Annotated in this window: 59 protein-coding genes, 1 pseudogene and 1 riboswitch (2 of these 61 running past the window's edge); of the genes and pseudogenes, 45 read left to right on the top strand and 15 right to left on the bottom strand. The window is 42.4% G+C overall.

Features of this window, described 5'->3' with window-relative positions; translation table 11 throughout:
• The 3 genes from mnmG to SORDD15_RS08095 form a co-directional block, all read left to right on the top strand.
• Positions 1–1,114, top strand: the 3' portion of a protein-coding gene (mnmG, locus tag SORDD15_RS08100) for a tRNA uridine-5-carboxymethylaminomethyl(34) synthesis enzyme MnmG (protein WP_061416203.1). 800 nt of this gene lie to the left of the window's left edge; the window shows 1,114 of its 1,914 coding nt (coding positions 801–1,914); the start codon falls outside the window, past its left edge; the stop codon is at positions 1,112–1,114.
• A 678-nt stretch (positions 1,115–1,792) separates the two neighbouring features.
• Complete coding sequence (locus tag SORDD15_RS10215; protein ID WP_155718784.1) at positions 1,793–2,128, top strand: hypothetical protein; 336 nt, start codon at positions 1,793–1,795, stop codon at positions 2,126–2,128.
• Position 2,129: 1 nt separating this feature from the next.
• Positions 2,130–2,375, top strand: a complete 246-nt coding sequence (locus SORDD15_RS08095) for a hypothetical protein (protein WP_142357881.1) — start codon at positions 2,130–2,132, stop codon at positions 2,373–2,375.
• Between the two features lie 197 nt (positions 2,376–2,572).
• Here the strand turns inward: SORDD15_RS08095 and rnjA are convergent, their stop codons facing one another.
• Complete coding sequence (gene rnjA, locus SORDD15_RS08090) at positions 2,573–4,255, bottom strand: ribonuclease J1 (protein ID WP_061416199.1); 1,683 nt, start codon at positions 4,253–4,255, stop codon at positions 2,573–2,575.
• Position 4,256: 1 nt separating this feature from the next.
• Positions 4,257–4,490 (bottom strand): DNA-dependent RNA polymerase subunit epsilon, encoded by a 234-nt coding sequence (locus tag SORDD15_RS08085; protein ID WP_061416197.1) that lies wholly within the window; start codon positions 4,488–4,490, stop codon positions 4,257–4,259.
• A 794-nt stretch (positions 4,491–5,284) separates the two neighbouring features.
• Between SORDD15_RS08085 and SORDD15_RS08080 the strand changes: the two genes are divergently transcribed.
• Positions 5,285–5,500 carry a hypothetical protein gene (locus SORDD15_RS08080; RefSeq protein WP_061416195.1) on the top strand — a complete coding sequence of 72 codons (216 nt, stop codon included), beginning with the start codon at positions 5,285–5,287 and terminating at the stop codon, positions 5,498–5,500.
• Between the two features lie 70 nt (positions 5,501–5,570).
• Here the strand turns inward: SORDD15_RS08080 and SORDD15_RS10115 are convergent, their stop codons facing one another.
• From SORDD15_RS10115 to cibA, 3 genes are read right to left on the bottom strand one after another with little or no spacing between them, the layout of a single operon-like run.
• Positions 5,571–5,771: a hypothetical protein gene (locus tag SORDD15_RS10115; RefSeq protein ID WP_081102402.1), complete on the bottom strand. Its 201-nt coding sequence runs from the start codon at positions 5,769–5,771 to the stop codon at positions 5,571–5,573.
• A 5-nt stretch (positions 5,772–5,776) separates the two neighbouring features.
• The gene (locus SORDD15_RS08075) at positions 5,777–5,920 is read right to left on the bottom strand and encodes a class IIb bacteriocin, lactobin A/cerein 7B family (protein WP_061416193.1); all 144 of its coding nucleotides are present in this window, start codon (positions 5,918–5,920) and stop codon (positions 5,777–5,779) included.
• Between the two features lies 1 nt (position 5,921).
• Entirely contained in the window at positions 5,922–6,104 is a 183-nt protein-coding gene (gene cibA / locus SORDD15_RS08070) for a fratricide two-peptide bacteriocin subunit CibA (RefSeq protein WP_061416191.1), read from the bottom strand.
• Positions 6,105–6,281: 177 nt separating this feature from the next.
• Between cibA and tsaB the strand changes: the two genes are divergently transcribed.
• The 15 genes from tsaB to SORDD15_RS07995 all read left to right on the top strand — a co-directional run bounded on the left by tsaB (position 6,282) and on the right by SORDD15_RS07995 (position 18,555).
• Positions 6,282–6,965, top strand: a complete 684-nt coding sequence (tsaB, locus tag SORDD15_RS08065; RefSeq protein ID WP_061416188.1) for a tRNA (adenosine(37)-N6)-threonylcarbamoyltransferase complex dimerization subunit type 1 TsaB — start codon at positions 6,282–6,284, stop codon at positions 6,963–6,965.
• Positions 6,962–7,399, top strand: a complete 438-nt coding sequence (rimI, locus tag SORDD15_RS08060; protein WP_061416186.1) for a ribosomal protein S18-alanine N-acetyltransferase — start codon at positions 6,962–6,964, stop codon at positions 7,397–7,399. Before tsaB ends, rimI begins: the two co-directional genes overlap by 4 nt.
• On the top strand, positions 7,389–8,399 hold the full coding sequence (tsaD, locus tag SORDD15_RS08055) for a tRNA (adenosine(37)-N6)-threonylcarbamoyltransferase complex transferase subunit TsaD (protein WP_061416184.1): 1,011 nt from the start codon (positions 7,389–7,391) through the stop codon (positions 8,397–8,399). Before rimI ends, tsaD begins: the two co-directional genes overlap by 11 nt.
• A gap of 110 nt (positions 8,400–8,509) precedes the next feature.
• On the top strand, positions 8,510–9,373 hold the full coding sequence (locus SORDD15_RS08050) for an XRE/MutR family transcriptional regulator (protein ID WP_061416182.1): 864 nt from the start codon (positions 8,510–8,512) through the stop codon (positions 9,371–9,373).
• Between the two features lie 284 nt (positions 9,374–9,657).
• Complete coding sequence (locus SORDD15_RS08045) at positions 9,658–9,858, top strand: peptide pheromone VP1 (protein ID WP_061416180.1); 201 nt, start codon at positions 9,658–9,660, stop codon at positions 9,856–9,858.
• 66 nt (positions 9,859–9,924) lie between these two features.
• Positions 9,925–10,593 carry a CPBP family intramembrane glutamic endopeptidase gene (locus SORDD15_RS08040; protein ID WP_061416178.1) on the top strand — a complete coding sequence of 223 codons (669 nt, stop codon included), beginning with the start codon at positions 9,925–9,927 and terminating at the stop codon, positions 10,591–10,593.
• A gap of 169 nt (positions 10,594–10,762) precedes the next feature.
• On the top strand, positions 10,763–11,437 hold the full coding sequence (locus SORDD15_RS08035) for a CPBP family intramembrane glutamic endopeptidase (protein WP_061416176.1): 675 nt from the start codon (positions 10,763–10,765) through the stop codon (positions 11,435–11,437).
• Positions 11,438–11,627: 190 nt separating this feature from the next.
• Entirely contained in the window at positions 11,628–12,236 is a 609-nt protein-coding gene (locus SORDD15_RS08030; RefSeq protein ID WP_061416174.1) for a hypothetical protein, read from the top strand.
• A gap of 137 nt (positions 12,237–12,373) precedes the next feature.
• The gene (locus SORDD15_RS08025; RefSeq protein ID WP_081102401.1) at positions 12,374–13,069 is read left to right on the top strand and encodes an AzlC family ABC transporter permease; all 696 of its coding nucleotides are present in this window, start codon (positions 12,374–12,376) and stop codon (positions 13,067–13,069) included.
• On the top strand, positions 13,059–13,382 hold the full coding sequence (locus SORDD15_RS08020; protein ID WP_061416172.1) for an AzlD domain-containing protein: 324 nt from the start codon (positions 13,059–13,061) through the stop codon (positions 13,380–13,382). Before SORDD15_RS08025 ends, SORDD15_RS08020 begins: the two co-directional genes overlap by 11 nt.
• Positions 13,383–13,483: 101 nt before the next feature.
• Positions 13,484–14,323, top strand: coding sequence for an amino acid ABC transporter substrate-binding protein (locus tag SORDD15_RS08015; RefSeq protein WP_061416170.1), 840 nt, complete (start codon positions 13,484–13,486; stop codon positions 14,321–14,323).
• Positions 14,324–14,477: 154 nt separating this feature from the next.
• Entirely contained in the window at positions 14,478–15,332 is an 855-nt protein-coding gene (locus SORDD15_RS08010) for a MetQ/NlpA family ABC transporter substrate-binding protein (RefSeq protein WP_061416168.1), read from the top strand.
• Positions 15,333–15,433: 101 nt separating this feature from the next.
• A complete protein-coding gene (locus SORDD15_RS08005; RefSeq protein WP_061416166.1) occupies positions 15,434–16,807 on the top strand; it encodes a M20 family metallopeptidase in 1,374 nt (457 codons plus the stop codon).
• Positions 16,800–17,861 carry a methionine ABC transporter ATP-binding protein gene (locus SORDD15_RS08000; protein ID WP_061416163.1) on the top strand — a complete coding sequence of 354 codons (1,062 nt, stop codon included), beginning with the start codon at positions 16,800–16,802 and terminating at the stop codon, positions 17,859–17,861. Before SORDD15_RS08005 ends, SORDD15_RS08000 begins: the two co-directional genes overlap by 8 nt.
• Before the next feature lies 1 nt (position 17,862).
• Positions 17,863–18,555, top strand: coding sequence for a methionine ABC transporter permease (locus tag SORDD15_RS07995; RefSeq protein WP_000444649.1), 693 nt, complete (start codon positions 17,863–17,865; stop codon positions 18,553–18,555).
• A gap of 29 nt (positions 18,556–18,584) precedes the next feature.
• On the opposite strand, the gene SORDD15_RS07990 is transcribed toward SORDD15_RS07995, so the two are convergent.
• Complete coding sequence (locus SORDD15_RS07990) at positions 18,585–19,154, bottom strand: MptD family putative ECF transporter S component (RefSeq protein WP_061416161.1); 570 nt, start codon at positions 19,152–19,154, stop codon at positions 18,585–18,587.
• A gap of 133 nt (positions 19,155–19,287) precedes the next feature.
• Here SORDD15_RS07990 and SORDD15_RS07985 point away from each other — a divergent pair, with 133 nt between their 5' ends.
• The 5 genes from SORDD15_RS07985 (at position 19,288) to nrdI (ending at position 23,988) form a co-directional block, all read left to right on the top strand.
• Positions 19,288–19,902: a YesL family protein gene (locus tag SORDD15_RS07985; RefSeq protein ID WP_061416159.1), complete on the top strand. Its 615-nt coding sequence runs from the start codon at positions 19,288–19,290 to the stop codon at positions 19,900–19,902.
• Complete coding sequence (locus SORDD15_RS07980; protein WP_081102412.1) at positions 19,880–21,550, top strand: sensor histidine kinase; 1,671 nt, start codon at positions 19,880–19,882, stop codon at positions 21,548–21,550. Before SORDD15_RS07985 ends, SORDD15_RS07980 begins: the two co-directional genes overlap by 23 nt.
• A gap of 11 nt (positions 21,551–21,561) precedes the next feature.
• Entirely contained in the window at positions 21,562–22,848 is a 1,287-nt protein-coding gene (locus SORDD15_RS07975; RefSeq protein WP_061416157.1) for a response regulator transcription factor, read from the top strand.
• 58 nt (positions 22,849–22,906) lie between these two features.
• Positions 22,907–23,440 carry an ABC transporter permease gene (locus SORDD15_RS07970; RefSeq protein WP_061416155.1) on the top strand — a complete coding sequence of 178 codons (534 nt, stop codon included), beginning with the start codon at positions 22,907–22,909 and terminating at the stop codon, positions 23,438–23,440.
• Between the two features lie 77 nt (positions 23,441–23,517).
• Positions 23,518–23,988: a class Ib ribonucleoside-diphosphate reductase assembly flavoprotein NrdI gene (gene nrdI, locus SORDD15_RS07965; protein ID WP_007520838.1), complete on the top strand. Its 471-nt coding sequence runs from the start codon at positions 23,518–23,520 to the stop codon at positions 23,986–23,988.
• Positions 23,989–24,069: 81 nt separating this feature from the next.
• Here the strand turns inward: nrdI and SORDD15_RS07960 are convergent, their stop codons facing one another.
• From SORDD15_RS07960 to argS, 3 genes are all read right to left on the bottom strand, one after another.
• The gene (locus tag SORDD15_RS07960) at positions 24,070–25,332 is read right to left on the bottom strand and encodes an NRAMP family divalent metal transporter (RefSeq protein ID WP_061416153.1); all 1,263 of its coding nucleotides are present in this window, start codon (positions 25,330–25,332) and stop codon (positions 24,070–24,072) included.
• A gap of 215 nt (positions 25,333–25,547) precedes the next feature.
• Complete coding sequence (locus tag SORDD15_RS07955) at positions 25,548–25,793, bottom strand: hypothetical protein (RefSeq protein ID WP_061416151.1); 246 nt, start codon at positions 25,791–25,793, stop codon at positions 25,548–25,550.
• A 426-nt stretch (positions 25,794–26,219) separates the two neighbouring features.
• Entirely contained in the window at positions 26,220–27,911 is a 1,692-nt protein-coding gene (gene argS, locus SORDD15_RS07950; protein WP_061416150.1) for an arginine--tRNA ligase, read from the bottom strand.
• Positions 27,912–28,067: 156 nt separating this feature from the next.
• Between argS and argR the strand changes: the two genes are divergently transcribed.
• Complete coding sequence (gene argR / locus SORDD15_RS07945; protein WP_061416148.1) at positions 28,068–28,514, top strand: arginine repressor; 447 nt, start codon at positions 28,068–28,070, stop codon at positions 28,512–28,514.
• A gap of 50 nt (positions 28,515–28,564) precedes the next feature.
• On the top strand, positions 28,565–31,099 hold the full coding sequence (gene mutS / locus SORDD15_RS07940; RefSeq protein ID WP_061416146.1) for a DNA mismatch repair protein MutS: 2,535 nt from the start codon (positions 28,565–28,567) through the stop codon (positions 31,097–31,099).
• Positions 31,100–31,141: 42 nt separating this feature from the next.
• Here mutS and SORDD15_RS07935 read toward each other — a convergent pair whose 3' ends face one another.
• Positions 31,142–31,600, bottom strand: a complete 459-nt coding sequence (locus SORDD15_RS07935) for a DUF3021 domain-containing protein (protein ID WP_061416144.1) — start codon at positions 31,598–31,600, stop codon at positions 31,142–31,144.
• Positions 31,597–32,037 (bottom strand): LytTR family DNA-binding domain-containing protein, encoded by a 441-nt coding sequence (locus tag SORDD15_RS07930; protein WP_061416142.1) that lies wholly within the window; start codon positions 32,035–32,037, stop codon positions 31,597–31,599. The genes SORDD15_RS07935 and SORDD15_RS07930 overlap by 4 nt, the downstream gene beginning before the upstream one ends.
• 313 nt (positions 32,038–32,350) lie before the next feature.
• Between SORDD15_RS07930 and mutL the strand changes: the two genes are divergently transcribed.
• The 4 genes and pseudogenes from mutL (at position 32,351) to SORDD15_RS07910 (ending at position 36,156) form a co-directional block, all read left to right on the top strand.
• Complete coding sequence (gene mutL / locus SORDD15_RS07925; protein ID WP_061416140.1) at positions 32,351–34,303, top strand: DNA mismatch repair endonuclease MutL; 1,953 nt, start codon at positions 32,351–32,353, stop codon at positions 34,301–34,303.
• 12 nt (positions 34,304–34,315) lie between these two features.
• Positions 34,316–34,909 carry a Holliday junction branch migration protein RuvA gene (gene ruvA, locus SORDD15_RS07920; RefSeq protein WP_061416138.1) on the top strand — a complete coding sequence of 198 codons (594 nt, stop codon included), beginning with the start codon at positions 34,316–34,318 and terminating at the stop codon, positions 34,907–34,909.
• 11 nt (positions 34,910–34,920) lie between these two features.
• Positions 34,921–35,493 (top strand): DNA-3-methyladenine glycosylase I, encoded by a 573-nt coding sequence (locus SORDD15_RS07915; protein WP_061416137.1) that lies wholly within the window; start codon positions 34,921–34,923, stop codon positions 35,491–35,493.
• Positions 35,483–36,156 (top strand): annotated as a pseudogene (locus SORDD15_RS07910) (CPBP family intramembrane glutamic endopeptidase). Before SORDD15_RS07915 ends, SORDD15_RS07910 begins: the two are co-directional and overlap by 11 nt.
• 42 nt (positions 36,157–36,198) lie before the next feature.
• Here SORDD15_RS07910 and SORDD15_RS07905 read toward each other — a convergent pair.
• From SORDD15_RS07905 to SORDD15_RS07890, 4 genes are all read right to left on the bottom strand, one after another.
• A complete protein-coding gene (locus SORDD15_RS07905; RefSeq protein WP_061416135.1) occupies positions 36,199–37,236 on the bottom strand; it encodes a S66 family peptidase in 1,038 nt (345 codons plus the stop codon).
• A 161-nt stretch (positions 37,237–37,397) separates the two neighbouring features.
• The gene (locus SORDD15_RS07900) at positions 37,398–37,745 is read right to left on the bottom strand and encodes a hypothetical protein (RefSeq protein WP_061416133.1); all 348 of its coding nucleotides are present in this window, start codon (positions 37,743–37,745) and stop codon (positions 37,398–37,400) included.
• Between the two features lie 15 nt (positions 37,746–37,760).
• Positions 37,761–38,438, bottom strand: coding sequence for a DUF1129 domain-containing protein (locus tag SORDD15_RS07895; RefSeq protein WP_061416132.1), 678 nt, complete (start codon positions 38,436–38,438; stop codon positions 37,761–37,763).
• Positions 38,439–38,449: 11 nt separating this feature from the next.
• Entirely contained in the window at positions 38,450–39,394 is a 945-nt protein-coding gene (locus SORDD15_RS07890; protein WP_061416130.1) for a magnesium transporter CorA family protein, read from the bottom strand.
• 131 nt (positions 39,395–39,525) lie between these two features.
• Between SORDD15_RS07890 and uvrA the strand changes: the two genes are divergently transcribed.
• The 15 genes from uvrA to SORDD15_RS07815 all read left to right on the top strand — a co-directional run.
• Positions 39,526–42,357 (top strand): excinuclease ABC subunit UvrA, encoded by a 2,832-nt coding sequence (gene uvrA / locus SORDD15_RS07885; RefSeq protein WP_061416128.1) that lies wholly within the window; start codon positions 39,526–39,528, stop codon positions 42,355–42,357.
• A complete protein-coding gene (locus tag SORDD15_RS07880) occupies positions 42,350–43,411 on the top strand; it encodes a M24 family metallopeptidase (RefSeq protein WP_061416127.1) in 1,062 nt (353 codons plus the stop codon). Before uvrA ends, SORDD15_RS07880 begins: the two co-directional genes overlap by 8 nt.
• A gap of 55 nt (positions 43,412–43,466) precedes the next feature.
• Positions 43,467–43,618: riboswitch (M-box (ykoK) riboswitch) on the top strand.
• A gap of 195 nt (positions 43,619–43,813) precedes the next feature.
• On the top strand, positions 43,814–46,474 hold the full coding sequence (gene mgtA, locus SORDD15_RS07875) for a magnesium-translocating P-type ATPase (RefSeq protein WP_061416126.1): 2,661 nt from the start codon (positions 43,814–43,816) through the stop codon (positions 46,472–46,474).
• A gap of 134 nt (positions 46,475–46,608) precedes the next feature.
• Complete coding sequence (gene spx / locus SORDD15_RS07870; RefSeq protein ID WP_000591165.1) at positions 46,609–47,007, top strand: transcriptional regulator Spx; 399 nt, start codon at positions 46,609–46,611, stop codon at positions 47,005–47,007.
• A gap of 66 nt (positions 47,008–47,073) precedes the next feature.
• Entirely contained in the window at positions 47,074–47,643 is a 570-nt protein-coding gene (locus SORDD15_RS07865) for an SP0191 family lipoprotein (protein ID WP_061416124.1), read from the top strand.
• An 86-nt stretch (positions 47,644–47,729) separates the two neighbouring features.
• Entirely contained in the window at positions 47,730–47,996 is a 267-nt protein-coding gene (locus tag SORDD15_RS07860; RefSeq protein WP_000507059.1) for an IreB family regulatory phosphoprotein, read from the top strand.
• 3 nt (positions 47,997–47,999) lie between these two features.
• Positions 48,000–48,419, top strand: a complete 420-nt coding sequence (gene ruvX, locus SORDD15_RS07855; protein ID WP_002876031.1) for a Holliday junction resolvase RuvX — start codon at positions 48,000–48,002, stop codon at positions 48,417–48,419.
• A gap of 15 nt (positions 48,420–48,434) precedes the next feature.
• On the top strand, positions 48,435–48,740 hold the full coding sequence (locus SORDD15_RS07850) for a DUF1292 domain-containing protein (RefSeq protein ID WP_000017624.1): 306 nt from the start codon (positions 48,435–48,437) through the stop codon (positions 48,738–48,740).
• A 206-nt stretch (positions 48,741–48,946) separates the two neighbouring features.
• Positions 48,947–50,197 carry a bifunctional folylpolyglutamate synthase/dihydrofolate synthase gene (locus SORDD15_RS07845; RefSeq protein ID WP_061416122.1) on the top strand — a complete coding sequence of 417 codons (1,251 nt, stop codon included), beginning with the start codon at positions 48,947–48,949 and terminating at the stop codon, positions 50,195–50,197.
• 87 nt (positions 50,198–50,284) lie between these two features.
• Positions 50,285–50,743 (top strand): SP_0198 family lipoprotein, encoded by a 459-nt coding sequence (locus tag SORDD15_RS07840; RefSeq protein ID WP_061416120.1) that lies wholly within the window; start codon positions 50,285–50,287, stop codon positions 50,741–50,743.
• Positions 50,744–50,928: 185 nt separating this feature from the next.
• Positions 50,929–52,080, top strand: a complete 1,152-nt coding sequence (locus tag SORDD15_RS07835; protein ID WP_061416119.1) for an iron-containing alcohol dehydrogenase — start codon at positions 50,929–50,931, stop codon at positions 52,078–52,080.
• A 104-nt stretch (positions 52,081–52,184) separates the two neighbouring features.
• On the top strand, positions 52,185–53,453 hold the full coding sequence (locus SORDD15_RS07830; RefSeq protein ID WP_061416430.1) for a glycosyltransferase: 1,269 nt from the start codon (positions 52,185–52,187) through the stop codon (positions 53,451–53,453).
• A 3-nt stretch (positions 53,454–53,456) separates the two neighbouring features.
• The gene (locus SORDD15_RS07825) at positions 53,457–54,437 is read left to right on the top strand and encodes an NAD-dependent epimerase/dehydratase family protein (RefSeq protein WP_061416117.1); all 981 of its coding nucleotides are present in this window, start codon (positions 53,457–53,459) and stop codon (positions 54,435–54,437) included.
• On the top strand, positions 54,412–55,227 hold the full coding sequence (locus tag SORDD15_RS07820; protein ID WP_061416115.1) for an MBL fold metallo-hydrolase: 816 nt from the start codon (positions 54,412–54,414) through the stop codon (positions 55,225–55,227). The genes SORDD15_RS07825 and SORDD15_RS07820 overlap by 26 nt, the downstream gene beginning before the upstream one ends.
• Positions 55,205–56,222, top strand: the 5' portion of a protein-coding gene (locus SORDD15_RS07815) for a F390 synthetase-related protein (protein ID WP_061416113.1). It continues 245 nt past the right edge of the window; 1,018 of the gene's 1,263 nt are visible here — the first part of the coding sequence; its start codon is at positions 55,205–55,207; its stop codon lies beyond the right edge, outside the window. Before SORDD15_RS07820 ends, SORDD15_RS07815 begins: the two co-directional genes overlap by 23 nt.

Below are 56,222 nucleotides of genomic sequence, written 5' to 3'. Positions count from 1 at the left end.
GTTTACAGGTGTGGTCAAGGGAGTGGGACCTCGTTACTGTCCATCTATTGAGGACAAGATTGTGCGCTTTGCGGACAAGGAACGCCACCAACTTTTCCTCGAGCCAGAAGGGCGTAATACAGAGGAAGTCTATGTCCAAGGTTTATCAACTAGTCTGCCTGAGGATGTCCAGCGTGAGTTGGTCCATTCCATCAAAGGGTTGGAAAATGCTGAGATGATGCGAACAGGTTATGCTATTGAGTATGATATGGTCTTGCCGCACCAGTTGCGTGCTACTCTGGAAACCAAGAAAATCTCAGGTCTTTTCACTGCTGGTCAGACCAATGGAACCTCCGGTTATGAAGAAGCTGCTGGTCAGGGGATTATCGCTGGGATCAATGCGGCGCTGAAAGTCCAAGGTAAGCCAGAATTGATCTTGAAGCGGAGCGACGGCTATATTGGAGTCATGATTGACGACTTGGTGACCAAGGGAACCATTGAACCTTACCGCCTCTTGACCAGTCGGGCAGAATACCGTCTCATCCTCCGTCATGACAATGCCGATATGCGTTTGACAGAGATGGGACGCGAGATTGGACTTGTGGATGATGAACGCTGGGCTCGATTTGAGATTAAGAAACACCAATTTGACAATGAGATGAAGCGTCTAGACAGTATCAAACTCAAGCCAGTCAAGGAAACCAACGCTAAGGTTGAGGAGATGGGCTTCAAGCCGTTGACAGATGCGGTGACAGCCAAAGAATTCCTTCGCCGTCCAGAAGTGACCTACCAGGATGTGGTGGCCTTTATCGGCCCTGCTGCAGAAGAGCTGGATGATAAGATTATCGAATTGATTGAAACAGAAATCAAGTACGAAGGCTATATTTCCAAAGCTATGGATCAGGTTGCCAAGATGAAACGCATGGAAGAAAAACGCATTCCAGCCAATATTGACTGGGATGATATTGATTCTATCGCGACTGAAGCCCGTCAGAAGTTCAAACTTATCAATCCAGAAACCATCGGCCAAGCTAGCCGGATCTCTGGGGTAAACCCAGCTGATATTTCGATTCTGATGGTTTACCTCGAAGGTAAAAACCGCAGTATCGCCAAGAGTCAAGAAAAGAAAGCATAGAGAAAAACAGCTCCGAAGACGGGGCTGTTTTGTTGATGGACTCTAGTTTTTTATTGCATATTTAAATATTTGATTAAAAGAAATCTTTTATGCTACCGATAAATTATTATTAAAACATTTAAAATAATGAGTAAATATACTTTCTATAGAAGAAATGTTAACTTGAGATTGATAGTTGTAAAAGTAATGATAGTGATGGGGAATATTGACTATAGGAGAATCTGTTACTTATTATTATTTATAGAGATATATTCATAAATAAATTTGACATTAAAATTATTTTATGATAAAATGAAACCGTTAACAAAAGTATTTAGCTAATCTAGAAAGGAGGAGTTTGTCAGTAGTTGTTTTGCTGAATACTCTACTCGTCTTTTTGTTTTAAAATAAAGTATTGTGGAAGGAGCTGATTAAAATTAGAAAAATAAATCCAGATATCTTATTTCTATGTGGTGTTTTGGTCATATGTTGCTCTTTTTTGCTTTTCCATATAAATCCTTACCATGCAGTTGATGACGAGCTAATGTTAAAAATACAATCTATATTTTGGAGTTTGTTGTGGCGTCCAGTTCCGTCTTTAGGAATGGTGGTAGGGGTGATTATGATTTTTAAGAGTTTGAAAAAATAATATCATTTTATTTTTAGTCTTCGATTTTCTAGTTAGAATGGAAATTGGATATGAACAGACTTAAGTCGATATTCTTATTGTTGTTTAGCTTGCTCACTTTTGGAATATTTTTAGACGTCAAAGCAGATACTATTCCAAGTCCTGATTTTGAAGTGATATCAGAGTTGGTATTAAAAGAAAATAAAACTGGAGTAATTTATGAGTTTGAAAATTTAGAAACTAGAGAACAATTTTTAAAATCTAGAAATATAACGCCTTCTAATGCAAGCTTATTCCGTTCTTATGGAGTAAGTAGTGTTCGTAGAACATACCTCAGCTCTTACCGTGATACAGCGGTTTCTGGAAGAGTTTCTTATACTGTTTATGGGGGGGAGCTCAGGAGCTAGTGTGTCAATATCATCAGGACAAAGTTTTTCTTCTTCTGAGTATGGAATAGGTTTTACTTATGGAAGCGCAGCTACTCATTTTGTTCCGCCTTATAAATATGGTTATATAGTTTTGAAAGCTTCTTTTACAGTTAATATTTATAAATTGGAGGTTAAATATCAAGGAACTAATGAATGGCGTCCAGCTGGACGGATTAAGACATTTAGTAACACAAATGTTTGGACCGAGTTGAGAACTTACAGTTAACTACTTTATAAAAATAAAAGAAAAAATATAACAGACTAGAATAACGAAGATGTGGTGCATAAGCACATCAAATTCCTGAGGAACTGACAGTCCTCAGGAATTTTTACTTAAATAAAGCTCACACAATAATGAAGCACACCCCAAAAAGTAAGAGCAAAATCCAACTTTTGGGGTGTGCTTCATGGGTGAGGGATGGTTTATTCTTCTTCATCTGGTGTGAGGATCATAGGGATGATAATCGGTTCACGTTCTGTATTTTCATAGAGGAAAGGACGAATAGCGTTGACAATGGCACCATTGACAGATTGCACGCTGGCATCTTTGTTCTTCAGTGCGATACGAATAGCATTGAAGAGGATCCGTTGGCTTTGGCGAATCAAGTCTCCAGATTCTCTCATGTAGACAAATCCTCGACTGAGGATATCTGGTCCAGACAAGATCATTTTAGACTTGAAGTCAACAGTTGCGACTGCTAGAACGACACCATCTTCAGATAGATCTCTACGGTCTTTGAGGACAGCAGCGCCGATTTCACCGATACGATTTCCATCAACATAGATGTCTTGAGCGTTGAAATGGCCTGCGATACGAGCAGAATTTGCAGTGAGGGCCAGCACATCGCCATTGCTCATGATAAAGATATTGTCCTTCTCGACACCCGTATCCACCGCTAGTCCAGCGTGGACTTTCTGCATACGGTATTCACCGTGTACAGGCATGAAGTATTTGGGTTTGATCAAGCGGAGCATGAGTTTTTGCTCTTGCTGACCACCGTGTCCAGATGTATGGATATTGTTAACCTTACCGTGGATAACTTCGACACCAGCTTCTGAGATAATGTTAATCAATTTGTTGACGCTAGTAGTGTTTCCAGGGATTGGGCTAGAAGAGAAGATAACAGTATCACCGGGTTGGAGTTGCACCTGACGGTGGGTTCCGTTGGCGATACGAGAGAGGGCTGCCATGGGCTCCCCTTGACTACCTGTACAGAGGATGAGAATCTCGCCTGCAGGGTAGTCTTTGATTTCATTTGGCTCAATAAAGGTTCCCTTAGGAGCTTTGATGTAGCCAAGTTCGATACCATTGACAATGGCCTTTTCCATAGAACGACCAAAGACTGCAATCTTGCGTCCAGTCTTAACAGCGGCATCCGTTGCTTGCTGGAGACGGAAGATATTTGAGGCAAAGGATGCAAAGATGATGCGTCCTTCAATGCCTTGGATAATCTTCATGATAGACTGCCCAACGACTTTTTCAGAGTTGGTAAAGGTTGGGACTTCTGCATTTGTCGAGTCAGACAGGAGACAGAGCACGCCTTCTTCACCAAGAGCAGCCATACGGTGCAAGTCCGCTGGTTCACCAACTGGTGTAAAGTCGAACTTGAAGTCACCCGTACAGACGATTTTCCCTTGAGGAGTATGAATGACAATCCCCAAAGGCTCTGGAATAGAGTGAGTCGTTCTAAAGAAAGTTGCCTTGAGATTTTTAAAGGTCAACTCAGTGTTGTGGTTGATTTCGTAAAGTTTGGCGTTGCGCAAGAGACCGTGTTCTTCCAGTTTTCCACGGATCAAAGCTAAGGCAAGTGGCCCAGCGTAGATAGGGACATTGGCTTGCTTGAGCAGGAAGGGAATCCCACCGATGTGGTCCTCGTGTCCGTGTGTAATCAAAACAGCCTTAACGCGGTCGATATTGTCCACAATGTAAGAGTAGTCGGGGATAACGTAGTCGATACCCAGCAAGTCATCTTCTGGGAATTTAATCCCAGCATCGACGATGATAATCTCGTCTTGGTATTCAATTCCGTATGTGTTTTTCCCGATTTCTCCCAGACCACCGATGGCAAAAACGCCGACTTCTTCAGGTTTAAGAGTGTAGGCCATATTAGAACTCCGTAATCTCGAAAGCGCCAGTTTCTTTTTCGTAATCTAGCAATTTGTCAGACAAGAGTTCGATGAATTCGATGTTGTACTCTGGGCGGTTTTCTTCGACAAGTTGGCGAGTAGCGATACGGCCCTCAAGTTCTGAGTTGGCATCGATGTCTAGGTAAAGTGAGCGTGTTGTTTCACGACGTGGGCTACGTTCTTTTGTTTCTTGATAAAAAACTTTGTAAATCATATAGTTCCTTTCTATTTACAGGTCAGCTTATTCCAAACTTTTAGCAGAGATTTGCTTGATTTCATTCCATTTTGTGTCTAGATTGACCTTGATTCGTTACAATTATTTCAATTATACCACAAAATGAAAAATTAGTAAAAGACGGAAATGGAGGAAGTCGGGAGGGGGAGAAGGAACAAAAAGACAGGTAGGATTTGGTCGGAGAGCACTTAGGTGTTATAATTAAAGGGGGAATCTAAAGAGATAGTAGATTTAAGGAAGAATACAGTTCTAGTTTCATTAATCGTTGGAGTGGATGGTTGGGACAGAATGATATCTTTGAAAAAAGAAAAAGCTCTTGAGAAATCTCGAGAGCAACCAAAAAGGCTGAGACAAAATTAAGGGATCTTTTTGAGCAAGCTCAAGGGGCAACACCATTACCTGAAGTGATTGAATCACAACCTTTGAAAGACTTGTCACCAAGTCAGACCAAATCTTAACCTTTACCCTATTTTATCATCTATGAGGCTAAGAAGTCAATCTATAAGTAGAAATAGCAAGATGGAGTGGAGTGCTTACTGAACAGGCAAGGAAAAGCCCTTGACCGAAGTCAAGAGCAGTCAAACACTGGGGGCGAATTGTTCAATCGCAATTTCAGTTCTTTAGAAACCAAAGTTTCAGGGATAGCACTGCAACCCGAAGAGTCAACGACTCAACCTGATTTTCCAACCAGTGTTGAATTACATTTTAACATTGATAGACCAACATTGTCAACAGTTTATATAAAAATAGGAATACCAAAAGGAGGATTAAGAATGTTTAGTTTGTTTGAATTTGCAGTAGGGATTCGCCTCTTGATGTTTGTAGTCTTTGTAGCTTGTGTCTATGGGGGGAATGCCCTGTTTGTGCATCTGGAACACCGCAAAACAAAGTTCCTTTGGAAGCTTGCTTTTGTGACGCTCTATTCAATTTTTCTCCTCCTGGTCACCTATGTTGTCTGGCTCGTTTTCTACTTTGGTTTAAATGCCTAAAGTCAATTATTCATCTAAATATACAGAAAATCCACCTCATCTTGATAGGTGGGATGGACTTTTTCTGTTTTTAGATGATATCCTTATTTTTACGTTGCTGATTTCTCTCATCAAAAATAGAGTTAAAACATAAAAATAAAACAATGCAAACAGATAAATCAACTGGTAACGGGATAGTGGTAATTTTTAAATCATTAAGAATGCTGAGTAAACTATAAGAGAAGAAGAGAATAAAATTTACTCTTCTAAAAATGTGTTTTTTATCTAGCATAACACTTATCCAAATTTCTTGCGGAGATCTTTCCCAATGGTGTAAGCTGCCATAAATAAAGCTATTCCAGCACCTAACCCAAAACCACCGTTAATTTCTTGCAACTCTTCATTAGAAATTGCGCGATACTTGTCCAAATCTTTGATCATACTAACCTCCTAAAAAATAACCAGCAGCCAAACCAGAACCTACAAGTGCTGTTCCACCTGCAATAGCTTTCCAAGATACTGCTACTCCAAAGATAACCAAGGGAGCGATACCGCCGTCAATATCTGATAATTCGTTTTCAGATAAGGATAAAAATTGATTGTCAAGAACGTCAAAATTTGTCATTGAACTTTCCTCCTTTTTTCTTGTTCACCTTTATATTCGGAAAAGAAAAGGAAAAGTGAACATTTTTTTAAATTATTTTTAGTTAAGTGAGGGCACTATTGTTTGGGGATAAAGAAAATTCCCATGCGCGGGCTTTTGTAGTATAATAGTAAACAGACAAAAAGATAGGAATGTGTTATGAAAGTATTAGCTTTTGATACGTCCAGCAAGGCTCTTTCTCTCGCTATTTTAGAGGACAAGCAGGTTCTTGCCGAGACGACGATTAATATTAAGAAGAATCACAGTATTACCCTCATGCCTGCCATTGATTTTTTGATGGCAAGTTTGGATTGGACGCCCAAGGATTTGGATCGAATCGTGGTAGCTGAAGGACCAGGTAGTTATACTGGCTTACGAATCGCGGTAGCAACTGCCAAGACACTTGCTCATACCCTGAACATTGAGTTGGTTGGTATGTCTAGCCTCTTGGCTCTGGTTCCATACCAACAAGAAGGCTTGATTGTACCCCTGATGGATGCGCGTCGCAACAATGTTTATGCAGGGATTTATGAAAATGCTCAGCCTGTATTTTCAGAAGCACACCTATCCTTTGCGGAAGTGCTAGAAAAAGTCAAGGATGCTGAGCAGGTGACCTTTGTCGGAGAAGTTGGAGCCTTTGAGGAACAAATCCAAGAACAACTACCACAAGCCAGCTACCAAGAAACTTTGCCAAATGCAGCTAATCTAGCTCTTTGGGCCTGGGACAAGGAAGCAGACTCCTTGCACGACTTTGTGCCAAATTACCTCAAACGTGTTGAAGCCGAGGAAAATTGGCTCAAGAACCACACCGAGTCTGGTGAGTCCTACATTAAACGCCTATGATAGAAATCAAACGAATCCAACAGCAACCTGACCTAGCTCAATCTATCTATGCTGTCATGGCAGCTGTTTACCCAGTCAGTCCTTGGACGCTGGAACAAATCCAAGCAGACCTGTCCCAAGACCAGACATGGTATGCTATGGCTTATGATGGGGCAGAAGTGATTGGCTTTCTAGCTGTTCAGGAGAATCTCTTTGAGGCAGAAGTCCTGCAAATCGCTGTCAAAGGAGCCTATCAGGGTCAGGGAATTGCGTCAGCCTTGTTTGCTCAATTGCCAACGGATAAGGAGATTTTCCTCGAAGTCAGAAAGTCAAACCAACGAGCGCAAGCATTTTACAAGAAAGAAAAGATGGCGATCATCGCTGAGCGAAAGGCTTACTATCATGACCCAGTCGAGGACGCCATCATCATGAAGAGAGAAATAGATGAAGGATAGATATATTTTAGCATTTGAGACATCCTGTGATGAGACCAGTGTCGCCGTACTGAAAAACGATGATGAGCTCTTGTCCAATGTCATTGCGAGTCAAATTGAGAGTCACAAACGTTTTGGGGGCGTAGTGCCAGAAGTAGCCAGTCGTCACCATGTCGAGGTTATTACAGCCTGCATCGAGGAGGCGCTAGCAGAAGCAGGAATTACCGAAGAGGATGTAACGGCTGTGGCTGTTACCTACGGACCAGGCTTGGTCGGAGCACTGCTAGTTGGTTTGTCAGCTGCCAAGGCCTTTGCTTGGGCTCATGGACTTCCGTTGATCCCCGTGAATCACATGGCTGGTCACCTTATGGCGGCTCAGAGCGTTGAGCCTTTGGAGTTTCCCTCGCTAGCTCTCTTGGTCAGCGGTGGGCACACGGAGTTGGTCTATGTTTCTGAGGCTGGGGATTATAAGATTGTTGGGGAAACGCGGGACGATGCAGTTGGTGAGGCTTATGATAAGGTCGGCCGTGTCATGGGCTTGACCTATCCTGCAGGTCGCGAAATTGATGAGCTGGCTCATCAAGGTCAGGATGTTTATTCTTTCCCACGTGCTATGATTAAGGAAGACAATCTGGAGTTTTCATTTTCAGGTTTGAAGTCTGCCTTTATCAATCTTCACCATAATGCCGAGCAAAAGGGAGAAAGCTTGTCTAAGGAAGATTTATCAGCTTCCTTCCAAGCAGCAGTCATGGATATTCTTATGGCCAAAACCAAGAAGGCCATAGAAAAATACCCTGTTAAAACCCTCGTTGTGGCTGGTGGCGTCGCTGCCAATAAAGGCCTCAGAGAACGCCTAGCAGCTGAAATCACAGATGTCAAGGTCATCATCCCACCCCTGCGCCTTTGTGGAGACAATGCAGGTATGATTGCCTATGCCAGCGTCAGCGAGTGGAACAAAGAAAACTTTGCAGACTTGGACCTCAATGCCAAACCGAGTCTCGCCTTTGATACCATAGAATAAAGAGTCAGCTTTGAGCAGGCTTTTTTGATAAAATATTTTATAATATGCTAAAAAAGTAAAAGTTTTTACGAATAGAATAGTAAAGGGAATCTTTAAAGGGGAGTTTGGCCATGATTGAAAAACAGGAATTGGGAGAATTTTACAAGGAACTGCGTCTGGCGAGAAAACTCAAGCAGTCAGATGTAGCTTGTGCTGGACTGACAGCATCCCAGCTATCCAAGTTTGAACTAGGGCAGTCTATGCTGTCTGCAGATAAGCTGATTCTAGCTATCCAAGGGATAAATGTGACCTTCGATGAGTTTGGACACAAGCTTAATAATTATCAGGAATCCCCACATATGCGATTTGGACGAAAAGTTGTAGATCGTTTTGCCCATCAAGATATAGCTGGCTTAGAGCAGCTATTAGAGAAGGTCGAGCAGGAGCAGATGGCACAGACTTATCGTCGTTTGAATGCTATTGTGATTAAAAATGCTATCCATTCTCTGGATAAAAACTATCCGCTAGAAGAGGAGGATAGCGAGTTTTTAACTACTTACCTCTATGCTATCGAGTCTTGGACCTGGTTTGAACTTTATCTTTTTTGCAATACCATGCCCTTCTTGAGCAATCAAGATCTGATTTTTTTATCTACCTCTTTACTTGAAAAATCCAAGGAATTTAAAGAATTGGCACACAATAGACTGTATATGAAAAGTGGCTTTCTGAATATCGCATCAGAGCTCATGGAGCGCAAACTTTTTTCTTATATCCCAATCTTTGAAGCCGAGTTGGGGAGCATGCTCCGACCATACGATGTTTTTGAGAGATTATTGTGGCAATTTTTAAAGAAATTGAGTGTTTTTCTTCAAACCAAAGGAGGTAATCAAAAAGAGATTGAAAGCTATCTCCAATCTCTGCAAGTATTAGAAAATCCACAATTAACCGCCCTTTTTGAATTACGCTTCCAACAATACAAAGAGCTTATCGATTAGTTAGAAAAGGTGAAATGATAATAATATCAGCAACGATTGTCAATAATGTTAAGACTTGTTTCTTCATTTTGTATCCTCCTATCTAATAGTAACCATATTATATCAGTGAAAGAGTCAATTCTATAAAAATCGCAAATGTGAAATTTCTATAAGAAAAAATATCAAATATGCGATTTTCTAAAATGTGGTGATTTCCGTGTTATACTATCCTTGTAAATCATTTGAAGCAAATCCTAGGTCGCAGGAGTGGTTTACAAATAAAAATAATTGAAGGAGTGTAAATGATGTTGAATTTACAATATGCAGAAACAATGGAACTGACAGAAGCTGAGTTGGAGAAGGTTTACGGTGGAGATTTTGTGTATACTGCCAATATCCCAGGAGGAGGAGGTTGGGGAGGGCTAGGAACACCTTGGTCAATCACTAATTTCTGGAAGAAAAATTTTAACCATGATTCTTCCACTGTTAATCGTCGCCGTTATTGATATTCAAAGCCCTTGCCTTTTCTTGGGTAGGGGCTGTCTTTATTTCATAGTATAGGAGAAAATAGAATGAAAAAGATAATCTCACATCACTACTTTATTATAGCTTTTCTACTAGTTATTGCTGACCAGAAGTTCAGTGATCTAGTTTTACGTAGCGATCTTGCTGTGGGTCTATCTGACTTTATCTATTATCTGTCGGATATGATGTTGAACTTTCTTGTGGTTCTGTTTGCTCTTCTTGCTATGATTTGGTCGGGGAAATGGCAGAAAATCAACAGTAGAAAGTTTAAAGGATCCTATCTTTTCTATTCCTTCCTAGCTCTGCTTGCTTTTGTTGTTTGGAATTTTGTCACATTTTATCTTTTCCCACCTACCAAAAATGAAATTTCTTATCAACTGGATGTTCCTACTTTTACAGGAGCTACGGCATTTTTGATGTATTTTTTCTATCCTGTGATTGCAGGTCCCATTTTTGAAGAGATAATCTATCGTGGGTTGGTGATGACCGCTCTGGAAAAAGGAAAGAAATGGGGACTGGATGTGCTTGGTTCGGCTACTTTATTCGGGATCTTGCATATTAGTAACCACGGTTGGGTTTTGACAGACTTTTTCGTATATATGGGTGGCGGTCTCATATTTGCCATCTTGTTTAGAGTAACCAAGTCCATTTATTGGCCTATTGGACTGCATATAGTTTACAACGGCATTGGGCAGATTCTCCCCTTGTTGTTTTAGAGGTTTTCAATAATCCTAATTAGCAAAAGAGAACACAGGCTATGACATAAAAATTCCCGAGTCAGTTTGTGGTATTGGACCAAGCCCTTACGGATCTTTTGATTGGATGAAAGGACTCTGGGCAGGTTTGGCTGAAAGAAGACGCAAATAAAACTTAAAAGGATCAACTATGAAAAGGAAAGAAACGAAATTTTATCTAGGGACCATTTTGGTGCTTGTGTCCTATTACTTGATTTTTAATCTTGTAGCAAAATTAGATTCAGTGAACCGGTTATCCGATTTTGGATTTTATGGGATTCAAATTTTACTTATAGTAATTGAGGGAATTACTGCTACTATGGTTCTTGTCAAGAGTCAACGTTGGAAAGATTATGGTCGCTTCGAGTTTCGTTGGCCCTATCTAGTTATCTTCTTTCTTTCCTTTATATTGATGTTTTTGTGGGTAAATATAACGACTCAGATCTTCCCCAGTACGCAAAATGGGAGTGCAATAGTGAAAGAAGCAGCTAATTTGACAGGAATTAGTTACTTTGTAACGCGCATTCTCTATGGCAGTCTCATTGCTCCGATAGTTGAAGAATTGGTCTTTCGTGGGCTTCTGATGACAGCACTATCTAAATTGAAAAAGTACTATATAGATGTCATCGTTTCCTCCACTCTCTTTAGTCTCATTCATGTTTTGCAGTATGGATGGGTGTTAACAGACTTCATCATTTATGCTGGAGCAGGTCTGCTACTCTGTATATTTTTTCGTTATACACGTTCAGTTTATTGGTCAATAGCACTTCACATCTTGTGGAATAGCTTCTTAATCATTGTCAGTTTACTGGTGTTTGGGTATTAGATTTAGCAGCAATTTTTACATCACATAGATAAGGCTGGCGCTCCAGTCTTTTTCTTTATCTAAAATATCTAATAATAGTCCTTGTTCAATTCCTTGTTACCTTAAATGAAAAAGTAATTTTAGAATCTAACCACGGAATCCGACTCTATCAAAGTTTGTCAATCATAGAGTTTTTTTGTATAGTAGAAATATGAAATTTACAAAAATAATCAGTAGTTTGCTTGCTCTTGGAGCTTTACTCATTCCTTTATCAGCTTGCCAGAATATCAAAAAGACACAACTGGTCTTGTTTGAATCTATTTCTTTCGGCATGTCTCCTAAATCTTTTGAAGAAAGATTGGGAAAGGCTAGCGAGGTAGAGGAAGAAGAGGAAACGGCCTATCGTGATACTTGGCGTGCAGAAGACCCATATTTCTATAAAACAGGTCGCCTTTTCTATCACTATGAGCAGATTACTTTGAAAGGCTATACTGGTCGAGCAACCTTTACATTTTCAAAATCGCATCGTTTGGAAGAAGCGACAGTTCATATTCCTGTAACTTCAAAGGTGGAGCAGAAAGTAGTGCTTAACAATCTATCCCAGGCTGTAAAAAAAGAACTGGAAGAACTCCCAGATTACCAGTCCATGACAACTGATACAGTAGGCCTCTATGATGACGGTTATCGCTACAAGGTCAAGTTGAAGGGACAACAGTGGGAACTCTGGGTGGATGTCTATCCAACAGAAAATAAATATGCTACAAACACAGAAATCGATAAGTATACTATCCGAGTGGATCAATTTCTCATGTATCCATGATGCTTCCTATTCAGCACTTTTTGCTGGCACTTAGTTTCGATTCCAAAACTTTTTTCTCTTCTTTGAATATGTTATAATAGTCCGTGCTGTGGCTGTGATGATGAACAGCCTCAATTGGAGAGAATATGAGGAGAAGGATGAAAGAAAAAGGATTTTGGGAAGGTGTACAGGCAGCCATGCCGACTGCCCTTGGCTATGTCAGCATTGGTCTGGCTTGTGGGATTATCGGCGCGCCCTATGTGACACCTGTTGAGATGGGCTTGATGAGCCTCTTTGTTTATGCTGGGAGTGCCCAGTTTGCCATGTTGGCATTGATTGCGGCCCAAGCGCCTGTGGCAGCCATTGCTATGACAGTCTTTTTGATCAACTTGCGACTCTTTTTGCTGAGTTTGCATGCGTCGACCTATTTCCGTCATACTAGTCTCTGGCAAAATATTGGTATGTCAAGTCTCTTGACAGATGAGACCTACGGGGTTTTGATGGGAGAATTGGCCCATACAGACAAGGTCCATCCCATGTGGATGCACGGGAACAATCTCAATAGTTATGTAGCCTGGTTTATTGGGACAGTTGCGGGGACAGCTTTAGGTGGCCTTCTTCCAAATCCTGAGGTTTTTGGATTAGACTTTGCCCTTGTCGGGATGTTTATTGGGATTTTTACTTCGCAATTTCAGATTATGCAAAGACGGGTTCCTGTACGGAATCTGCTGCTGATCCTAGCAGTTGTTGCAGTGTCCTTCTTTTTGCTCTTGACAGTAGTGTCTCAGTCGCTAGCTGTTCTGTTTGCGACCTTGCTAGGTTGTACCATGGGGGTGGTCTTAGATGGTCAGTAAGTATATTTTAATGGCAATCGTCTTTTCTGGATTAGTGACTTGGATTCCCCGTATGATTCCCTTCATCTTGGTTAAGTACAAGGGATTGCCAGCTATCGTCGAGCGGTTTTTGAAGTTCTTGCCTGTTTCTATTATCTTTGCCTTGATTCTTTCAAGCGTAGTGACCGGCAAGGTTGGGAGCCTTCCTCAGATCAAATGGCTGGACCTTTTAGCAGTCTTTCCAACGGCTTGGGTAGCCTTTCGCTACCGCAATCTAGTGGGTACGGTTCTTTTTGGAGTGGTCTTGGTTGCAGTCTTGCGTCTGGTCTTTTAGTCAGCCATAAGAAAAACCTATCACCGAGATAGAAATCATATAATGGCAGAAATTCTCTTTTTTTGTTATGATAGAAAAATAATATTTTGGAGGAAATAGAAATGAAGAAATCAATCCGCTATTCAGCCCTTGCGGCACTAGGACTTGTAGCAGCAGGAGTGCTTGCAGCATGTTCAACTAGCGAAAAGAAGGACACTGCTTCATCTAGCCAAGCAGCAAAAACAGAAGTGGTTGTCGCAACCAATGCTTCACCAAAACCATTTAACTATGAAGAAAATGGTGAGTTAACTGGTTACGAAATCGAAGTTATCCGTGCCATCTTTAAAGACTCAGACAAGTATGAAGTCAAGTTTGAAAAAACTGAATGGTCTGGAATCTTTGCGGGACTAGATGCGGACCGCTACCAAATGGCTGTTAACAACATTAGCTACACCAAAGAGCGTGCTGAGAAGTACCTCTATGCAGCGCCAACAGCTGTCAATCCAAACGTTCTTGTTGCCCACAAAGATGATAACAGCATTAACTCTTTGGATGACATTGGTGGAAAAACAACAGAAGTGGTTCAAGGAACGACAACTGCGAAGCAATTGGAAGACTACAATGCCCAGCATGCAGACAATCCAACTGTGATCAACTACACCAAGGCTGACTTCCAACAAACCATGAGACGGTTGGCAGACGGACAAGCAGACTACAAGATCTTCGACAAGATTGGGGTAGAAACAGTTATCCGTAACCAAAGTTTGGACAACTTGAAAGTTATCGAACTTCCAAGCGACCAACAACCATACGTATACCCACTTCTTGCCAAAGGTCAAGATGAGTTGAAATCATTTGTGGACAAACGTATCCAAGAACTCTACAAAGACGGAACTCTTGAAAAATTATCTAAACAGTTCTTCGGGGATACTTATCTACCAGCAGAAGCTGATATTAAATAAGAAGTTGAAATCATCCAGTCTGAGAAAGACGGATGATTTCTCAATTTTTAGACATATAGTTTTAAACTATATATCTGACTATCTAATAACAATTTGTGAAATCAAACAAATTGTGAGATACTAGTACGGTATTATTTTTAAAGGAGACATTCACATGAAATTAAAAAAATGGATCGGCTTGGTAGCTGTAGCAACTCTTGCAGGACTTGCTCTTGCCGCTTGTGGAAATTCAGAAAAGAAAGCAGACAACGAAACAGTTGTCAAAATTGCGACAGTCAACCGGAGCGGTTCTGAAGAAAAACGTTGGGACAAGGTCCAAGAATTGGTTCAAAAAGACGGAATCAAGTTGGAATTTACTGAGTTTACAGATTACTCTCAACCAAACAAGGCAACTGCTGATGGCGAAGTAGACTTGAACGCTTTCCAACACTACAACTTCCTCAACAACTGGAACAAGGAAAATGGGAAAGATTTGGTGGCTATTGCGGATACCTATATCTCTCCAATCCGTCTCTACTCAGGAACCAATGGTAGTGAAAACAAATATACCAGCGTAGACCAAATCCCAGCTAACGGTGAAATCGCCGTACCAAATGATGCAACTAATGAAAGCCGTGCCCTTTACTTGCTTCAATCAGCTGGTTTGATCAAATTGGATGTTTCTGGAACTGCACTTGCAACAGTTGCTAACATCACAGAAAATCCAAAGAACTTGAAGATTACTGAATTGGATGCTAGCCAAACAGCTCGTTCATTGTCATCAGTTGATGCTGCTGTTGTAAACAATACCTTCGTAACAGAAGCAAAATTGGACTACAAAAAAGCTCTTTACAAAGAACAAGCAGATGAAAACTCAAAACAATGGTATAATATCATCGTTGCGAAAAAAGATTGGGAAAGCTCACCCAAAGCAGACGCAATTAAGAAAATTATCGCAGCTTACCATACAGATGATGTGAAAAAAGTTATCGAAGAAACTTCAGACGGTTTGGATCAACCAGTTTGGTAATCAGATATAGGGAGGTGGGAGAGCGATTTTCCACCTCTTGCTTTGTCTAGGGCTTGAATGGAGAAAGGGACAAAAGACAATCGTAGAAAGGTAAGAAGAAAATGGCTTTTTCGAGTGAACAAGAACAGATTGAAAAATTTGAAAAGGATCAGGTAGCGCAGCATTATTTTGAGGTCTTGCGGACTTTGATTTCCAAGAAATCCGTCTTTGCTCAGCAGGTTGGGCTCAAGGAAGTCGCAAACTATCTGGGTGAGATTTTCAAGCGTGTAGGGGCTGAAGTGGAGATTGATGAGAGCTACACGGCTCCCTTTGTCATGGCGCATTTCAAGAGTTCGCGTCCAGATGCCAAGACCTTGATCTTCTATAACCACTATGACACTGTGCCAGCTGATGGAGACCAAGTTTGGACGGGGGAACCTTTTATCCTATCTGTACGTGATGGCATTATGTATGGACGTGGTGTCGATGATGACAAGGGGCATATTACGGCCCGCCTCAGTGCGGTCAGAAAATACCTGCAAGCTCATGATGACCTGCCTGTCAATATCAGTTTTATCATGGAGGGGGCGGAGGAATCTGCTTCGACAGACCTAGATAAATATCTAGAAAAGCATGCGGACAAACTCCGTGGAGCTGATTTATTGGTCTGGGAACAGGGGACAAAAAATGCCTTGGACCAGTTAGAAATCTCTGGTGGAAACAAGGGGATTGTGACCTTTGATGCCAGAGTCAAGAGTGCGGATGTGGATATCCACTCGAGTTATGGCGGAGTTGTGGAGTCAGCGCCGTGGTATCTTATCCAGGCCTTAAGTAGTCTGCGAGCTGCTGATGGACGTATCTTGGTAGAAGGCTTGTACGAGGATGTTCAAGAACCCAATGAGCGTGAACTGGACTTGGTGGACACCTATGCCCAGCGCAATCCAGAGGAAATCAGCCGTATTTACGGTTTGGAATTACCTCTCTTACAAGAGGACCGCACAGCCTTTCTCAAACGGTTCTTTTTCGAGCCAGCCATTAATATCGAAGGGATTCAGTCGGGTTATCAAGGGCAAGGGGTTAAAACGATTTTGCCAGCAGAAGCTAGTGCTAAGCTTGAGGTTCGTTTGGTTCCGGGCTTAGAACCGCATGCTGTTCTGGAAAAAATTCGGAAACAGCTAGACAAAAATGGCTTTGATAAGGTAGAATTATACTATACTTTGGGTGAGATGAGTTACCGGAGCGATATGAGTGCTCCCTCCATACTCAATGTCATTGAGCTTGCAAAAGGCTTTTATCCACAAGGTGTGTCAGTTTTGCCAACAACAGCTGGAACGGGTCCCATGCATACAGTCTTTGAAGCCTTGGAAGTTCCGATTGCTGCCTTTGGTCTGGGCAATGCTAATAGCCGAGACCACGGGGGTGATGAAAATGTGCGAATCGCCGATTACTACACCCATATTGAATTAGTAGAGGAGCTGATTAGAAGTTATGAGTAGAGATATTATTAAGTTAGATCAGATTGATGTGACTTTTCACCAGAAGAAGAGAACCATCACAGCGGTCAAAGATGTGACCATTCACATCCAAGAAGGGGATATCTACGGAATCGTTGGGTATTCTGGAGCGGGGAAATCCACTCTTGTACGGGTGATTAACCTCTTGCAAAAGCCATCTGCTGGGAAAATTACCATTGATAACGACGTCATTTTTGATGGTAAGGTGACCTTGACAGCAGAGCAGTTGCGTCGTAAGCGTCAAGACATTGGAATGATTTTCCAGCACTTTAACCTCATGAGTCAAAAGACAGCAGAGGAGAATGTGGCTTTTGCCCTCAAACATTCTGGACTCAGCAAGGAAGAAAAGAAAGCTAAAGTTGCTAAGTTGTTGGACTTGGTTGGCTTGGCAGATCGTGCTGAAAACTACCCTTCACAACTATCTGGAGGGCAAAAACAGCGTGTGGCTATTGCGCGTGCCTTGGCCAATGATCCAAAAATCTTAATTTCAGATGAGTCAACGTCTGCCCTTGACCCTAAGACAACCAAGCAGATTTTGGCCTTGTTGCAAGATTTGAACCAAAAATTAGGTTTGACCGTTGTTTTGATTACGCATGAGATGCAGATTGTCAAAGACATTGCTAATCGTGTAGCAGTCATGCAGGATGGTCGTTTGATTGAAGAGGGCAGTGTCCTTGAAATCTTCTCAGATCCTAAACAACCTTTGACACAGGACTTTATCTCAACAGCAACAGGAATTGATGAAGCCATGGTCAAGATTGAGAAGCAAGAAATCGTGGAAAATCTGTCTGAAAACAGTCTCTTGGTGCAACTCAAGTACGCTGGAGCTTCAACAGATGAGCCGCTTTTGAATGAATTGTACAAGCATTACCAAGTAACGGCTAATATCCTCTATGGGAATATCGAGATCCTCGATGGCACTCCTGTTGGAGAATTGGTTGTAGTCTTGTCAGGTGAAAAAGCAGCGCTAGCAGGTGCCCAAGAAGCCATTCGTCAAGCAGGCGTACAGCTAAAAGTATTGAAGGGAGGACAGTAAGATGGAATCATTGATTCAAACCTATTTACCAAATGTCTATAAAATGGGCTGGGCTGGTCAAGCAGGCTGGGGAACAGCCATCTACTTAACCCTCTATATGACAGTTCTTTCCTTCATCATCGGAGGGTTCTTGGGACTGGTAGCAGGTCTCTTTCTAGTCTTGACTGCTCCCGGTGGTGTCTTGGAAAATAAGGTTGTCTTCTGGATTTTGGATAAGATCACCTCTATTTTCCGTGCGGTACCCTTCATTATTCTCTTGGCAGTTTTGTCACCATTTTCACACTTAATTGTGGGAACGAGTATTGGTCCTAACGCCGCTATTGTGCCTTTATCCTTTGCGGTCTTTGCCTTTTTTGCCCGTCAGGTGCAGGTGGTCTTGGCTGAACTGGATGGCGGTGTCATTGAGGCGGCTCAAGCAAGCGGAGCGACCTTCTGGGACATTGTGGGTGTTTACCTATCAGAAGGTCTTCCAGATTTGATTCGCGTGACGACTGTGACTTTGATTTCCCTTGTTGGGGAAACAGCTATGGCAGGAGCAGTTGGTGCAGGTGGTATCGGTAACGTAGCCATCGCCTATGGATTTAACCGCTACAATCACGATGTGACCATCTTGGCGACTATCATTATCATTTTGATTATCTTTACAATCCAGTTCTTGGGAGATTTCTTGACCAAGAAATTGAGTCATAAATAAAAAGAGCTGTGTGGCTCTTTTTTTAGTGTTCAGATTTTGTGTGAAAATTTTTTACTAATGGTCTGTCCAATCACAGCACCCATCACAGCACCAAGGAGAATACTTGTGACAAAGAGAAAAATCTTGTCTAGCTCTGGAACGACCATGATACGGTCGATGTATTCTTGGGACTTTCCACGCGCGAGTAAGGTGGCCACGTAAGCTTTGGGACGGATCCACATGAGGAGGATGGGGCCACTTGTGCTGAAAGCAAAGACGAGGAAGGATAGGGTGTTTTTGATTCGATCTTTATAGTTGCCGAGATGAGCGATGGCATCTGCTGCAAGACCACAGGCGAGTCCTGGGAGAAAGGCACCAGCGCCATGCTTGCTAGCCAGGAAGAAAAGTGCCATAAAAAGTCCTAGAGTGGTGATAGCGCCAAAACGAGGGACCTTCGTCAAAAGAAGCATGTAGACACTGCCACCGACAAGGGCAGAAAAGGCCGGCGCGTAGAACATATTGCCTGTTTGATCGACCAGGTGTCCTAGGAAGACTCCAATCCCTACACAGAGAAAGTAGAGGACGGCGGCCAAGAGGGTGGTTAAGATATTTTTCTTCATGAGAATCTCCTTGATGCGAATTAACAAAACCAATTGTATCACGCTTTTTGAGGATTGTAAATGGAAACGCTATATTTTTGAAAACGTTTGAAATATGATATAATAGTTACATCGTTAGTTTAAGGAGAGTAGCATGGGAAAATTTCTAGAATTCGTCTTTAATCGTATCTTTTTGGGAATGATGGCGACGGCTTGTTTTTGGCTATTAACACTAGCAGGAGGAGTGGTCTTTGGTTTGGCCCCAGCTAGTGCAACTCTTATGAGTTTGTATGCGGAGCATGGCTATACCTATCGAGCCTATCATTTGAAGGAAGCTTGGGAATTGTATAAGAGCAATTTTGTCAAGAGCAATCTGGCTTTCTATAGTTTTGTATTTGTGGATCTTGTCTTAGTTTATGGTTTGTATCTTCTAGTTCAATTGCCCCACCAGACGATTTTCCACCTCGTGGCCACCTTTCTCAATGTCCTTGTAGTTGCTCTTGTCTTTCTAGCCTATACTGTTTCCTTGAAACTTCAGGTGTACTTTGATTTATCCTACCAAAATACTTTGAAACTGTCCCTTATCGGGATTTTCATGAGCTTACCTGCAATTGCCAAGGTTTTACTCGGGTCTGCTCTCCTTGTAGGAGTTGGTTATTATATGCCTGCCTTGCTCTTTTTTGTAGGAATTGGAATGTGGCATTTCTTTATCAGTGATATGTTGGAACCTATTTATGAAAGTATCCATGAAAAATTGGCGACAAAATAGAATGAAGCAGTTTTGGCTTCACTCTCTTTTACGGATTTATAGTTTGGTTATGATTGTGATTATTGTCAGTTTTGCGATTATGCTCTCGTATGCTGACTGGGATTCACGTGAGAAAGAGGCCCAACGGGTTGCAGAACGTGTGACCACTCGGACAGTAAGTGAAGTGGAATATTATCACAGAGAGTCAACCCAACTTGCTCAGTCTTTGGTTGAAAATCAGGCCCGCATCGAAGGGATTTACAAGTATTTCAGTCTCAGTACACCAGACTACTTCTATTGGCAATTAGAGCGTAAAACTTCGCCTTATATCTCGGTTTCCCTGTATGAAAATATTGATGATCTCTATGTTCGGAATGATTTTGTGACTGGAGTGGCTATTGTTCTTCAGGACTATAAGGAAGTGTATGTTTCGACTAGAGAAAAACGCAGTGGAGAGAAAGTTCCTGCGGAGGGTTTTAAGCCGACAGCCAATAGTTTTGCTATTCCTGTTTCCGATCCTGTGTCTGACAAGGATTTAGGAGTGATCTATATCTCCCTATCCCCAGATGTTTTACATGGCGCTATTGACAATACTCGGGGTCATATCCCAATGGCTGTAACAGTAACTTCGCCTTTTGAGACTGAGATGTTCCATATTGGGGAGAAGGTCTCAGCCGAGCGAGAAAACTGGTTTGTGGGTGTCACCTCTCATGGTTATCAGGTTCGAGTTGCTGTTCCTAAAAACTTTGTTCTTACAGGAACTTTGACGAGTTCTGCTGTCATTATTGGGCTAAGTATTCTCTTTATCATTATTTTGTACGTGACCCTTAGACAGACTTTTTCAAATTACCAAAAGCAGGTCGTAGACCTAGTAGATTCGATCGAGGTGATTGCTCAAGGAGAAGAAGGCCTTCGAATCGATACATCTGAAAAAGACCAAGAGTTGCTTCTCATTGCAGAAACAACCAATGATATGTTGGACCGCCTGGAAAAAAATATCCACGATATCTATCAACTAGAGCTCAGTCAAAAAGATGCTAATATGCGAGCCCTACAGGCTCAAATCAATCCTCACTTTATGTACAATACTCTGGAGTTTTTACGGATGTATGCCGTCATGCAAAGTCAGGATGAACTGGCAGATATTATCTATGAATTTAGTAGCTTGTTACGAAATAATATCTCCGACGAGCGAGAAACGACGTTGAAACAAGAGTTGGAATTTTGCCGAAAATATAGCTATCTCTGTATGGTACGTTATCCTAAATCAATTGCCTATGGTTTCAAGATTGCACCAGAATTGGAAGAAATGAGGATTCCAAAATTTACACTCCAACCATTAGTAGAAAACTACTTTGCCCATGGTGTTGACCATCGCAGAACGGATAATGTCATCAGTATCAAAGTCTTGAAGGGCCAAGAATTTGTTGAAATCCTAGTGGAAGACAATGGTCGTGGAATGTCCGCAGAGAAATTAGCTAGTCTGCAAGAAAAATTAGCTCAACGAAGTTTTGAACACGAAGCAAGCTATATCGGAGAACGACAATCAATTGGAATAGTCAATGTACACGAACGCTTTGTTCTTTATTTTGGAGAGCGTTACCAGATTAGTATAGAGTCTGTGGAACAAAAGGGCGTTCAATACCATATTACGATCCAGAATGAATAGAAAGAGTAAAAATGTATAAAGTTTTATTAGTAGACGATGAGTACATGGTGACAGAGGGGCTCAAGCGATTAATTCCTTTTGAAAAATGGGATATGGAAGTTGTTGCCACAGCTAATCACGCAGATGATGCTTTGGACTACGTTAAGGAAAATCCAGTGGATGTGGTCATTTCCGATGTCAATATGCCAGATAAGACCGGACTTGAGATGATTAGGGAAATGAAAGAGCTACTTCCAGATACCTATTATATCTTGCTGTCTGGTTATCAGGAGTTTGACTACGTCAAAAAAGCCATGAACCTTAGTGTCGTGGATTATCTGGTTAAGCCAGTAGATAAGGTAGAGTTGAGTAGTTTATTAGAGAAAATCGCAAGACAGCTCCATGAGAAGGAAGAAGAAAGTCAAGTTCTCAGTCAAGAACTGGATGAAGAAGGATTTATTAGCTTTTTAGCAGGTAAAAAAAATTGGTGGATTGGTCTTTCTAAGAAAAAGCAAGGTTCGTTCATTATACCGTACTATGTATTGGGACAGGATTGGCAGATTTTTATCTCCAATCAACCTCTAGATGGAATAATGGTAACAGCATTTGAAACTCCCTATCAGCAATCCTTTGAGAATTGGAAACTCAACGTAGAAAAATCCCTCTTCTATGGTTCTGTAAATATGGAAAAATCGGAGAGCCCATTTGCTTATTATGAACCGATTTATCGAGTGATTATCCAAGGAAATGTCAACCAAATCATAGAAGAGTTGACTATGCTGGAAAAAATTGTCTTAGAAAATACACCGCGAGTTGCTATTACCAAACAACTGTTCACCCAGTTTGTCATGGATGTCTTTCATCTATTTGAACATTTACAGGCAGACGATATGACAGAGATTGTCAAAATCATTCATGCGATTAGCTCCTTTGAAGAATTGGTTTCTTACACCAAAGATACCTTGACTAAATTCTTTGGCCAATATCGTATGAATGAAAACGTAGTGAGCGTTCTGGAGGTGATTGGGCGTGATTATCAGAAAGAGCTCTCGCTTAAGGATATTAGCAAGGATCTCTTTATCAATCCTGTCTATCTCGGTCAGCTGATCAAGAGGGAAACCAACTCCACCTTTGCAGAACTGCTCAATAAACAACGGATCAAGGCAGCACAACAGCTCTTACTTTCAACCAATGATAGTATTGAAGATATTTGCTATGCTGTTGGTTACAGCAATGTTGGATATTTTTATAAGGTTTTTCGCAAATTGTGTGGAAAATCACCTAAAGCTTATCGGAAACAAGTTGAAACCAGCTTGTAAAAGTTGTATTCCTGTACAAAAAATGCTATAATGTTCAAAATATCTTATGGAGGAAAACATGAAAAAGAATCCTATTTATCTTTGGGTCTTGTTAGTCCTATCAGCCCTCATTTCATCTATGTCATTATTTGGAATCTTGAGTCCATTGCCAAGTAAAGATGTGCTTCGTGCTAGCCTGGCGAATAGCGGGACGCTTACTGCTCAGCAATTAGAAGACACAGTCAACTATACTTACCAAGTAACAGCGTCATCGCACTCTATTTTTAATATGTTGTTGATTGTCTTATCTGCAATTTTAGTTGTAGTAGCTTTTGTATTTCTCGTACGTAAAAATGTGCAATTCGCAAACTATGCTTATATTGGCTATGTTCTACTAGCGATTGTTGGTTTGGTTTATAGCTATATGAACGTTCAAGATGCGGTTCAATTAATCAAAGATACTACTCTCGGCTTAGGAATGGGAGCATTGGCACAAGGAACGAATATTTTGTTCATCATCATCAACGTTCTCTTTTTAGCCTTAGTCTTTTACAAGATGTGGCGCCAACAAAAAGAATTGGCCGAAGAAGTCGAAGCAGAAGAAGTTGCCTAAGTATTGACAAAAAAGAACTATCAAGTTACAATTTTGGTAGTTCTTTTTATATCGTAAACATAAAAATCGAGGTCAATATGAAAAAAATATCCTTAGTGTATATCAGTCTGAGTGGGAATACAGAAAGTTTTGTAACCCGACTCAAGGACTATCTCTTGTCCCAGTACGAAGGGATTGAGGTCCAAAAAATCCATATCAAGGACCTAGTCAAGGAAGGTCAAGAATTCTTTGAAATGGAACATCCCTATATCGCTTTCTTGCCGACCTATCTGGAAGGTGGAAATGGTGTCGATAACGGCGATGTCGAGATTTTAACAACTCCACTGGGCGACTTTATCGCCTATGGGGACAATGCTAGTAAGTGTTTTGGGGTAGTCGGTTCTGGTAATCGTAATTTTAACAATCAATACTGCCTGACAGCCAAGCAGTATAGTCAGCGCTTTGGTTTCCCAGTTTTGGCTGACTTTGAAATGCGTGGTATGCTGGGAGATATTAAAAAGGTCGCAGCGATCATTGCAGATTTGTATGAGTTAGAAACAGAAAAATAAAGTAGTACTGAGGGGCAGTTGAGATTTTCAACTGCTTTTTGTGTATGCAAAATGCACCCTGTAAGGGTGCCATTTTATAAACTATCCTGCTTTTCCGATGGCAAGTGCATAGATAAAGAAAATAGCAAAGCCGAAGAGGAAAATCAATCCTGCGATAGCGAGGAGTTTTAGCCAAGAAGGAAGATTTTTATTTTCACGTGTCACTAAAACATAGTTCAAAAGAGCGAAGAATGGTGTTGTCAGGAAAGAACCGATCATGGCGAAGCGGAGCATGGTTGACACTTGACCAGCAAAGAACTTGATGATGATGATACCGATAATAGCTGTGAGGGTCATCCAGATGTTCAAAGATTTGCTATCATCCTCTTTTTGACTTAGCAAGAGTCGTAGGGAAACCTGATTAACGCGAGAATAGCCATCGATAACAGTAATGACTGTTCCAAAGATACAGAGAAAGGCGATGAAGGTGATCAAATAACGGGACCATTCCCCAAGAACAGAGGCATACATACCCACAAATTGAGAAATGTACTTGGCTGAAGCGGCTTCAACTGCTTGTCCTGTAGGATACTGAATAAGTGCTCCGAGTGCTACAAAGAATACAGCTAGGATAGCAGTTCCAATGTAACCAACGTTAAAGTCGAAAAGGGCGTCCTCTGTATTAAAGTTGACGGTCTTTTTCTTTTCAGCAGACCAGAGTGAGTTGATGGCTGAAATTTCAATAGGGGCAGGCATCCATCCTAGGAGGGAAACGATAAAAGGGAGGGCTGCCATTTGCCAAGGTGTCTTTTCGACAAAATCAGAGCTGTATTCTGGATGCTTAATTGTTGCAATGATAACTGCAAGAACTGTTGCAATGGTCAAAGCGGACATAATCCATTTTGCCATACCATCCAATAGTTTGTAGCCACCAAAGAGTAGCATGGCCCAAATGACTGCAACAAGGATAAGGGACCATTGAGTGATGCTAAGACCAATCATTGGAAAAGCGCTAGCGATGATAGCTGAGCAAAGGATAGCGACTCCAGCTGTATTGACCATAGCAGAGAAAACATTGAGGACAAAGAAAATCCAGAGATAGAGTTTTCCTTTTTCGGCATAACCTTCCACCAAGGTTTTGCCAGTGTCGGCAGTATATTCGGCACCAAAACGGAAAAATGGATATTTAAAAACATTGGCCAAGATAACCAAGAGGAGTAGTGCCCACCCATAAGAACCACCAGCTTGAGTAGAGGATACGATATGAGAACCTCCAACAGCAGCAGAAGCCATTAGGATTCCTGGTCCCATTGCCTTTAGTTTGCTTGCCCAGGTTGACTGGTTTGATAACGTAACTTGTGACATAATAAACGCTCCTATTTTTGAATTTTCAGAATAATCTGAATAGATAGCTACTATTCTACAAAAAACTTAAAAGAAATGCAAGAATATTTTGAAAAAAGTTGGAAAATCCTAAAAAAAATTCACAAAAATCATATGAAAATAACTGTAGCTGTTTCAAGGGGATGATGTTGACTAGGGCCAATAAAAATCCGAGAAGTTTTCTTCTCGGACTTTGGTCATTTTAATTGATCTGTGATGTCTTTTGATAGCAATATTCCTAGATGGTAAGTTTTATTGATATGTGCAATGACATCATTGATATTTTCAGTCGTGTGAATTTTCTCTTTGATATCAGACCTAAATTTCTCGTCCTTCAAGAGTTGCTCTTGGTAGAGTCTTTGAAGTCTTTCCTTCTCGTACTTATTGAGCAGAAAAAGGAAAATCAAGCTAATTACAACGAGGATATAAGCATATTGGCTCATAGGAAATCTCCCAGTGTGATAAATAAATAGTAGTGAATAGATCGAATTAGTGAAGCGCCAAGCCAAATCACTATAGTTACGACGTCATGGCCTCTAAATCGATTATATTTAGGGGCCATGACTAGTGAAGCAGTTAGCTAGACTGCATATAAGCGCCAAGCCAAAGTCCGAATAGGATTTGGCATTCGTTACTTAGACTACTTTACAATAAAGTGATTAAAAGATTACGAAATGAGCCTAACCAAATCGACATTATTTGGTTAGGTGAATTAGTGAAGCGTTTAGGCAAGTGTCTCCGGTTACGACGTAAAGAAACATAAATCGACAATATTTATGTTTCTTTACTAGTGAAGCGCCTAGCCAAATCCCTGATAGGATTTGGCGTTAGTTACTTAGATTGCTTTGCAATCAAGTAACTTTGGCGATTTACATCTTCTCCGGTGCTTCTACTCCGAGCAAACGAAGAGCTTCTTTGAGGACGACTGCGGTTGCGTAGCTGAGGGCCAGACGACTGTCGCGCTCAGGGCTTTCATCTAGGATACGTGTATGTGCATAGTATTTGTTGAAGGCTTGAGCTAAACTAATCGCAAATTTCGCAATGATAGAAGGTTCAAAATTATCTGCTGCACGATTGATAATACGCGGGAAGTCTTGGAGGAGTTTAATAATCTCCCAGCTTTCCGCATCCTTCAGGCTGTAGTTGGTGGTTGCATCTGGATTGAAATCTGCTTTTCGCAAGATGGACTGGATTCGAGCGTAGGCGTATTGAACGTAAGGTCCAGTTTCTCCTTCAAAGGATACCATAGCTTCAAGGTCGAAGTCATATCCATTTGTACGGTCGGTCTTAAGATCATAGAACTTGATAGCCCCAACTCCAACAGCGTGGGCAACCTGATCTTTATTTTCTAACTCAGGATTTTTCGCTTCGATTTGGGCCTTAGCACGACTAACAGCTTCAGCGACGGTCGGCTCTAGAAGGATGACATTTCCTTTACGAGTTGAGAGTTTCTTTCCTTCTTTGGTAACCAAACCAAAAGGAACGTGGGTAATGTCTTGACTCCAGTCATAGTCCATTTCCTGTAAGACAGCCTTGAGTTGTTTAAAGTGGGCGGATTGCTCTTGTCCAACGACATAGATGGATTTGGCAAATTGGTATTCGTTTTTACGGTAAAGGGCAGCAGCCAAATCCCGAGTGATATAGAGGGTTGCACCGTCTGATTTCTTGATGAGGGCTGGATGCTCAATGCCGTATTTTTCAAGATTGACGACTTGAGCTCCTTCTGACTCGACCAAAAGTCCTTTTTCAGAGAGGAACTCAACCACAGCGTCCATCTTGTCATTGTAGAAGGCCTCACCGTTATAGCTGTCAAATTCGACTTGCAATTCATTGTAAAGGCGGTTGAATTCCACTAAACTTTCATCACGGAACCATTGCCAGAGAGCGAGAGCTTCCTCATCTCCATTTTCAAGTTTACGGAACCATTCGCGCGCTTCTTCATCTAAGCTAGGGTTATTTTCAGCTTCAGCATTGATGCGGACATAGAGTTTAAGGAGTTCATCGATTGGATGCGCTTTAACGGCTTCCTCATTTCCCCATTTCTTGTAGGCAACGATCAACATTCCAAACTGTTTACCCCAGTCTCCCAAATGGTTGACCTTGACCGTTTGATAGCCGATCTTTTGGAAAATATGTGACAAGCTATCTCCGATAACCGTTGAACGCAAGTGCCCAATAGAGAATGGTTTAGCGATATTGGGGCTAGACATGTCGATCACAACATTTGCTTGTTTACCAATATTTTGGTCAGCATAGTGTTCTTTTTCAGTGATAACAGCTTGTAATACTTGAGCAGAAATGGCAGATTTATCAAGGAAAAAGTTGACGTAAGGTCCTGTAGCAACAACCTTTTCAAAGGCTTGACTATTGATTTTTTCAGCAATATCTGCTGCGATCATTTGCGGAGCTTTACGCTCAACCTTTGCAAGAGAAAAGGCGGGGAAGGCGATGTCTCCCATTTCTGAGTTTTTAGGTGTTTCCAGTAAATTTAAAATAGCCTCTTGGTCCAGGCTATCAATGACGCTAGCCAACTCGCTAGCAATCAATTCTTTTGTATTCATTAAGAGCTCCTTTTTGAACTTTTCTACTATTTTATCACAATTTACTACATTTTTTGAGAAAGAAGAGAATTTTTTTGAATTATCTATTTTTTTTGGTATAATATAGTTATAAAATAAATGTAAAGCTTGTTATAAATATTCACATAAGAGGATAATATGAGAAAAAGAGAACGGCATCAGTTGATTAAAAAGATGATCACTGAAGAAAAACTTGGTACACAAAAGGATATTCAAGATCGTCTAGAGGCTCGTAATGTCTTTGTGACACAAACGACTTTGTCGCGTGATTTGCGTGAAATCGGCTTGACCAAGGTCAAGAAAAATGATATGGTGTATTATGTACTAGCAAATGAGACAGATAAGATTGATTTAGTTGAGTTTTTGTCTCATCATTTAGAAGGAGTTGCAAGAGCTGAGTTCACCTTGGTACTTCATACCAAACTTGGGGAAGCTGCAGTCTTAGCAAACATTGTAGATGCAAACAAGGATGAATGGATTTTAGGAACGGTTGCTGGTGCTAATACCTTATTGGTTATTTGTCGAGACCAGCACGTTGCCAAGCTGATGGAAGATCGTTTGCTAGATTTGATGAAAGATAGATAAGGTCTTGGGAGTTGCTCTCAAGACTTATTTTTAGCAAGGAGAGACGGAAAATGGCAACAGAAAAACTATCACCCGGCATGCAACAGTATGTGGATATTAAGAAACAATACCCAGATGCTTTTTTGCTTTTTCGAATGGGTGATTTTTACGAGTTGTTCTATGAAGATGCAATTAATGCGGCGCAAATTTTAGAAATTTCCTTAACGAGTCGGAATAAAAATGCGGAAAATCCGATACCCATGGCAGGCGTTCCCTATCATTCTGCCCAACAGTATATCGATGTTCTGATTGAACAGGGCTATAAAGTTGCCATTGCAGAACAGATGGAAGATCCCAAACAAGCGGTTGGTGTTGTCAAGCGCGAGGTTGTTCAGGTTATTACACCCGGGACAGTAGTCGATAGCAGTAAGCCGGACAGTCAGAATAATTTCTTGGTTGCCTTAGATCGTGATGGCAATCAATTTGGTCTGGCTTATATGGATCTGGTGACAGGTGATTTCTATGTGACGGGGCTATTGGATTTCACGTTGGTTTGTGGGGAAATTCGCAATCTCAAGGCTCGAGAAGTGGTGCTGGGTTATGACTTGTCTGAGGAAGAAAAACAAATCCTCAGCCGTCAGATGAATCTGGTACTTTCCTATGAGAAAGAAGGCTTTGAGGATATTCATTTACTGGATCCACGACTGGCAGCTGTGGAGCAAGCAGCAGCTAGTAAGCTCCTCCAGTATGTTCACCGGACTCAGATGCGGGAATTGAACCACCTCAAACCAGTTATCCGCTATGAAATCAAAGATTTCTTACAGATGGACTATGCGACCAAGGCTAGTCTGGATTTGGTTGAGAATGCTCGTTCAGGTAAGAAGCAGGGGAGTCTTTTCTGGCTTTTGGATGAAACCAAGACGGCTATGGGCATGCGGCTCTTGCGTTCTTGGATTCATCGTCCTTTGATTGATAAGGAGCGAATCGTCCAGCGTCAAGAGGTGGTGCAGGTCTTTCTTGACCACTTCTTTGAGCGCAGCGATTTGACAGACAGTCTCAAGGGTGTTTATGACATCGAACGCTTGGCTAGTCGGGTTTCTTTTGGCAAGACCAATCCCAAGGATCTCTTGCAATTGGCGACCACCTTATCCAGTGTACCACGGATTCGTGCGATTTTAGAAGGCATGGAGCAACCTGCCCTAGCCTATCTTATCGAACAGTTAGATGCCATCCCTGAGTTGGAGAGCTTGATTAGTGCTGCCATTGCTCCTGAAGCTCCTCACGTGATTACGGAAGGTGGCATTATCCGTACGGGATTTGATGAGACCTTAGACAAGTACCGTCGTGTGCTCAGAGAAGGGACTAGCTGGATTGCTGAGATTGAAGCTAAGGAGAGAGAAAACTCTGGCATCAGTACGCTCAAGATTGACTACAATAAAAAGGACGGTTACTATTTCCATGTGACCAATTCGCAGCTGGGAAATGTTCCAGCCCACTTTTTCCGCAAGGCAACGCTGAAAAACTCAGAACGCTTTGGTACCGAAGAATTAGCCCGTATCGAGGGAGATATGCTGGAGGCGCGTGAAAAGTCAGCCAACCTAGAATATGAAATCTTTATGCGCATCCGTGAGGAAGTCAGCAAGTACATCCAGCGTTTGCAGGCTCTAGCCCAAGGAATTGCAACGGTTGATGTCTTGCAAAGTCTGGCAGTTGTGGCTGAAACCCAGCATTTGATTCGACCGGAGTTTGGAGACAATTCACAAATCGATATCCAAAAGGGACGCCATGCTGTCGTTGAAAAGGTTATGGGGGCTCAGACCTATATTCCTAATACCATTCAGATGGCAGAAGATACCAGTATTCAACTGATTACAGGACCAAACATGAGTGGGAAGTCTACCTACATGCGCCAGTTAGCCATGACGGCGGTTATGGCCCAGCTGGGTTCTTATGTTCCGGCAGAAAGCGCCCATTTGCCAATCTTCGATGCTATCTTTACCCGTATCGGAGCAGCAGATGACTTGGTTTCAGGTCAATCAACCTTTATGGTAGAGATGATGGAGGCCAATAATGCCATTTCGCATGCGACCAAGGACTCACTCATTCTCTTTGATGAGTTAGGTCGAGGAACTGCGACTTATGATGGGATGGCTCTTGCCCAGTCCATCATCGAATACATTCATGAACATATCGGAGCCAAGACCCTCTTTGCGACCCACTACCATGAGTTGACTAGTCTGGAGTCCAGTTTGGAACACTTGATCAATGTCCACGTGGCAACCTTGGAGCAGGATGGGCAGGTCACCTTCCTTCACAAGATCGAACCAGGAGCAGCTGACAAATCCTATGGTATCCACGTTGCTAAGATTGCTGGCTTACCAGCAGAACTGTTAGCAAGGGCGGATAAGATATTGATTCAACTGGAGAATCAAGGGACGGAAAGCCCTGCTCCCATGAGAGAAACAAGTGCTGTCACAGAGCAGATGTCACTCTTTGATGCGCCTGCAGAGCATCCTATTCTAGCAGAATTAGCTAAATTGGATATTTACAACATAACACCTATGCAGGCTATGAATGTCTTGGTTGAGCTCAAACAAAAATTATAAAAAGGGTCCCACTCATGCATTTGTGAGTGGGATTTTTCTCTATTACTTTTTATGAGCCAAGAGTTGATTGATGTGGTCTACTTTTTTTGCTTCTCTTTTATAGAGAATAACCCAGATGATGAGGTAGACGATTGCAAACTCTGGAATGAGCTGGAGATAGAAGGTCCAGTGGAAGGGGAACCAACCAGCCAGAGTTGCTAGTGGAACAAAGCCAGCCAGCATGAGGAAGAAATGGGAAAGTGTGGCACGGAGCAGGCTCCAGTCACGGCTGAATAAACGACCACCAAAGCTAAAGAGAACGCCAATAGCTGACCAGATGATCGTGCAGTAGAGCAAGACCAGGGCACCGTGAACTTGATGTTGAACCATCGCTTGGCCGATCAGAGACTCGGGACTCAGTGGCGCATAGGTATTTGGTGCATAAATGAGTGAAAAGAGGATAGAGAGGATGAGGCCGATAAGTACACCAGCGGCTGCATCGTGAAAGATTTGTTTTTTCATAGTTCTAATTTCTCCTTGATGGTTTTTAGGTAACGGCGTGAAGAGTAGGTGAAGCTTTCGTTTTTTAAGAAAATTTCAACCAGACCGTTGGGCGTGAGCTTGAGATGAGAGATCGAGTCGATATTGACGATTTCAGATTGGGAAATTTGGATAAAAGTGGTCGGCAGAATTTCAAGAACCTGATAGAGTCGCAAATAAATGCTGTAGGTCTGAGATGCAGTTTCTGCTAGAACCTTTCGATTCTCTATATAGAAGCGCTGAATCTTGCCAATTTCAACTAGATAGACCTGATCTTCAATCTTTCCTTTGATTGTTTCTTTTTGGTCAAGATTTTCAGCGAACTCGATGACTTTCAGGACTTTCTCGGTTGATTTAGGTGCTTGAACAATCAGCTTTTCTTCCTTGTAGGTCTCCTTAATCTGTAGTTCTACTTTCATAAATTTCTCTCCTTTTCAGTTATACAAGGTTAATCTCACTTCCTGTACACCTTTATTAATACTCTTCAAAAATCAAATTCAAACCACGTCAGCGTCGTCTTGCCGTACTAAAGTACTGTCTGCGCCTAGCTTTCTAGTTTGCTCTTTGATTTTTATTGAGTATACCACTATTTTACGACCCATGGCAAGAGCTTTTGTCTATGTGGAGAGATTTGGAGTCTATGTGGTATTTGCTTTTTCTGGTAACATCTGAAATATGGTATAATAGCACTAATCAATTTCTAGGAAAATAGATACAGAAAGGGGCTGAAAGATGTCTCATATTATTGAATTACCAGAAGTGTTGGCAAACCAGATTGCGGCAGGGGAGGTTATCGAACGTCCTGCCAGTGTGGTCAAAGAGTTGGTAGAAAATGCCATTGACGCGGGCTCTAGTCAGATTATCATTGAGATTGAGGAAGCCGGTCTCAAGAAAATTCAAATCACCGATAATGGTCATGGAATTGCCCACGATGAGGTGGAATTGGCCTTGCGTCGTCATGCGACCAGTAAGATAAAAAATCAAGCAGACCTCTTTCGGATTCGGACGCTTGGTTTTCGTGGTGAAGCCCTGCCCTCTATCGCTTCTGTTAGTGTGCTGACTCTGTTGACAGCGGTGGATGGTGCGAGTCATGGGACTAAGCTCGTTGCGCGTGGAGGTGAAGTTGAGGAAGTCATCCCAGCGACTAGTCCTGTAGGAACCAAGGTTTGTGTGGAGGACCTCTTTTTCAATACCCCTGCCCGCCTCAAGTATATGAAGAGCCAGCAAGCGGAGTTGTCTCACATCATTGATATTGTCAACCGTCTGGGCTTGGCCCATCCTGAGATTTCCTTTAGTTTAATCAGTGATGGCAAGGAAATGACGCGGACAGCAGGGACTGGTCAACTACGCCAAGCCATCGCAGGGATTTACGGTTTGGCGAGTGCCAAGAAGATGATTGAAATTGAGAATTCTGACCTAGATTTCGAAATTACAGGTTTTGTGTCCTTGCCTGAGTTAACCCGAGCAAACCGCAACTATATCAGCCTCTTCATCAATGGCCGTTATATCAAGAACTTCTTGCTCAACCGTGCTATTCTTGATGGTTATGGTAGCAAGCTCATGGTGGGGCGTTTTCCACTGGCTGTCATTCACATCCATATCGATCCTTATCTGGCTGATGTCAATGTCCATCCAACCAAGCAAGAGGTGCGAATTTCTAAGGAAAGAGAGCTAATGGCGCTGGTTTCAGAAGCTATTGCAAATAGTCTCAAGGAACAAGCCTTGATCCCTGATGCCTTGGAAAATCTTGCCAAGTCGACCGTGCGCAATCGTCAAAAGGTAGAGCAGACCATTCTCCCACTCAAAGAAAATACGCTTTACTATGAAAAAACAGAACTCTCAAAACCTAGTCAAGCTGAGGTGGCTGATCATCAGGTAGAATTGACTGATGAAGGACAGGACTTGACCCTGTTTGCCAAGGAAACCTTAGACCAGCTGACCAAGCCAGCAAAACTGCATTTTGCAGAGAGAAAGCCAGCTAACTATGATCAATTAGATCATCCAGAGTTAGACCTAGCTAGTCTCGATAAGGCTTATGACAAGCTGGAACGAGAAGAAGCATCCAGCTTCCCAGAGTTGGAGTTTTTCGGACAAATGCACGGAACCTATCTTTTTGCCCAAGGGCGAGATGGACTCTACATCATCGACCAGCACGCGGCCCAGGAGCGGGTCAAGTATGAGGAATATCGTGAAAGCATTGGCAATGTTGATCAGAGCCAGCAACAACTCCTAGTACCTTACATCTTTGAATTTCCTGCAGATGATGCCCTTCGTCTCAGGGAAAGAATGCCTCTCTTAGAGGAAGTGGGCGTCTTTCTAGCAGAGTACGGAGAAAATCAATTTATCCTACGTGAACATCCTATTTGGATGGCAGAGGAAGAAATCGAGTCTGGTATCTATGAAATGTGTGATATGCTCCTTTTGACTAAGGAAGTTTCGATCAAGAAATACCGAGCAGAGCTGGCTATCATGATGTCCTGCAAGCGGTCTATCAAGGCCAACCATCGTATCGATGACCACTCAGCCAGACAGCTCCTTTATCAGCTCTCTCAATGTGACAATCCCTATAACTGTCCCCATGGACGTCCTGTTTTGGTGCATTTCACCAAGTCGGATATGGAAAAGATGTTCCGTCGCATTCAGGAAAATCACACCAGCCTCAGGGAACTAGGCAAGTACGAATAGAAAAGGAATCCTATGTACGAATATTTAAAAGGAATCATTACTAAAATCACTGCCAAATACATCGTCCTAGAGGCGAATGGTATCGGTTATATCTTGCATGTAGCCAATCCCTATGCTTACTCAGGTCAGGCCAATCAAGAAACTCAAATTTATGTGCACCAAGTTGTCCGTGAGGACGCACATCTGCTCTATGGTTTTCGCTCAGAAGATGAGAAGAAACTCTTTCTTAGTCTGATCTCGGTCTCAGGGATTGGTCCTGTATCAGCTCTTGCTATTATCGCTGCCGATGATAATGCTGGTCTGGTTCAAGCGATTGAGACCAAGAACATCACTTACTTGACCAAGTTTCCAAAGATTGGCAAGAAAACAGCCCAGCAGATGGTGCTAGACTTGGAAGGCAAGGTAGTCGTGGCTAGTGATGATCTTCCTGCCAAGGTGGCAGTGCAAACCAGCGCTGAAAACCAAGAACTGGAAGAAGCTATGGAAGCTATGTTGGCATTGGGCTACAAGGCAACTGAGCTCAAGAAAATCAAGAAATTCTTTGAAGGAACGACGGATACAGCAGAGAACTATATCAAGTCAGCTCTCAAGATGCTGGTGAAATAGGAGAATATACTATGAAAACCCGCTGTGGCTGGGTCAAGATGACCAATCCCCTTTATATTGCCTACCATGACGAAGAGTGGGGGCAACCTCTTCATGACGATCAAAAGTTATTTGAACTTCTTTGTATGGAAACCTATCAGGCTGGGCTTTCTTGGGAAACGGTACTAAACAAACGCCAAGCCTTCCGAGAAGCATTTCATGGCTATCAAATTCAGGCGGTCGCGGAAATGACAGATGGGGAGTTGGAAGCTTTGTTAGATAATCCAGCCATCATCCGAAATCGTGCTAAGCTCTTTGCGACACGTGCCAACGCCCAAGAATTTTTAAGACTACAGATAGAATATGGTTCTTTTGATGCCTATCTTTGGTCTTTTGTTGAGGGGAAAACTATTGTTAATGATGTTCCCGATTACCGCCAAGCTCCAGCTAAAACGCCTTTGTCTGAAAAAGTAGCCAAAGATCTAAAAAAACGAGGCTTCAAGTTCACAGGCCCAGTTGCTGTCTTATCTTTTCTTCAGGCTTCAGGCCTGGTTGATGACCACGAGAATGATTGTGAGTGGAAGGGGGAGATAGATAATGTCTAATAAACATAAGGGAATCCTTATTTTTACAATCCTCTACACGGCTCTCTTTGTTTTTGACGGTGTTAAATGGTTAGCCTCCTTGATGTCATCTTCAATTGCGAATTATCTAGTTTATGTAGTATTAGCTCTGTATGGTTCTTTTTATTTAAGGATAGATTAATCCAACAATGGAATGAGATTAGAAAAACTAAGAGAAAATTCTTATTTGGCGTCTTAACAGGATGGCTATTTCTCATTCTGATGACTGTTTTCTTTGGCTTTATCTCGGGAATATTGAGACAGTTTTTGGGGCTAGACGGACAAGGTCTAAACCAGTCGAATATTCAAAGTACCTTTCAAGAGCAACCATTACTGATAGCTGTTTTTGCTTGTGTCATCGGACCTTTTATGGAAGAACTCTTTTTCCGTCAGCTCTTGTTACATCACTTGCAGAAAAGTCTGTCAAGTTGGTTAAGCATTCTTCTGGTAGGACTTGTTTTTGCTCTGACTCATATGCACAGTTTGGCTTTATCAGAGTGGGTCAGTGCAGTCGGTTATCTAGGTGGAGGCATCGCCTTGTCTATTATTTATGTGAAAGGAAAAGAAAATATTTACTATCCTCTAGTTGTTCATATGTTAGGGAATAGCCTTTCTTTCATCATTTTAGTTATCAGTAGTATGTGACATTTTAGTAGTTATACAAGAGAAAAAGCTGAGAAATTCATCTCAGCTTTCTTTGTTATAGTCAAAGCGAATGACTTGCTCCTGTGCATCTACATAGGCGTGAACGCCAAAGGGAACAATGGCTCTTGGAGTTGCGTGGCCGACATTCAGATTATAGACAATCGGGATATTGCTGTCAATGATATCTAATAGTGCCTCTTTATAATCGTCATAGAAGGTTTCATCCATTGGCTTTCCGACCAAGAGTCCACTGATGACCTCAAATACCCCAGTTTCTTTCAAAGTCTGCAATATCTTTTTGAAGTCTTCCAGATCAGGCTTTTCTTCGCTTGTTTCTAACAAGAGAATCTTTCCTTCCCAGTCTGACAAGTCAGGGAAAAGTTTGTATTTTTGGCAGAGCTCCGTGCTGTCTGCGTATCGAGAATTGTCAAAGATATCATAGAGAGACCCAAGGCAACCACCGAGAATTTCTCCCTCAAACTGAGCATTTCCTTGTAACAAGTCAAAACCGGTATTTGCATGACTGACACGAGGTGTTCCTACAGCCTTGGGACTGAAGTCAGTTCGTTCCACATACCAAACGTCACTAGGGCGAATTTCTGAGATTTTTCCTGTCTCGATCAATTCTTTAAAGTAGTGGAGACTATAGGGCAACATCTCCTTGTCCAATTCACAAATGTCTGCTAGAAAGGATTGCCCATAAAAAGTCTTGATCCCTAGTTTGTGCAACATAAGGTGGTTCATAGTGGTATCCGAGAAGCCAAGAAAAATCTTTTGTTTGATAATTTTTTCTAGTTGGTCATTTTCAAAAAGGTAGGGCAACAAGCGATAGGTATCATCCCCACCGATGGCGCATAGGATCATGTCGATGCTATCGTCCGAAAAGGCCTGCATCAAATCTTCTGCACGTGCCTCAGGATGGTCCTTGATAAAGTCTAAGCCCTTTAGTGAATGGGGCAAAAAGATCGGATTGAGTCCCAAATCCTTGAGACGTTGGAGACCCAAGTCGACTTCGTGTTTGACAAAGTCCTCTCCGATAACACCGCTAGACAAACTAACAATACCAATAGTAGAAACCATAACTCATCCTCCTAGAAATGGATTGAGCCTATTTTATCACAAAAGATGAGAGAAAACTATAGGAATTAGACTCAGAAGTGCTATTGAATCTCAAGAAAGCAAGTGAAAAAGCAACCGCCTATGCAGTTGCTTTTCGTTTTTCTAATCTCGCTGGATATGAGTTACTTGGTCAACTCTTGATTATAGGAGAGGGCTAAATCAATCCAGTAAGGCAGTTCTTTTTGACCTTCTATATCTAGGTCTATGTAGCCATGATAAAGGTGTTCTCTCATCAATGTAGTATGAGCTCCTGTTCGGGGGAGAACTTGCTTTTCCATTTCTTTGCCAATTCTCACCATAACCAGCTCGTCCTTTCTGGAACTGACTGTAAGGACCATTTTCCTACGAATCATAAAGGCCAGGCCACCAAATAGTTTCTTTTCTTCTAACTCTTCTTCGAAAATTTGGGGAGGAAGTTTGAGTGCTAGAATTTTTCGAATCTGCTGAGCTAAAGATTGACTATATGCCATAGCTGTTCACTTTTCTTAATAACGTGATGGGCCCGCGCTTGCGCTTCGAATATTGAAGCGTTTCTTGAGATAGAAGCGAAGGGCGAGAAGGGCAGCTCCTAGGATAGCCAAAGGCAATGGAGCAAGGACTGGATTGAGGCTGGCTGGTAGGAAGCTTGTTGCAAAGAAGACAACCAGCCAAAGGACCATAGAGGCTAGGATAACGAGGATTGATTTCCAGAAAGGAGGACGTTGACTACGGTCTGTGTCTGGTCCATAATACTGGTAGACAAAGTAGTACATCAAGTAGAAGGCAAGTCCTCCTACAAGTCCAACCAACAAGAGGGTAATCACCCCATAGCCAATAGCCTGATCTGTAGAGAAGAAGGTAGTCAGAGCGCTAACCAATGCAAAGAGGCTGGTGATAAAAAGAGCTGAGTCCATAATCATGAGTTTTGGATCCTCATTTTCTTTTGGATGCTCTTTTTCATATTGCTCCTTGACAGTGAAGCTATGAGCCCAGTGGGTTGGTGCGCCATAGAGGGAACGAGCTGTCGTTCCTTTGGCTTGCTCTTCAAGGATTTGGGGAATGATTTCCTCAAAAATAGCCTTGATTTCAGCGTCTGTTTTCCCATCTTTGATGAATTGTTGGGTAGCGATGTGGATAAATTCTTGGTTTTTCTTGGTTAATTTTTGTAGATCAATCTGAGACATAGGGATTCCTCTTAGAACCATTTTTTATGGATGAGATAGAGAGTGAGCGAGACACTCATAGCAAAGGCGATAAAGACGATTAACCAGAAGGCATGTGGTTCGCCGTTTAGGGGGATTTCATTATCCTTAAAGTTCATCCCGTAGGCAGAAAAGACCATGGTTGGGATAGACATGACAATGGTCACAAGGGCCAAGGTTTTCATGATGTTGTTCTGGTTGTTGGAAATGATAGAGGCAAAGGTCTCTGTCATAGAGTGAAGGACGTTTCCATAGATATCTGCCATCTCGATGGCCTGTTGGGTTTCAATCAAGGTATCTTCGAGCAGGTCTTCGTCCTCAAGGTATTTCTTGATATTGCTAGTTGCGCTAGTCAATTTCTTAATCACGCGCTCATTTGTTTTGAGGGATGCTTTGAAATAGACGATGGTTTTTTCCAATTCCATGAGCTCAATCAATTCTTCATTACGAGTTGACTGATGCAGTTGGCTTTCGATTTGTTCACTCTTACGGTCAATCGAACGAAGGGCTGTTAGGTAAAGCTCTGCATTGCGATAGAGAATCTGAAAGATAAAACGGGAACGCATGAACGTATAAAAATTACGTAATCGACGGTTGATAAAGACATCAAGGACTGGTAGAGGTTCCAAACACGTAGTGATAATGGTTTCCTCGGTGATGATAATACCAAGTGGGATGGTTACGTAGTAGGTGCGGTTATTTCTTTCCTCTGTGACCGGCACGTCCACGATGATCAAAGTATACTCATCTTCGATGGTAATACGGGACATTTCTTCCGCATCGAGTGGTGCTCGTAGGTCTGCGATGTCAATGTCAAAGGTATTAGCGATTTCCAGTGATTCGTTTTGTGTAGGATTGACGAGATTGATCCAAGTGCCCGGTTCGAGTGTATCAATCTCTTTAAATTCCGTTGTTGTTGAGAGAAAGACTTGTTTCATATCCCTATCCTTTCATTAGTATTTGGATTTTTTCACACCGTACTATTATACTACAAAATCAGTTTTTTTGGTAATAGAATTTCACATTTTTTGGTATAATGGAAAGCAATAATGGACTAGAAAGAACAAAGATGCAAGATAAAATTGTGATTCATGGGGCGCGTGCCCATAACTTAAAAAATATTGATGTGGAGATTCCAAGAGACAAGCTGGTTGTCGTGACTGGTTTGTCAGGGTCTGGGAAATCCAGTCTGGCTTTTGATACCCTCTATGCTGAGGGCCAACGTCGCTATGTAGAGAGTTTATCAGCCTATGCTCGTCAGTTTTTAGGCAACATGGAGAAGCCAGATGTAGATGCTATTGATGGTCTCAGTCCAGCTATTTCCATCGACCAGAAAACCACCAGCAAAAACCCTCGTTCGACCGTGGGAACCACGACTGAAATCAATGATTATCTGCGTCTCCTCTACGCACGTGTGGGGACGCCTTACTGTATCAACGGGCACGGGGCTATCAAGGCTTCTTCTGTAGAGCAAATCGTGGATAAGGTCTTGGAATTGCCAGAACGCCAGCGCCTGCAAATTTTAGCTCCTGTCATTCGTAAGAAAAAAGGCCAACATAAGAGTGTCATTGAAAAGGTTCAGAAAGACGGTTATGTCCGCGTCCGAGTGGATGGGGAGGTCTATGATGTGACCGAAGTGCCAGAGTTGTCCAAGAGCAAGCAACACAATATTGATGTCGTGGTTGACCGTATTGTCATCAAGGAGGGCATTCGTAGCCGTCTCTTTGATTCTATTGAGGCTGCTCTTCGTATCGCAGAAGGTTATGTGATTATCGACACTATGGACGATTCTGAGCTGCTCTTCTCTGAGCATTATGCCTGTCCAGTTTGTGGCTTTACTGTTCCAGAGTTAGAACCGCGTCTCTTCTCCTTCAATGCTCCTTTTGGTTCTTGTAGCGAGTGTGATGGTTTGGGCATCAAGCTGGAGGTAGATGTTGACTTGGTGGTTCCTGATACCAGCAAAACTTTGCGTGAGGGTGCCCTAGCACCTTGGAATCCTATCTCATCCAACTACTATCCAAATATGCTAGAGCAGGCCATGACAGCCTTTGGAGTGGATATGGATACGCCTTTTGAGGACTTGTCAGAAGAAGACAAGAACTTGATTCTCTACGGGTCTGATGGCAAGGAATTCCATTTCCACTATGAAAATGAATTTGGTGGTGTGCGTGATATCGACATTCCTTTTGAAGGAGTTGTCAATAATATCAAGCGTCGTTACCATGAGACTAACAGTGATTACACGCGCACCCAGATGCGCCTCTACATGAATGAGCTGACCTGTGGAACCTGTCACGGTTACCGTCTCAATGATCAGGCCTTGTCTGTCCGTGTAGGTGGCGAGCAAGGACCGCATATCGGTGAAATCTCAGACCTGTCTATCGCAGACCACTTGGAGTTGGTGAGTCAGTTGACCTTGTCTGAAAATGAAGCCATCATTGCCCGTCCTATTCTCAAGGAAATCAAGGATCGCTTGACCTTCCTCAATAATGTGGGACTCAACTATCTGACGCTGTCACGTTCGGCAGGAACCCTTTCAGGTGGAGAGAGTCAGCGTATTCGCTTGGCAACTCAGATTGGGTCTAACCTATCAGGTGTCCTCTATATCCTGGATGAGCCGTCGATTGGCCTTCACCAAAGGGATAATGACCGCCTGATTGCTAGTCTGAAAAAGATGCGTGACTTGGGCAATACTCTCATCGTGGTAGAACATGACGAAGATACCATGCGCGAGGCGGATTATCTGATTGACGTTGGTCCGGGTGCTGGTGTTTTTGGTGGAGAGATTGTCGCTGCAGGAACGCCCAAGCAGGTGGCTCGCAACAGCAAGTCTATCACAGGTCAATATTTGTCAGGGAAACGTGCCATTCCAGTGCCAGCAGAGCGTCGTTCCGGAAATGGTCGCTTTATCGAAGTGACAGGAGCGCGTGAGAACAACTTGCAAAATATTACCGCTCGTTTCCCACTAGGAAAATTCATCGCAGTGACAGGGGTGTCAGGTTCAGGGAAATCGACCTTAATCAACAGTATCCTCAAAAAAGCCATTGCCCAGAAGCTCAACCGCAATTCAGACAAGCCTGGTAAGTTTAAGACGATTACAGGGATTGAGCATGTAGACCGCTTGATTGATATTGACCAGAGCCCGATCGGACGGACGCCGAGGTCCAACCCGGCTACCTATACGGGAGTTTTTGACGATATACGTGACCTCTTTGCTCAGACAAACGAAGCTAAGATTCGAGGCTATAAGAAGGGCCGCTTCAGTTTCAACGTTAAGGGAGGCCGTTGTGAAGCCTGCTCAGGTGACGGGATTATCAAGATCGAGATGCACTTCTTGCCAGATGTTTACGTGGCTTGTGAAGTCTGCCACGGGACTCGCTATAACAGTGAAACCCTAGAAGTCCACTATAAGGAAAAGAATATCTCGCAGGTTTTGGACATGACCGTCAACGATGCGGTGGAATTCTTCCAACATATTCCAAAAATTCAACGCAAACTTCAGACCATCAAGGATGTGGGGCTGGGCTATGTAACGCTAGGGCAACCAGCTACCACCCTTTCTGGGGGAGAAGCCCAGCGTATGAAGTTGGCTAGTGAACTCCACAAACGCTCGACAGGAAAATCTTTCTACATTCTGGATGAGCCGACGACAGGGCTTCATACCGAGGATATCGCTCGCTTGCTTAAAGTCTTGGCTCGCTTTGTCGACGATGGCAATACCGTCCTTGTTATCGAGCACAATCTGGATGTCATCAAGACAGCAGACCATATTGTTGATTTGGGACCTGAGGGCGGTGTCGGTGGTGGAACCATCATCGCAACAGGAACCCCAGAAGAAGTAGCGGCCAATGAAGCCAGCTACACAGGACACTATTTGAAAGGAAAGTTACATCATGAATAAACGTGTGCAAGCATTTCTAGCTAAAATGCAAGAAAAAGAACTAGATGGCATCATCATAAACAACCTTAAAAACGTCTATTACCTGACTGGTTTTTGGGGTTCAAATGGGACAGTCTTTATCAGCCGTGACCGTCAGATTTTGGTGACAGACTCTCGCTATATCATTGCAGCTAAGCAAGAAGTGACAGGTTTTGAGATTGTGGCTGATCGCGATGAATTGGCTGTTATTGCAGGCATTGTTAAGGATATGGGCTTGTCTCGAATCGGTTTTGAGGACGAGATTTCGGTCTCTTATTATCACCGTATGCAGGCAGCCTTTGCAGGGATCGACTTGCTTCCACAGACTCAGTTTGTTGAAGCACTTCGTATGATTAAAGATGAGAAAGAGATTGCGACTATTCGTAAGGCATGTTCTATCTCAGACCAAGCTTTTCGTGATGCGCTTGACTTTATCAAACCAGGAAAAACTGAGATCGAAATTGCCAACTTCCTTGATTTCCGCATGCGGGAGTTAGGAGCGGCAGGCTTGTCTTTTGATACCATTTTAGCAAGTGGCATCAACTCTTCTAAGCCCCACGCTCATCCAATGCACAAACCAGTAGAGTTTGGCGAAGCCATTACCATGGACTTCGGCTGTCTCTACGACCACTATGTCAGTGACATGACACGTACCATTTATCTAGGTCATGTCAGTGACGAGCAGGCAGAGATCTACAATACAGTTCTGAAAGCCAACCAAGCTCTGATTGATCAAGCTAAGGCAGGATTAGGTTTCCGCGACTTTGACAAAATTCCTCGTGATATTATTATCGAGGCAGGCTATGGCGACTACTTTACTCACGGTATTGGACACGGTATCGGACTGGATATTCACGAAGAACCTTACTTTAGCCAAACTTCGAAAGAAGTCATTAAATCTGGTATGGTCTTGACTGATGAACCAGGCATTTATATTGAAGGAAAATACGGCGTTCGTATTGAAGATGATATCTTAATTACAGATAACGGTTGCGAATTGTTGACTCTAGCGCCGAAGGAATTAATTGTTATTTAAGAAAATTATGATAAATCATTGACTTTTATATTTTAAAGGTTTATACTGAAAGACGAAAACGGTAGGTGAGGCTACCATAGGGATACGGATGACTACCGCAAAGCAGTGGAGACACTACTCGTTGGTCAACAGTCCTGGTCGCGAAGGCCAAGACTAAGCTCATTACATCGCCCTATGGAGTTAAAGCTTGAACGAAAAAACAGATAATTAGTTTTTTAATCCTGCCATTTTATGGTGGGATTTTCTACTGTTTTAGAACAAGGAAAGGAGACAAACGATGCAAATTGACGATCATCCAGAACCGCACATACACAGCCAATCGCTGATTTGTGTCGTTCTGCCCTTATAAAGTGATTGGTCTCTGTGTATGAAACACATCATTCATACAGATAGGAGAAACCAATGAAAACTACAAAAGAAAGATTAGCAACAGCTATTCGCGCACCTTTAAACGAAACTCTATCTTTTTATAAGACAAGTCTAACAGGTTTGACTGAGGAGCAGGTGGAGAAAAATCGTGACCTATATGGCGAAAACACCATTACCAAGGGTCAAGAAGACAGTATCCTCAAAAAGATTTACGAATCTATTATCAATCCATTTACAATCATCCTCCTGGTCATCGCTATGATCTCCATGGTGACCAATGTCTGGTTGGCAAAGCCTGGACAAGAAGATCCGACGACCTCTATCATCATCGTCATTCTCGTTCTAATCTCTGGTGGCATACGCTTTGTCCAAGAACTGCGGAGTGACAAGGCTGCGACCAATCTATCAAAAATGATTGTGAATACAGCCACAGTTATTCGCGAAGGCCAGAGTTTAGAGGTCGCAATTGAAAATTTGGTCGTTGGAGATATAGTCAAGTTAAGTGCTGGGGATATGATACCAGCAGACCTCCTTTTGACTGAATCACGTGATTTCTTTGTCCAACAGTCTGGTTTGACAGGTGAAAGTGACTCAGTTGAAAAATTGGCTTTGTCAAAAATGAGTCAGTCAAACTTTGATAGTCTGCTAGAAGCAGAAGCGCTCGCCTTTATGGGAACCAATGTGATATCAGGAAGTGCCAAGGCTTTGATTCTAGCGGTCGGTGATGATACCATGATGGGAGAAATCGAGCAGACTCTCAATACCTATGACGAACCGACCTCTTTTGAACGGGAGATGAATAGCATCTCTTGGCTCTTAATCCGTTTGATGTTAGTCATGGTGCCTATTGTTTTCTTGTCCAATGGTTTAACAGATGGCGACTGGTTGGAAGCAGGTGTGTTTGCACTGAGTGTTGGTGTTGGATTGACACCTGAGATGCTTCCTATGATCATCACGGCCAGTCTAGCAAAGGGTTCTATTATCATGGCCAAGGAAAAAGTGGTTATCAAGAAACTCAATGCCATACAGGACCTAGGTGCTATTGATATCCTATGCACGGATAAAACCGGAACCCTTACTCAAGACGAAATTGTCCTTGAATATCCTTTGGATATACATGGAGATTTGGATTTATCTGTGTTGAGACGAGCCTACCTCAATTCCTATTTTCAAACCGGTTTGAAAAACTTGATGGACCGTGCCATTATCAGTAGAACTGAAAAAGAAGCTAAAGAACACGCTATTCTACAAAATTTGGATACTAGCTTCCAAAAAATAGATGAATTGCCCTTTGATTTTGAACGCAGACGGATGAGTGTCATCGTCAAGGATGAAAACGAAGTTGTTAGTTTGGTAACCAAGGGTGCCCTAGAGGAAATGCTTGCAATTTCAACCCATGTGGAATATCAAGGTCAGATTAGCCCTCTGACGGATGATATCCGAGTGGAAATCTTAAAAGAAGTGGACCAACTCAATCAACAGGGCTTACGAGTCTTGGGAGTCGCCTATAAAACAGGTCTAAAAGAAGGTTTTGCTTACTCAGTTGAAGATGAAAAGGAAATGATTCTAACAGGCTATCTTGCCTTCCTAGATCCACCAAAACCATCTGCAGCCCCTGCTATCCAAGCTTTGTTAGAACACGGTGTTCAAACAAAGATCTTGACGGGGGATAATGAGAAGGTAACCCAAGCAGTTTGTGAAAAAGTTGGTCTAGACGTTGATCAAATCTTGTTGGGTTCTGATATTGATGCCATGACGGACGAAGAGTTGACCCAAGCCGTTGAGAAGGTGACGGTCTTTGCCAAACTCTCTCCGGATCAAAAAGCACGAATCATTTTACAAATCAAATCGAATGGACATTGTGTCGGTTATATGGGAGATGGGATCAATGATGCCCCTTCTATGAAAGTAGCAGATGTGGGGATTTCTGTTGATACAGCAGTAGATATTGCCAAAGAAACGGCTGATGTCATTTTGCTAGATAAGGATTTGATGGTGCTTGAAAAAGGGCTGGTTGAAGGACGCAAAGTCTATGCCAACATGACCAAATACATCAAGATGACGGTCAGCTCTAATTTCGGGAACATTTTCTCTCTGTTAGTGTCTGGTATCTTTTTACCTTTCCTTCCTATGGCTCCGATTCACTTGATTGTGTTAAACCTCGTCTACGACCTTTCTTGTGTTGCTCTTCCTTTTGATAATGTGGATGAAGACTTTTTGAAGCATCCTCATAAGTGGGAAGCTAAGTCTATTACTCGCTTTATGATTTGGATGGGTCCGATTTCTTCGGTTTTCGATATTTTGACCTTTATTTTGCTCTATTTTGTCATTGTGCCAATGGCGACAGGCCAAGCCTATGTTCACGGAGCAGAGTCTGCAACGGGCTTTATCATCCTGTTCCAGACAGGTTGGTTCATTGAATCCATGTGGTCCCAAACCATGGTTATCCATATGCTTCGTTCAGCAAAACTTCCTTTCTTACAAAGTCGTCCATCATGGTTTGTTCTTGGAACAACCTTGCTAGCAGCTAGTTTTGTGACCTTCCTTCCCTACTCTTCAATTGCTAGCCTGCTTCATTTAACCCCTTTGGAACCAATTTATTTCCTCTTTTTGCTTTTGATTATTGTTCTCTATATGATAAGTGTTACAGTTGTGAAACGATTGTATATCAAAAAATTTAAAAGTTGGTTATAAATTGATTTTGTCAAGAAAAAAGTACGAAAATCGCGAAAAAAGTTAATTTTTTTAAAAAATAGGTCGCAAGTCGGATGTTTTTTATGGTATAATAGACTAAACTGATAGTAACATGTAGCGAAAGGGGTAGGTACATGATCAAAATTTATACAGTCTCAAGTTGTACTAGCTGTAAAAAAGCGAAAACCTGGCTCAATGCCCACCAGTTAAGTTATAAAGAACAAAATCTCGGTAAAGAAGGAATTACAAGAGAAGAGTTATTAGATATTCTCACGAAAACAGATAATGGAATTGCCAGTATCGTTTCGTCAAAAAACCGCTACGCTAAGGCACTTGGAGTTGACATCGAGGATTTGAGTGTCAATGAAGTGCTAAACTTAATCATGGAAACACCACGGATCTTAAAGAGTCCGATTCTCGTTGACGAGAAGCGCCTACAAGTCGGCTATAAAGAAGATGATATCCGTGCCTTCTTGCCACGCTCTGTCCGTAATGTAGAAAATGCAGAAGCACGTCTACGTGCAGCTCTATAAAACATCAAGGCTAGGAGTGACTCCTAGCCTTGTTTGCTCTTTTGTTTTAAAATCATGTGAGGAATTATGAAAAAGTTACTAATTGCTAGTTTTGCTCTCCTCTTTTTGCTTGCGGGATGTGGGCAAAAAAAGGAAACTCCTGCTGCTTCTACAACAGCATCTGACCCCATCCAATCAAACCTTCCCGTTTTGGACAATGCCGAAAAGAATACGGTTGTCACCAAGACCTTATTGATGCCGAAGTCAGAAAATGGAACGCAGCAGATTCAGACCATTACTTATAAAGGCAATCAATTTTTGACCTTGACCATCCAGCAAAAACGACCTGTCGGGGATGAACTCAAGACCTTTATCTCTGAAAATGGCCTAGAGGAGACGCAAAAAGCGCTTCTAGAAGCGGAAGAGAAGGATGAGACCATCCAAGAGGCGCGCAAACTAGCAGGATTTACACTGGAAACCAAGCTACTCAGCGAGACAGAAATCCAGACTACAACGACTTATGATTTTCAAGTATTGGATGTCAAAAAGGCATCTCAGCTAGAATATTTAAAAAATATCGGTCTTGAAAATCTCTTAAAAAACGAACCTGGCCAATATATTGCAGATAGAGTGGCAAATGGGGCGACAGAACAATAGAAAATCCAAATAAATAGACTGACTTATTTGTAGAACGTCAGGGAATGTGCTATAATAGTACTATTCTAAGGAAAGAGGGTGTTAGAATGGGATTTACTGAAGAAACTGTACGGTTTAAATTGGATGATTCCAATAAGAAAGAGATTAGTGAAACGTTGACAGATGTTTATGCTTCTTTGAATGACAAGGGCTACAATCCGATTAATCAAATCGTTGGATATGTCTTGAGTGGAGACCCTGCCTACGTTCCTCGTTACAACAATGCACGAAATCAAATCCGTAAGTATGAGCGTGATGAAATTGTTGAAGAACTGGTACGCTACTACCTTAAAGGACAAGGAGTCGATCTATAATCTATGAGAATTATGGGATTGGACGTCGGTTCAAAAACAGTAGGGGTGGCTATTAGCGATCCCCTAGGCTTCACCGCTCAGGGACTTGAAATCATCCAAATCAATGAGGATCAAGGCCAGTTTGGTTTTGACCGTATCAAGGAATTGGTTGACAGCTATAAGGTAGAACGCTTTGTAGTAGGTTTGCCAAAAAACATGAACAATACCAGCGGTCCGCGAGTAGAAGCCAGTCAAGCCTATGGTGCCAAGCTAGAAGAACTCTTTGGTTTGCCAGTGGACTATCAGGATGAGCGTTTGACAACGGTCGCTGCGGAACGTATGTTGATTGAACAAGCAGATATCAGCCGTAACAAACGCAAGAAAGTTATTGATAAGTTGGCTGCTCAGCTGATTTTGCAAAATTATTTAGATAGAAAATTTTAAGACAGAGGAGAAACTATGTCACACGATCACAACCATGACCACGAAGAACGTGAATTGATTACACTAGTAGATGAGCAAGGAAATGAAACCTTGTTTGAAATTCTTTTGACCATCGACGGAAAAGAAGAATTTGGTAAAAACTATGTTCTGCTAGTGCCAGTTAACGCAGAAGAAGATGAAAACGGTGAAGTTGAAATCCAAGCTTACTCATTCATCGAAAATGAAGACGGAACAGAAGGCGAATTGCAACCAATCCCAGAAGACTCAGAAGATGAATGGAACATGATTGAAGAAGTCTTCAACAGTTTTATGGAGGAGTAAAAACATCCAGTGGATGTTTTTAGCCCTGCGCCAGAAATTAGAAACGCAGGAATATCCGGGGGACGTTTTTAGCCCACGTTGAAATTCATAGTAGCTAGTGATTAGCTAACCAGGTAAGAGGTTGGGATTTTAGTCCCGACCTCGTTTTTTATTTGTAATCATACTTTGATGCTGTAGTTGATTGGACTTTTGTTAAGGAGACATGTATGTTTGAAGTAGAAGAATGGCTTCATAGTCGGATTGGTTTAAATTTTAGATCTGGACTTGGACGAATGCAGCGAGCAGTGGATTTGCTGGGGAATCCAGAGAGGACTTATCCTATTATCCACGTAACAGGGACTAACGGTAAAGGGTCAACTATTGCCTTCATGAGGGAGTTGTTTGTTTCTCATGGTAAAAAAGTTGGTACTTTTACCTCTCCTCATATCATCAGCATCCATGATCGAATCTGTATTAATGGGCAACCAATCGCAGAGGAAGACTTTGTCCGTATAGCCAACCAAGTCAAGGAGATGGAGAAAACTCTTTTAGAGACACACGATCAATTGTCTTTCTTTGAGTTGTTGACCTTGATTGCCTTGCTTTACTTTAAAGAGCAGGGAGTGGATCTAGTCCTGCTAGAGGTGGGGATTGGTGGTTTGCTTGACACGACTAATGTCGTAACAGGAGAGATTGCAGTTATTACTTCCATTGGGCTAGATCATCAGGAGACCTTGGGCGATAGTCTGGAGGAAATAGCCGAGCAGAAAGCTGGTATTTTCAAGGCTGGCAGGAAGGCGGTCATTGCTAAGCTCGCTCCAGCAGCTGAGCTTGTCTGCCAAAATACAGCTAGAGAGTTAGGTGTGGATCTTTATCAAGCTGGGCGAGACTTCACCTTGACTGCTGCGGATTTTTCAAGTAGTCTAGCAAGCTGTTCCCAACTTGACATCAGTTTGGAAGGTGCTTATCAGCAAGAAAATGCTTCCTTGGCTTTACAAACTTTTCTTCTGTTTATGACGTCAAGAGAGGAAGATGTCGAAGAAGAGCTTGTCAGACAGGCTTTGAAGGAGACACACTGGGCAGGTCGATTAGAACGGATTCGCCCGCAGATTTACCTAGATGGGGCTCACAATCTTCCAGCTTTAACTCGTTTGGTCGAGTTTATCCAGGGGGAAATCCAGCAAGGTTATCAGGTCCGCATCCTTTTTGGCGCCCTTAAACGTAAGGATTATCAAGGGATGCTAGGTTATTTAACGGATGCTTTGCCAGAGGTGGAAGTCAAGGTAACAGGCTTTGACTACCAAGGATCTCTAGAAGAAAGCGATGTTTCTGGTTATAAACTGGTTGACTCTTATCGTGATTTTATCAGCGAATTTGAAGAAAATGCTAACAATCAGGACTTGCTTTTCGTGACGGGCTCTCTTTATTTTATCTCGGAAGTACGAGCGGGTTTGGTGGGAAATCATGAGATTAGTTGACCTTCTAGACTTAAGTTGCTATACTGGGGATAGGACAACTCGAAAACGATTTCAGAAATACATTAGCACAAAAGAAAGGAAGTCGCTATGAAAACGAAAACATTCACACTTTCTATTGCTTCTTTAGCAATTCTTAGTCTTTTAGCAGCTTGTGGACCTAAGGAACAAGCATCTACCCAGTCATCTGCTCAACAATCATCTACTCAACAAGAATCATCTTCTAGTGCTGCTACCAGTGCTAGTCAACCACAGGCGTCCTCAAGCCAGGACACTACTGCGGCAGCTCAACCGACTAATATTGATGGTACCTATACTGGAAAAGATGAGAACGACCAGATCACTCTTGTTGTAACAGGCGAAACTGGTACATGGACTGAGGTCGAACCAGATGGAGATAAGGAAATCAAGCAAGTCACCTTTGAGCCAGAAAATCAACGTGTCATTATCGGAGATGATGTTAAAATTTACGCGGTTAATGGTAATCAAATGATTATCGATGATATGGACCGAGAGGCATCTGACCGAGTAGTCTTAACGAAGCAATAATGATTAAGTAAAAGTTCCAATGAGATGAAAGCTATCTTTTTGGAGCTTTTTTTCTTGAAAAAAAGGCTGGCGGTTCTTTACTAACTTTTTACTTAAAACGCTTACAAATCTTTGTAAAACTTCTTATAAGGTCGTATACTTATAGTGAATAATCAAATAGCGCAGAGGCGCAGGAGGAAACACATATGGCTACATTTTACGTTCCATCAGTTAACCTTATTGGTAAAGGTGTTGTAAATGAAGTAGGTCCGTATATCAAGGAACTGGGGTATAAGAAGGCTCTTTTGGTGACAGACAAGTTCATTGAGGGAAGTGATATTTTACCTAAGATCCTAAAACCACTAGATGCTGAAGGGATAGAATATGTGATCTTTAGCGATGTGGAGCCAAATCCGACTTGCAAGAACGTTACAGACGGAGTGGCTGCCCTGAAAGAGCATGGATGTGACTTCATCATCAGTCTTGGAGGAGGATCTCCTCAGGATGCGGCTAGCTGTATCTCTATCATCGCTACAAATGGTGGAAAACCACAGGACTACGAAGGTCTTCACAAGTCTGCTAAAAAAGGCTTACCAGTGGTTGCGATCAATACAACAGCTGGAACTTCTGCAGAAATCACCATTAACTATGTCATTACTGACGAAGAACGCAAGGTCAAGATGGTAATGGTTGATAAGAACAGCCTCGCCCTTATCTCTGTCAATGATCCAGAACTCATGCTTTCAAAACCGAAAGGCTTGACAGCTGCGACAGGCATGGATGCTCTTACTCACGCTGTCGAAGCCTTGGTAACACCAGGTGCTTATAATGTGACTAAGAAACTCTCTATCGGAGCGATTGAACTCATCAAGGAGTATCTTCCTCGTGCTGTGGCAAATGGCCAAGATATTGAAGCGCGTGAGGGTATGGTCAATGCCATCTTCCTCGGTGGTATGAGCTTTAACAATGCTGGTTTGGGTTATGTTCATTCAATGGCTCACCAACTCGGTGCGGTATATAACTTGCCACATGGTGTCTGCTGTGCCATGCTTCTCCCAGTTGTAGAACGTGAAAATGCCAAGCGTGTACCAGAAGCTTTCCGCAATGTAGCCAAGGCCTTGGGACTCCATGTTGAAGGGAAAACAGACCAAGAATGTGCTGCCTATGCTATCGCTGAGATTGAAAAATTGTCTGAAACGGTAGGAATTCCGAAGAAACTCACTGAACTCGGTATCCAAGAAAAAGACTTTGACTTTGACTACCTTTCTAAGAATGCCTTGATTGATGCCTGCGCACCTGGAAATCCATTTATGCCAACTTTAGAAGAAACCATTGCTCTCTACAAAGAACTTTTCTAAAAATCAAGTAGAGTGGAAGGGACTTATTCTTCAAAATACAAATAATGCTGGAAAGAACTATCATTTTGGTAGTTCTTTTTTTAAAAATTTGCTATTCTAGACATATGAGAAAAATCAAAATCGATGTGGTTGTAGTGCCCTTAAGTGGGCATCTCTTCCCAACCCTGAATCTGCTCGCACCCTTGTTGAAGGATCCCTTGTATGAGATTCGATTATTTACAGGGCCGCAACGAAAAACTGTAGCAGAGGAGATGGGATTCCGGGTGATTCCCATTTTAGAAAATTGTGTAGATGAGTTTGAGCGTGTAGCCAACAATGAAGGTCAATTAAACCTGTTTTCTGCTTATCGACAGTTGTCAGCTAGTCTTGATTTGATCAATGTGGTTTCAGATCAATTAGTGCAAGAGTGGCAGGAAAATAGACCGGATATTGTGATTGCGGACTTTATAACCCTCTCTGGAGGACTTGTTGCGGAACAGTTGAATATTCCCTGGATTACCACGATGGCGACACAGTTTGCCATTGAAACGACAGATGGACCGCCTTGTTTCTTTGGAGGAATGGGCAGTCCAAAAACATCTTTCCAATCTGGTCTGCAATGGACAGGAAGAAAAGGGACTCGTTTAGGGAAACGAATCGTAAGCTTTTTATTGAGAGAACGATTGAAACGTTACGATTTTAAGCTCTACAATCAGAAAGGTCAGGAAACCATCTATTCACCCTATTCCATCTTGGGAATTGGGATGAAAGAGTTGGAGCTGAAAAGTGGTTTTCCAGAGCACTACCTTTGGGTGGGACCTTTTGGCTCTTCGATTGAGAGGGCAGAAAATTATCCCCTCGATTTGTCTCCTTATGCAGGTTATAAGAAGGTCCTTGTCTCCTGTGGCACTCAGCTAGCATGGGCTAAAGATAATCTCCTCTATCAGACACAACAATTGGCAGAAGCACATCCGGACTGTCACTTCTTTGTGACTCTGGGGTTTGGCGGACAAGACTTCCAATGCGAAGAGCTCATGGACAATGTTTCTGTGGTATCCTATCTTCCCTATAAGGAGTACATTCCTCAGATGGATTATGTGATTCATCATGGTGGTGCAGGTATTTTTTACCAGTGTATCATCTATGGTAAGCCTGCCTTGATTCTCCCCCATGACTATGATCAGTATGACTATGCGGTTCGTGGATTAGAGGCAGGGATTGCCTTGACTGCTAAACGAGAGGATACGGAAGCGATTGGACGTGCCTTTGATGAGTTGTTGGCTAGAGATGACTGGCCAGACTTGAACAAACTTAGTCGTGCAGCTCAAATCTATCAGCCAACAGAGATTCTGAAGAGCGAAATACATCGGCTCTTAGGGGACAAGGAGAAGTAAAAAATGAAGAAAGTATTGGTAACGGGTGCTACGGGCTTTCTAGGTAAGTATGTTGTTGAAGAGCTCAGTCAGCAGGGCTATCAGGTACGTGCTTTTGGACGCAATCGCAAGGTGGGGCAGTCTTTAGAGAACTCCTCTGTGGCATTTTTTCAGGGAGATTTGACCAAGCAAGAGGACTTGGCTCGGGCTTGTCAGGGGATGGACATGGTTGTGCATGCGGCTGCTCTTTCTACCGTTTGGGGACCTTGGGAGGATTTCTACCAGACAAATGTCTTAGGGACCAAGTATGTTCTGGATGCTTGCCGAGAGGCTGGTATTCAGCGTTTGGTTTATGTGTCCTCGCCTAGCATCTATGCTGCGCCTCGAGATCAGCTAGCTATCAAAGAAAGTGCTGCGCCTCAGGAAAATAATCTGAACAACTACATTCGTAGTAAGCTGGCTTCGGAGAAGCTGTTTAAGGATTATCCCGATGTTCCGAGTATTATCTTACGACCTCGTGGACTTTTTGGGATTGGGGATACCAGTATTTTGCCCAGAGTTCTCAAACTCAGTCAGAAGATTGGCATTCCCTTAATAGGAGACGGTCGTCAGCTCATGGATATGACCTGTGTGGAAAATGTCGCTCTGGCAATTCGCTTGGCACTAGAGACCCCTCAAGCTAGTGGCGAAGTTTATAATATTACCAATGGGGAACCAAGAGCCTTTAAGGATTTGATAGAAGAAACCTTAAGAGGGTTGGGCTATCCAATAACATACAGAAAAGTGCCAGCTCCTCTTCTTTCAGTTATTGCTAGTAGTTTAGAGTTTCTGTATAAGGTCTTGAAACTCAAAGGTGAACCGCCTCTGACATGCTATACCTATTATCTGCTCCGTTATAGTCAGACGCTGGACATCAGCAAGGCGGAGCGAGACTTGGGGTATCGCCCTCAAATCAGTATTTCGGAAGGGATTGAACAATATGTCCAAGATTATCGAAAGCATTGATTATTTCCCAGCAGGCTACTGTACCAGCTACACAGGTTTGCTATTTAAGGGAGTCAAGAATCAAAAGATGACCTTCCCAGCAGGTGTTTTTCTTATCAAACACAGGGACAAGGACTATCTCCTCTATGACACAGGCTATCATTACGATATTAAGACCCGGCTTCGCTATGGTTTCTATCGGCTAGGAACGCCCGTTCAAATGACGGAGAAGGACCAAATTTCACGTTTGCTGGAAGCGAAGGGAATCAAACCAGAAGAAATTAACTACGTTCTTCTATCGCACCTACATCCAGATCATCTGGGAGGAGCTAGTTTCTTTCCTCATGCAACCTTTATCTTGACAAAAGAAGTATATAAAGTCTACCAAAAACCCAAGTTGAAAGACTTGATTTTCAAGGAGTTTTTACCAGCTTCTTTTGAGAAAAATCTAACCATTATCAGAGCTGACCAGCAAGATTCAACTTTTCCCTATCGTCCGATTTGTGATCTTTTCGGAGATGGCAGTGTCCTAGTAGCTTCTGTTGACGGGCATGCTAGGGGGCAAGCCTGTCTATATTTTCCAGACCTTAATCTCCTCATTGCAGCGGACCTCTGTTGGGGAATTGACCTCTTACCTTACACCAAGCAGATGCACCTGATTCCTTCCTTGGTTCAGGACAATAAGGCCGACTATATCAGGGGGGCAGAGTTTCTGGAGAAAGTTTTAAAGGCCGGTATCGAGGTAGTTGTTAGCCATGATCCTGTAGAAAGGATAGAGTCAATCTTACATGAAAAAAATAACCTTTCTTAAAACCTTTATCCAAACTCGATGGCTTCATCATTTCAAATCTCGAGAAGCTTTAGAAAACTATCAGAAAAAGCAATTAACCAACTATATGGACTTTTTAAAGCGAGAGTCTCCTTACTTTAAAAATGGGGTTCCTAGCGACTTTGACCATATGGACAAGGCTTTTATGATGGAACATTTCAATGAGCTCAACACCCAAGGAGTGGATCGTGATGAAGCCTTATCCTTAGCTATTGAAAGTGAGCAGACCCGTGACTTCACTGAACTTAAAGGGGAGGTGGCCGTCGGTCTGTCTTCGGGGACATCTGGACATCGGGGGCTCTTTATCACAACAGAGAAAGAGCGAAGTATGTGGGCTGCGGCTATCTTGGCAAAGATGTTGCCCAAGGGGCAGCTTTTTGGACACCGCATCGCCTTTTTCCTGAGAGCTGATAATGAACTCTATCAGACCATCAATACGGCGCTCATTCGTCTAGAGTATTTTGATATTTTCAAACATACAGATGAGCATATCGAGCGACTCAACAACTATCAACCAACGATTATTGTGGCGCCAGCCTCGATGTTGATTGAATTGAGCAAGCGTCTCAAGGATAGAGAGTTAGCTATTTACCCACGAAAAATCGTTTCGGTGGCGGAAATCTTGGAAGATAGTGATAGGGGACGGATCGCTGAAGCCTTCTCACTATCTATCATTGACCAAGTTTATCAGGCGACAGAAGGTTTTCTAGCCTGCACTTGCTCAGCTGGCAATCTGCATCTCAACGAAGACATTATCTTTGTGGAAAAGCAATATCTAGATGACCGCCGTTTCTATCCAGTGATTACGGACTTTAAGCGAAGTAGTCAGCCTGTTTATCGCTACCAGCTCAATGATATCTTGGTTGAAAATCCGGAGCCTTGTCCCTGTGGCTCCTGCTATACACGGATTGACAAGGTCGAAGGACGTTCTGATGATATCTTCTACTTTGAAGGGCAGAATGGGGGGCAGGTAACGA

Source organism: Streptococcus oralis (assembly GCF_001578935.1).
Lineage (GTDB): Bacteria > Bacillota > Bacilli > Lactobacillales > Streptococcaceae > Streptococcus > Streptococcus oralis_R.
This window is presented reverse-complemented; position numbering and strand designations above follow the sequence as displayed.

Bases quoted from the DNA above. Each gene is read 5' to 3' on its own strand.
- ruvA (WP_061416138.1), top strand. From the start codon at position 34,316: ATGTACGAATATTTAAAAGGAATCATTACTAAAATCACTGCCAAATAC.
- nrdI (WP_007520838.1), top strand. From the start codon at position 23,518: ATGAAAAAAATATCCTTAGTGTATATCAGTCTGAGTGGGAATACAGAA.
- SORDD15_RS07935 (WP_061416144.1), bottom strand. From the start codon at position 31,600: ATGAAAAAACAAATCTTTCACGATGCAGCCGCTGGTGTACTTATCGGC.
- SORDD15_RS07860 (WP_000507059.1), top strand. From the start codon at position 47,730: ATGGGATTTACTGAAGAAACTGTACGGTTTAAATTGGATGATTCCAAT.
- SORDD15_RS07845 (WP_061416122.1), top strand. From the start codon at position 48,947: ATGTTTGAAGTAGAAGAATGGCTTCATAGTCGGATTGGTTTAAATTTT.
- SORDD15_RS07820 (WP_061416115.1), top strand. From the start codon at position 54,412: ATGTCCAAGATTATCGAAAGCATTGATTATTTCCCAGCAGGCTACTGT.
- rnjA (WP_061416199.1), bottom strand. From the start codon at position 4,255: ATGGCCTACACTCTTAAACCTGAAGAAGTCGGCGTTTTTGCCATCGGT.
- SORDD15_RS07995 (WP_000444649.1), top strand. From the start codon at position 17,863: ATGGAATCATTGATTCAAACCTATTTACCAAATGTCTATAAAATGGGC.
- SORDD15_RS07890 (WP_061416130.1), bottom strand. From the start codon at position 39,394: ATGAAACAAGTCTTTCTCTCAACAACAACGGAATTTAAAGAGATTGAT.
- SORDD15_RS08025 (WP_081102401.1), top strand. From the start codon at position 12,374: ATGAAAGAAAAAGGATTTTGGGAAGGTGTACAGGCAGCCATGCCGACT.
- SORDD15_RS08005 (WP_061416166.1), top strand. From the start codon at position 15,434: ATGGCTTTTTCGAGTGAACAAGAACAGATTGAAAAATTTGAAAAGGAT.
- SORDD15_RS07980 (WP_081102412.1), top strand. From the start codon at position 19,880: ATGAAAAATTGGCGACAAAATAGAATGAAGCAGTTTTGGCTTCACTCT.
- SORDD15_RS08045 (WP_061416180.1), top strand. From the start codon at position 9,658: ATGTTGAATTTACAATATGCAGAAACAATGGAACTGACAGAAGCTGAG.
- SORDD15_RS07840 (WP_061416120.1), top strand. From the start codon at position 50,285: ATGAAAACGAAAACATTCACACTTTCTATTGCTTCTTTAGCAATTCTT.
- SORDD15_RS08035 (WP_061416176.1), top strand. From the start codon at position 10,763: ATGAAAAGGAAAGAAACGAAATTTTATCTAGGGACCATTTTGGTGCTT.
- cibA (WP_061416191.1), bottom strand. From the start codon at position 6,104: ATGACAAATTTTGACGTTCTTGACAATCAATTTTTATCCTTATCTGAA.
- SORDD15_RS08085 (WP_061416197.1), bottom strand. From the start codon at position 4,490: ATGATTTACAAAGTTTTTTATCAAGAAACAAAAGAACGTAGCCCACGT.
- SORDD15_RS07895 (WP_061416132.1), bottom strand. From the start codon at position 38,438: ATGTCTCAGATTGATCTACAAAAATTAACCAAGAAAAACCAAGAATTT.
- SORDD15_RS08050 (WP_061416182.1), top strand. From the start codon at position 8,510: ATGATTGAAAAACAGGAATTGGGAGAATTTTACAAGGAACTGCGTCTG.
- SORDD15_RS08000 (WP_061416163.1), top strand. From the start codon at position 16,800: ATGAGTAGAGATATTATTAAGTTAGATCAGATTGATGTGACTTTTCAC.
- SORDD15_RS07865 (WP_061416124.1), top strand. From the start codon at position 47,074: ATGAAAAAGTTACTAATTGCTAGTTTTGCTCTCCTCTTTTTGCTTGCG.
- SORDD15_RS08020 (WP_061416172.1), top strand. From the start codon at position 13,059: ATGGTCAGTAAGTATATTTTAATGGCAATCGTCTTTTCTGGATTAGTG.
- SORDD15_RS08015 (WP_061416170.1), top strand. From the start codon at position 13,484: ATGAAGAAATCAATCCGCTATTCAGCCCTTGCGGCACTAGGACTTGTA.
- SORDD15_RS08075 (WP_061416193.1), bottom strand. From the start codon at position 5,920: ATGATCAAAGATTTGGACAAGTATCGCGCAATTTCTAATGAAGAGTTG.
- SORDD15_RS07970 (WP_061416155.1), top strand. From the start codon at position 22,907: ATGAAAAAGAATCCTATTTATCTTTGGGTCTTGTTAGTCCTATCAGCC.
- SORDD15_RS07955 (WP_061416151.1), bottom strand. From the start codon at position 25,793: ATGAGCCAATATGCTTATATCCTCGTTGTAATTAGCTTGATTTTCCTT.
- SORDD15_RS07990 (WP_061416161.1), bottom strand. From the start codon at position 19,154: ATGAAGAAAAATATCTTAACCACCCTCTTGGCCGCCGTCCTCTACTTT.
- mutS (WP_061416146.1), top strand. From the start codon at position 28,565: ATGGCAACAGAAAAACTATCACCCGGCATGCAACAGTATGTGGATATT.
- SORDD15_RS07960 (WP_061416153.1), bottom strand. From the start codon at position 25,332: ATGTCACAAGTTACGTTATCAAACCAGTCAACCTGGGCAAGCAAACTA.
- SORDD15_RS07975 (WP_061416157.1), top strand. From the start codon at position 21,562: ATGTATAAAGTTTTATTAGTAGACGATGAGTACATGGTGACAGAGGGG.
- SORDD15_RS07900 (WP_061416133.1), bottom strand. From the start codon at position 37,745: ATGGCATATAGTCAATCTTTAGCTCAGCAGATTCGAAAAATTCTAGCA.
- SORDD15_RS07850 (WP_000017624.1), top strand. From the start codon at position 48,435: ATGTCACACGATCACAACCATGACCACGAAGAACGTGAATTGATTACA.
- SORDD15_RS07835 (WP_061416119.1), top strand. From the start codon at position 50,929: ATGGCTACATTTTACGTTCCATCAGTTAACCTTATTGGTAAAGGTGTT.
- ruvX (WP_002876031.1), top strand. From the start codon at position 48,000: ATGAGAATTATGGGATTGGACGTCGGTTCAAAAACAGTAGGGGTGGCT.
- spx (WP_000591165.1), top strand. From the start codon at position 46,609: ATGATCAAAATTTATACAGTCTCAAGTTGTACTAGCTGTAAAAAAGCG.
- SORDD15_RS07830 (WP_061416430.1), top strand. From the start codon at position 52,185: ATGAGAAAAATCAAAATCGATGTGGTTGTAGTGCCCTTAAGTGGGCAT.
- tsaB (WP_061416188.1), top strand. From the start codon at position 6,282: ATGAAAGTATTAGCTTTTGATACGTCCAGCAAGGCTCTTTCTCTCGCT.
- SORDD15_RS07915 (WP_061416137.1), top strand. From the start codon at position 34,921: ATGAAAACCCGCTGTGGCTGGGTCAAGATGACCAATCCCCTTTATATT.
- SORDD15_RS08010 (WP_061416168.1), top strand. From the start codon at position 14,478: ATGAAATTAAAAAAATGGATCGGCTTGGTAGCTGTAGCAACTCTTGCA.
- SORDD15_RS07930 (WP_061416142.1), bottom strand. From the start codon at position 32,037: ATGAAAGTAGAACTACAGATTAAGGAGACCTACAAGGAAGAAAAGCTG.
- SORDD15_RS07825 (WP_061416117.1), top strand. From the start codon at position 53,457: ATGAAGAAAGTATTGGTAACGGGTGCTACGGGCTTTCTAGGTAAGTAT.
- SORDD15_RS07985 (WP_061416159.1), top strand. From the start codon at position 19,288: ATGGGAAAATTTCTAGAATTCGTCTTTAATCGTATCTTTTTGGGAATG.
- SORDD15_RS08040 (WP_061416178.1), top strand. From the start codon at position 9,925: ATGAAAAAGATAATCTCACATCACTACTTTATTATAGCTTTTCTACTA.
- SORDD15_RS08080 (WP_061416195.1), top strand. From the start codon at position 5,285: ATGTTTAGTTTGTTTGAATTTGCAGTAGGGATTCGCCTCTTGATGTTT.
- mutL (WP_061416140.1), top strand. From the start codon at position 32,351: ATGTCTCATATTATTGAATTACCAGAAGTGTTGGCAAACCAGATTGCG.
- mgtA (WP_061416126.1), top strand. From the start codon at position 43,814: ATGAAAACTACAAAAGAAAGATTAGCAACAGCTATTCGCGCACCTTTA.
- SORDD15_RS07880 (WP_061416127.1), top strand. From the start codon at position 42,350: ATGAATAAACGTGTGCAAGCATTTCTAGCTAAAATGCAAGAAAAAGAA.
- SORDD15_RS08030 (WP_061416174.1), top strand. From the start codon at position 11,628: ATGAAATTTACAAAAATAATCAGTAGTTTGCTTGCTCTTGGAGCTTTA.
- argR (WP_061416148.1), top strand. From the start codon at position 28,068: ATGAGAAAAAGAGAACGGCATCAGTTGATTAAAAAGATGATCACTGAA.
- SORDD15_RS10115 (WP_081102402.1), bottom strand. From the start codon at position 5,771: ATGCTAGATAAAAAACACATTTTTAGAAGAGTAAATTTTATTCTCTTC.
- argS (WP_061416150.1), bottom strand. From the start codon at position 27,911: ATGAATACAAAAGAATTGATTGCTAGCGAGTTGGCTAGCGTCATTGAT.
- tsaD (WP_061416184.1), top strand. From the start codon at position 7,389: ATGAAGGATAGATATATTTTAGCATTTGAGACATCCTGTGATGAGACC.
- SORDD15_RS07905 (WP_061416135.1), bottom strand. From the start codon at position 37,236: ATGGTTTCTACTATTGGTATTGTTAGTTTGTCTAGCGGTGTTATCGGA.
- uvrA (WP_061416128.1), top strand. From the start codon at position 39,526: ATGCAAGATAAAATTGTGATTCATGGGGCGCGTGCCCATAACTTAAAA.
- rimI (WP_061416186.1), top strand. From the start codon at position 6,962: ATGATAGAAATCAAACGAATCCAACAGCAACCTGACCTAGCTCAATCT.
- SORDD15_RS10215 (WP_155718784.1), top strand. From the start codon at position 1,793: ATGAACAGACTTAAGTCGATATTCTTATTGTTGTTTAGCTTGCTCACT.